At 72.2% G+C, this 54,940-nt stretch carries 61 protein-coding genes, 1 pseudogene and 1 riboswitch (1 of these 63 running past the window's edge); of the genes and pseudogenes, 35 read left to right on the top strand and 27 right to left on the bottom strand.

Annotation, left to right across the window (positions count from 1 at the left end; all coding sequences use genetic code 11):
• Positions 1–291: 291 nt before the first annotated feature.
• The 16 genes and pseudogenes from rpsP (at position 292) to ACGFS9_RS20620 (ending at position 12,753) form a co-directional block, all read left to right on the top strand.
• Positions 292–711, top strand: a complete 420-nt coding sequence (gene rpsP, locus ACGFS9_RS20545; RefSeq protein ID WP_393255001.1) for a 30S ribosomal protein S16 — start codon at positions 292–294, stop codon at positions 709–711.
• A gap of 2 nt (positions 712–713) precedes the next feature.
• Complete coding sequence (locus tag ACGFS9_RS20550; protein ID WP_003973401.1) at positions 714–953, top strand: RNA-binding protein; 240 nt, start codon at positions 714–716, stop codon at positions 951–953.
• Positions 954–1,108: 155 nt separating this feature from the next.
• Positions 1,109–1,693, top strand: coding sequence for a ribosome maturation factor RimM (gene rimM / locus ACGFS9_RS20555; RefSeq protein ID WP_393255002.1), 585 nt, complete (start codon positions 1,109–1,111; stop codon positions 1,691–1,693).
• Complete coding sequence (gene trmD, locus ACGFS9_RS20560; protein WP_393255004.1) at positions 1,693–2,514, top strand: tRNA (guanosine(37)-N1)-methyltransferase TrmD; 822 nt, start codon at positions 1,693–1,695, stop codon at positions 2,512–2,514. Before rimM ends, trmD begins: the two co-directional genes overlap by 1 nt.
• Before the next feature lie 131 nt (positions 2,515–2,645).
• Positions 2,646–2,996 carry a 50S ribosomal protein L19 gene (rplS, locus tag ACGFS9_RS20565; protein ID WP_007384968.1) on the top strand — a complete coding sequence of 117 codons (351 nt, stop codon included), beginning with the start codon at positions 2,646–2,648 and terminating at the stop codon, positions 2,994–2,996.
• 81 nt (positions 2,997–3,077) lie between these two features.
• Positions 3,078–3,794: a signal peptidase I gene (gene lepB / locus ACGFS9_RS20570; protein WP_393255006.1), complete on the top strand. Its 717-nt coding sequence runs from the start codon at positions 3,078–3,080 to the stop codon at positions 3,792–3,794.
• A 184-nt stretch (positions 3,795–3,978) separates the two neighbouring features.
• Positions 3,979–4,485, top strand: a pseudogene (gene lepB / locus ACGFS9_RS20575) (signal peptidase I); the annotation flags it as partial.
• A 277-nt stretch (positions 4,486–4,762) separates the two neighbouring features.
• Positions 4,763–5,704: a signal peptidase I gene (lepB, locus tag ACGFS9_RS20580; RefSeq protein ID WP_393255008.1), complete on the top strand. Its 942-nt coding sequence runs from the start codon at positions 4,763–4,765 to the stop codon at positions 5,702–5,704.
• A 228-nt stretch (positions 5,705–5,932) separates the two neighbouring features.
• The gene (gene lepB, locus ACGFS9_RS20585) at positions 5,933–6,706 is read left to right on the top strand and encodes a signal peptidase I (protein WP_393255010.1); all 774 of its coding nucleotides are present in this window, start codon (positions 5,933–5,935) and stop codon (positions 6,704–6,706) included.
• Entirely contained in the window at positions 6,696–7,220 is a 525-nt protein-coding gene (locus ACGFS9_RS20590) for an NUDIX hydrolase (protein ID WP_393255011.1), read from the top strand. Before lepB (ACGFS9_RS20585) ends, ACGFS9_RS20590 begins: the two co-directional genes overlap by 11 nt.
• A 55-nt stretch (positions 7,221–7,275) precedes the next feature.
• Positions 7,276–7,584, top strand: a complete 309-nt coding sequence (locus ACGFS9_RS20595) for a DUF2469 domain-containing protein (protein ID WP_003965949.1) — start codon at positions 7,276–7,278, stop codon at positions 7,582–7,584.
• Positions 7,585–7,800: 216 nt separating this feature from the next.
• Positions 7,801–8,172: a YraN family protein gene (locus ACGFS9_RS20600; RefSeq protein ID WP_393255012.1), complete on the top strand. Its 372-nt coding sequence runs from the start codon at positions 7,801–7,803 to the stop codon at positions 8,170–8,172.
• Between the two features lies 1 nt (position 8,173).
• Positions 8,174–9,799, top strand: a complete 1,626-nt coding sequence (locus ACGFS9_RS20605) for a YifB family Mg chelatase-like AAA ATPase (RefSeq protein WP_393255014.1) — start codon at positions 8,174–8,176, stop codon at positions 9,797–9,799.
• Positions 9,796–10,941 carry a DNA-processing protein DprA gene (gene dprA, locus ACGFS9_RS20610; RefSeq protein ID WP_393255015.1) on the top strand — a complete coding sequence of 382 codons (1,146 nt, stop codon included), beginning with the start codon at positions 9,796–9,798 and terminating at the stop codon, positions 10,939–10,941. Before ACGFS9_RS20605 ends, dprA begins: the two co-directional genes overlap by 4 nt.
• Before the next feature lie 270 nt (positions 10,942–11,211).
• Positions 11,212–12,054 carry an RNA polymerase sigma factor WhiG gene (whiG, locus tag ACGFS9_RS20615; RefSeq protein WP_393255017.1) on the top strand — a complete coding sequence of 281 codons (843 nt, stop codon included), beginning with the start codon at positions 11,212–11,214 and terminating at the stop codon, positions 12,052–12,054.
• A 141-nt stretch (positions 12,055–12,195) separates the two neighbouring features.
• Complete coding sequence (locus tag ACGFS9_RS20620; RefSeq protein WP_393255140.1) at positions 12,196–12,753, top strand: TetR/AcrR family transcriptional regulator; 558 nt, start codon at positions 12,196–12,198, stop codon at positions 12,751–12,753.
• 571 nt (positions 12,754–13,324) lie between these two features.
• Here the strand turns inward: ACGFS9_RS20620 and ACGFS9_RS20625 are convergent.
• Positions 13,325–13,879, bottom strand: coding sequence for a peptidoglycan DD-metalloendopeptidase family protein (locus ACGFS9_RS20625; protein WP_393255018.1), 555 nt, complete (start codon positions 13,877–13,879; stop codon positions 13,325–13,327).
• 653 nt (positions 13,880–14,532) lie between these two features.
• On the opposite strand from ACGFS9_RS20625, the gene rpsB reads away from it, so the two are divergent.
• The 5 genes from rpsB (at position 14,533) to ACGFS9_RS20650 (ending at position 19,192) form a co-directional block, all read left to right on the top strand.
• A complete protein-coding gene (gene rpsB / locus ACGFS9_RS20630) occupies positions 14,533–15,450 on the top strand; it encodes a 30S ribosomal protein S2 (protein WP_393255019.1) in 918 nt (305 codons plus the stop codon).
• Between the two features lie 95 nt (positions 15,451–15,545).
• Positions 15,546–16,382 carry a translation elongation factor Ts gene (tsf, locus tag ACGFS9_RS20635; RefSeq protein ID WP_393255021.1) on the top strand — a complete coding sequence of 279 codons (837 nt, stop codon included), beginning with the start codon at positions 15,546–15,548 and terminating at the stop codon, positions 16,380–16,382.
• 182 nt (positions 16,383–16,564) lie between these two features.
• Complete coding sequence (gene pyrH, locus ACGFS9_RS20640) at positions 16,565–17,335, top strand: UMP kinase (protein ID WP_393255022.1); 771 nt, start codon at positions 16,565–16,567, stop codon at positions 17,333–17,335.
• A gap of 169 nt (positions 17,336–17,504) precedes the next feature.
• Positions 17,505–18,062: a ribosome recycling factor gene (frr, locus tag ACGFS9_RS20645; RefSeq protein ID WP_393255023.1), complete on the top strand. Its 558-nt coding sequence runs from the start codon at positions 17,505–17,507 to the stop codon at positions 18,060–18,062.
• On the top strand, positions 18,062–19,192 hold the full coding sequence (locus ACGFS9_RS20650; protein WP_393255025.1) for a phosphatidate cytidylyltransferase: 1,131 nt from the start codon (positions 18,062–18,064) through the stop codon (positions 19,190–19,192). Before frr ends, ACGFS9_RS20650 begins: the two co-directional genes overlap by 1 nt.
• 134 nt (positions 19,193–19,326) lie before the next feature.
• Here ACGFS9_RS20650 and ACGFS9_RS20655 read toward each other — a convergent pair whose 3' ends face one another.
• The 15 genes from ACGFS9_RS20655 to ACGFS9_RS20725 form a co-directional block, all read right to left on the bottom strand.
• Positions 19,327–19,587 carry a hypothetical protein gene (locus ACGFS9_RS20655; protein WP_393255027.1) on the bottom strand — a complete coding sequence of 87 codons (261 nt, stop codon included), beginning with the start codon at positions 19,585–19,587 and terminating at the stop codon, positions 19,327–19,329.
• A gap of 327 nt (positions 19,588–19,914) precedes the next feature.
• Positions 19,915–21,153 (bottom strand): site-specific integrase, encoded by a 1,239-nt coding sequence (locus tag ACGFS9_RS20660; RefSeq protein ID WP_358748888.1) that lies wholly within the window; start codon positions 21,151–21,153, stop codon positions 19,915–19,917.
• The gene (locus tag ACGFS9_RS20665) at positions 21,153–21,350 is read right to left on the bottom strand and encodes a helix-turn-helix domain-containing protein (RefSeq protein WP_358748886.1); all 198 of its coding nucleotides are present in this window, start codon (positions 21,348–21,350) and stop codon (positions 21,153–21,155) included. Before ACGFS9_RS20665 ends, ACGFS9_RS20660 begins: the two co-directional genes overlap by 1 nt.
• A 1-nt stretch (position 21,351) precedes the next feature.
• Positions 21,352–22,731, bottom strand: a complete 1,380-nt coding sequence (repSA, locus tag ACGFS9_RS20670; protein ID WP_393255028.1) for a replication initiator protein RepSA — start codon at positions 22,729–22,731, stop codon at positions 21,352–21,354.
• The gene (locus ACGFS9_RS20675; protein ID WP_393255029.1) at positions 22,728–22,931 is read right to left on the bottom strand and encodes a hypothetical protein; all 204 of its coding nucleotides are present in this window, start codon (positions 22,929–22,931) and stop codon (positions 22,728–22,730) included. Before ACGFS9_RS20675 ends, repSA begins: the two co-directional genes overlap by 4 nt.
• A complete protein-coding gene (locus ACGFS9_RS20680) occupies positions 22,931–23,116 on the bottom strand; it encodes a hypothetical protein (protein WP_393255030.1) in 186 nt (61 codons plus the stop codon). The genes ACGFS9_RS20675 and ACGFS9_RS20680 overlap by 1 nt, the downstream gene beginning before the upstream one ends.
• Positions 23,117–23,206: 90 nt before the next feature.
• On the bottom strand, positions 23,207–23,764 hold the full coding sequence (locus ACGFS9_RS20685) for a GGDEF domain-containing protein (RefSeq protein WP_393255031.1): 558 nt from the start codon (positions 23,762–23,764) through the stop codon (positions 23,207–23,209).
• A gap of 89 nt (positions 23,765–23,853) precedes the next feature.
• Positions 23,854–24,162 carry a SpdD-like protein gene (locus tag ACGFS9_RS20690; RefSeq protein ID WP_393255032.1) on the bottom strand — a complete coding sequence of 103 codons (309 nt, stop codon included), beginning with the start codon at positions 24,160–24,162 and terminating at the stop codon, positions 23,854–23,856.
• A gap of 23 nt (positions 24,163–24,185) precedes the next feature.
• On the bottom strand, positions 24,186–24,341 hold the full coding sequence (locus ACGFS9_RS20695; RefSeq protein ID WP_190034180.1) for a hypothetical protein: 156 nt from the start codon (positions 24,339–24,341) through the stop codon (positions 24,186–24,188).
• Positions 24,342–24,351: 10 nt separating this feature from the next.
• Positions 24,352–24,543: a mobile element transfer protein gene (locus ACGFS9_RS20700; protein WP_190034181.1), complete on the bottom strand. Its 192-nt coding sequence runs from the start codon at positions 24,541–24,543 to the stop codon at positions 24,352–24,354.
• Positions 24,544–24,561: 18 nt separating this feature from the next.
• A complete protein-coding gene (locus tag ACGFS9_RS20705; protein WP_393255141.1) occupies positions 24,562–25,236 on the bottom strand; it encodes a DUF2637 domain-containing protein in 675 nt (224 codons plus the stop codon).
• On the bottom strand, positions 25,236–25,439 hold the full coding sequence (locus ACGFS9_RS20710; RefSeq protein WP_393255033.1) for a hypothetical protein: 204 nt from the start codon (positions 25,437–25,439) through the stop codon (positions 25,236–25,238). Before ACGFS9_RS20710 ends, ACGFS9_RS20705 begins: the two co-directional genes overlap by 1 nt.
• Positions 25,440–25,522: 83 nt before the next feature.
• Positions 25,523–26,878, bottom strand: coding sequence for an FtsK/SpoIIIE domain-containing protein (locus ACGFS9_RS20715; RefSeq protein ID WP_393255034.1), 1,356 nt, complete (start codon positions 26,876–26,878; stop codon positions 25,523–25,525).
• A gap of 2 nt (positions 26,879–26,880) precedes the next feature.
• The gene (locus ACGFS9_RS20720) at positions 26,881–27,234 is read right to left on the bottom strand and encodes a hypothetical protein (protein WP_356469403.1); all 354 of its coding nucleotides are present in this window, start codon (positions 27,232–27,234) and stop codon (positions 26,881–26,883) included.
• A 139-nt stretch (positions 27,235–27,373) separates the two neighbouring features.
• The gene (locus ACGFS9_RS20725) at positions 27,374–28,153 is read right to left on the bottom strand and encodes a GntR family transcriptional regulator (protein ID WP_393255035.1); all 780 of its coding nucleotides are present in this window, start codon (positions 28,151–28,153) and stop codon (positions 27,374–27,376) included.
• An 18-nt stretch (positions 28,154–28,171) separates the two neighbouring features.
• Between ACGFS9_RS20725 and ACGFS9_RS20730 the strand changes: the two genes are divergently transcribed.
• Positions 28,172–28,639 (top strand): NUDIX hydrolase, encoded by a 468-nt coding sequence (locus ACGFS9_RS20730; RefSeq protein WP_393255037.1) that lies wholly within the window; start codon positions 28,172–28,174, stop codon positions 28,637–28,639.
• A 1,174-nt stretch (positions 28,640–29,813) separates the two neighbouring features.
• Here ACGFS9_RS20730 and ACGFS9_RS20735 read toward each other — a convergent pair.
• Positions 29,814–30,326 (bottom strand): hypothetical protein, encoded by a 513-nt coding sequence (locus tag ACGFS9_RS20735; RefSeq protein WP_393255039.1) that lies wholly within the window; start codon positions 30,324–30,326, stop codon positions 29,814–29,816.
• A 436-nt stretch (positions 30,327–30,762) separates the two neighbouring features.
• Here ACGFS9_RS20735 and rlmN point away from each other — a divergent pair, with 436 nt between their 5' ends.
• From rlmN to ACGFS9_RS20755, 4 genes are all read left to right on the top strand, one after another.
• Positions 30,763–31,869: a 23S rRNA (adenine(2503)-C(2))-methyltransferase RlmN gene (rlmN, locus tag ACGFS9_RS20740; RefSeq protein ID WP_393255041.1), complete on the top strand. Its 1,107-nt coding sequence runs from the start codon at positions 30,763–30,765 to the stop codon at positions 31,867–31,869.
• 39 nt (positions 31,870–31,908) lie between these two features.
• A riboswitch (TPP riboswitch) is annotated at positions 31,909–32,014 on the top strand.
• A gap of 76 nt (positions 32,015–32,090) precedes the next feature.
• Positions 32,091–33,191 (top strand): thiamine ABC transporter substrate binding subunit, encoded by a 1,101-nt coding sequence (locus tag ACGFS9_RS20745; RefSeq protein WP_393255043.1) that lies wholly within the window; start codon positions 32,091–32,093, stop codon positions 33,189–33,191.
• Positions 33,167–34,843, top strand: a complete 1,677-nt coding sequence (locus ACGFS9_RS20750) for an ABC transporter permease (protein ID WP_393255045.1) — start codon at positions 33,167–33,169, stop codon at positions 34,841–34,843. The genes ACGFS9_RS20745 and ACGFS9_RS20750 overlap by 25 nt, the downstream gene beginning before the upstream one ends.
• A complete protein-coding gene (locus ACGFS9_RS20755) occupies positions 34,844–35,863 on the top strand; it encodes an ABC transporter ATP-binding protein (RefSeq protein WP_393255046.1) in 1,020 nt (339 codons plus the stop codon).
• Positions 35,864–35,938: 75 nt separating this feature from the next.
• Here the strand turns inward: ACGFS9_RS20755 and ACGFS9_RS20760 are convergent, their stop codons facing one another.
• The 7 genes from ACGFS9_RS20760 to ACGFS9_RS20790 form a co-directional block, all read right to left on the bottom strand.
• Complete coding sequence (locus ACGFS9_RS20760) at positions 35,939–36,622, bottom strand: LAETG motif-containing sortase-dependent surface protein (protein ID WP_393255047.1); 684 nt, start codon at positions 36,620–36,622, stop codon at positions 35,939–35,941.
• 158 nt (positions 36,623–36,780) lie between these two features.
• Positions 36,781–37,896 (bottom strand): LOG family protein, encoded by a 1,116-nt coding sequence (locus tag ACGFS9_RS20765; RefSeq protein WP_393255048.1) that lies wholly within the window; start codon positions 37,894–37,896, stop codon positions 36,781–36,783.
• A gap of 133 nt (positions 37,897–38,029) precedes the next feature.
• The gene (locus ACGFS9_RS20770) at positions 38,030–38,437 is read right to left on the bottom strand and encodes a VOC family protein (protein ID WP_393255050.1); all 408 of its coding nucleotides are present in this window, start codon (positions 38,435–38,437) and stop codon (positions 38,030–38,032) included.
• A 133-nt stretch (positions 38,438–38,570) separates the two neighbouring features.
• Positions 38,571–40,031, bottom strand: coding sequence for a hypothetical protein (locus tag ACGFS9_RS20775; protein WP_393255052.1), 1,461 nt, complete (start codon positions 40,029–40,031; stop codon positions 38,571–38,573).
• A complete protein-coding gene (locus ACGFS9_RS20780; RefSeq protein ID WP_393255054.1) occupies positions 40,013–40,750 on the bottom strand; it encodes an ABC transporter ATP-binding protein in 738 nt (245 codons plus the stop codon). The genes ACGFS9_RS20775 and ACGFS9_RS20780 overlap by 19 nt, the downstream gene beginning before the upstream one ends.
• Positions 40,751–40,990: 240 nt before the next feature.
• Positions 40,991–42,373 carry an aspartate aminotransferase family protein gene (locus tag ACGFS9_RS20785; protein WP_393255055.1) on the bottom strand — a complete coding sequence of 461 codons (1,383 nt, stop codon included), beginning with the start codon at positions 42,371–42,373 and terminating at the stop codon, positions 40,991–40,993.
• Positions 42,358–42,858, bottom strand: a complete 501-nt coding sequence (locus ACGFS9_RS20790; protein ID WP_393255056.1) for an Lrp/AsnC family transcriptional regulator — start codon at positions 42,856–42,858, stop codon at positions 42,358–42,360. The genes ACGFS9_RS20785 and ACGFS9_RS20790 overlap by 16 nt, the downstream gene beginning before the upstream one ends.
• A gap of 202 nt (positions 42,859–43,060) precedes the next feature.
• On the opposite strand from ACGFS9_RS20790, the gene ACGFS9_RS20795 reads away from it, so the two are divergent.
• The 8 genes from ACGFS9_RS20795 to ACGFS9_RS20830 all read left to right on the top strand — a co-directional run bounded on the left by ACGFS9_RS20795 (position 43,061) and on the right by ACGFS9_RS20830 (position 51,284).
• Complete coding sequence (locus tag ACGFS9_RS20795; RefSeq protein ID WP_393255057.1) at positions 43,061–44,500, top strand: gamma-aminobutyraldehyde dehydrogenase; 1,440 nt, start codon at positions 43,061–43,063, stop codon at positions 44,498–44,500.
• 274 nt (positions 44,501–44,774) lie between these two features.
• The gene (locus tag ACGFS9_RS20800; protein WP_393255059.1) at positions 44,775–45,965 is read left to right on the top strand and encodes a spermidine/putrescine ABC transporter substrate-binding protein; all 1,191 of its coding nucleotides are present in this window, start codon (positions 44,775–44,777) and stop codon (positions 45,963–45,965) included.
• Between the two features lie 320 nt (positions 45,966–46,285).
• Complete coding sequence (locus tag ACGFS9_RS20805) at positions 46,286–46,957, top strand: hypothetical protein (protein ID WP_393255061.1); 672 nt, start codon at positions 46,286–46,288, stop codon at positions 46,955–46,957.
• Positions 46,958–47,512: 555 nt separating this feature from the next.
• Positions 47,513–47,875 carry a sortase-dependent protein gene (locus ACGFS9_RS20810; RefSeq protein ID WP_393255062.1) on the top strand — a complete coding sequence of 121 codons (363 nt, stop codon included), beginning with the start codon at positions 47,513–47,515 and terminating at the stop codon, positions 47,873–47,875.
• Positions 47,872–48,510 carry a class F sortase gene (locus ACGFS9_RS20815; RefSeq protein WP_393255063.1) on the top strand — a complete coding sequence of 213 codons (639 nt, stop codon included), beginning with the start codon at positions 47,872–47,874 and terminating at the stop codon, positions 48,508–48,510. The genes ACGFS9_RS20810 and ACGFS9_RS20815 overlap by 4 nt, the downstream gene beginning before the upstream one ends.
• A gap of 119 nt (positions 48,511–48,629) precedes the next feature.
• Positions 48,630–49,121 (top strand): RNA polymerase sigma factor, encoded by a 492-nt coding sequence (locus tag ACGFS9_RS20820; protein ID WP_393255065.1) that lies wholly within the window; start codon positions 48,630–48,632, stop codon positions 49,119–49,121.
• Positions 49,105–49,629: a hypothetical protein gene (locus ACGFS9_RS20825; protein ID WP_393255066.1), complete on the top strand. Its 525-nt coding sequence runs from the start codon at positions 49,105–49,107 to the stop codon at positions 49,627–49,629. The genes ACGFS9_RS20820 and ACGFS9_RS20825 overlap by 17 nt, the downstream gene beginning before the upstream one ends.
• Before the next feature lie 290 nt (positions 49,630–49,919).
• Positions 49,920–51,284 carry an FAD-dependent oxidoreductase gene (locus tag ACGFS9_RS20830; RefSeq protein ID WP_393255067.1) on the top strand — a complete coding sequence of 455 codons (1,365 nt, stop codon included), beginning with the start codon at positions 49,920–49,922 and terminating at the stop codon, positions 51,282–51,284.
• A gap of 273 nt (positions 51,285–51,557) precedes the next feature.
• On the opposite strand, the gene ACGFS9_RS20835 is transcribed toward ACGFS9_RS20830, so the two are convergent.
• Together ACGFS9_RS20835 and ACGFS9_RS20840 are read right to left on the bottom strand one after the other, a co-directional pair.
• Positions 51,558–52,241, bottom strand: coding sequence for a glycerophosphodiester phosphodiesterase (locus ACGFS9_RS20835; RefSeq protein WP_393255068.1), 684 nt, complete (start codon positions 52,239–52,241; stop codon positions 51,558–51,560).
• A gap of 17 nt (positions 52,242–52,258) precedes the next feature.
• The gene (locus ACGFS9_RS20840) at positions 52,259–53,374 is read right to left on the bottom strand and encodes an adenosine deaminase (RefSeq protein ID WP_393255142.1); all 1,116 of its coding nucleotides are present in this window, start codon (positions 53,372–53,374) and stop codon (positions 52,259–52,261) included.
• A 235-nt stretch (positions 53,375–53,609) separates the two neighbouring features.
• On the opposite strand from ACGFS9_RS20840, the gene ACGFS9_RS20845 reads away from it, so the two are divergent.
• Positions 53,610–54,695, top strand: coding sequence for a DUF4190 domain-containing protein (locus ACGFS9_RS20845; RefSeq protein WP_393255070.1), 1,086 nt, complete (start codon positions 53,610–53,612; stop codon positions 54,693–54,695).
• A gap of 13 nt (positions 54,696–54,708) precedes the next feature.
• Here the strand turns inward: ACGFS9_RS20845 and ACGFS9_RS20850 are convergent, their stop codons facing one another.
• Positions 54,709–54,940, bottom strand: partial view of an MFS transporter gene (locus ACGFS9_RS20850; RefSeq protein WP_393255144.1) — the end only. The gene runs 1,340 nt beyond the window's last position; only the last 232 of its 1,572 coding nucleotides appear in the window; its start codon lies off the right edge, out of view; its stop codon occupies positions 54,709–54,711.

Consider the following 54,940-nt stretch of genomic DNA (forward strand, 5'->3'; position numbering starts at 1 on the left):
CGGGGGGGGGGGGGGGGGGGGGGGGGGGGGGCGGGGGGGGGGGGCGGGGGGGGGGCCCCCCCCCCCCCCAACCCCCCCCGCGGCGACCGGGTGCAGGTGTCCCTGGGCGGCGCCGGCTCACCCCCGGTCGGGGGCGTCCGCGGGATGTGGCAGAATGGCCAGCTGTACTCGACAGCCGCACAGGACCCCTCTCTCCTCCGGCTGACGCGTCCATCGGACACTCGGGTACCGCAACCCCACGCGGCCATCTCGTCGTGTCCAACCCCGTCAAGACCAGGAGACACCACTTCCGTGGCAGTCAAGATCAAGCTGAAGCGTCTGGGCAAGATCCGTTCGCCTCACTACCGCATCGTCGTCGCCGACTCCCGTACCCGCCGTGACGGCCGGGCCATCGAGGAGATCGGTCTGTACCACCCGGTCCAGAACCCCTCGCGCATCGAGGTCGACTCGGACCGCGCGCAGTACTGGCTGGGTGTCGGCGCGCAGCCGACCGAGCCCGTGCTCGCCATCCTGAAGCTCACCGGCGACTGGCAGAAGTTCAAGGGCCTGCCGGCCCCTGCTCCGCTGCTCGTCGCCGAGCCGAAGGCCACGCGCCCGTCCTTCGACGCCCTCGGCGGCGAGGACACGGGCAAGGGTGAGGCCATCACCCAGAAGAAGAAGGCTGAGAAGAAGGACGAGGCTCCGGCCGAGTCCGGGTCGACCGAGGCCTGAGCATGCTCGAGGAGGCTCTCGAGCACCTCGTGAAGGGCATCGTCGACAACCCCGACGACGTGCAGGTCGCCTCGCGCAACCTGCGCCGCGGGCGCGTTCTCGAGGTACGGGTGCACCCCGACGACCTCGGCAAGGTGATCGGCCGCAACGGCCGCACAGCACGCGCCCTGCGCACCGTCGTGGGCGCCATCGGCGGCCGCGGTGTCCGCGTCGACCTCGTCGACGTGGACCACGTCCGCTGACGTAGCACGCAGCACCGGCTCGGGCCGGGGAGGGCTTACGAGCCGTCCCCGGCCCGCAGTCGTCTGCACGCCCCGCGCCGGACGACGCCCACCGCCCACCGCCCCCGAACCGTCCGAAGCAGTTGCCGTCGGACCACGACAGGAGATCAAGCACAGTGCAGCTGGTAGTCGCTCGCGTCGGCCGCGCCCACGGCATCAAGGGCGAGGTCACCGTGGAGGTCCGCACCGACGAGCCCGAACTGCGGCTCGGACCCGGTGCCGTCCTGCTCACCGATCCGGCCTCCGCCGGCCCGCTGACCATCGAGACCGGCCGCGTCCACAGCGGACGCCTCCTGCTGCGCTTCGCCGGTGTGCGCGACCGCAACGGCGCCGAGGCGCTGCGCAACACCCTGCTGATCGCCGAGGTGGACCCGCAGGAGACGCCGGAGGACCCGGACGAGTACTACGACCACCAGCTGATGGACCTCGACGTCGTCACCGCGGACGGCACCGCGGTCGGCCGGATCACCGAGATCTCGCACCTGCCCTCGCAGGACCTCTTCGTGGTGGAGCGCGAGGACGGCACCGAGGTGCTGGTCCCGTTCGTCGAGGAGATCGTCGTCGAGATCGACCTGGAGGAGCAGCGCGCCGTCATCGACCCGCCGCCGGGCCTGATCGACGACCGGGCGGAGATCGCGTCCTCGCGCGACGGCGACGACGGCGAGGGCACCGCGTCCGGCGCCGCGGGAGCGGACGCCTGATGCGCCTCGACGTCGTCACCATCTTCCCCGAGTACCTGGACCCCCTGAACGTCTCCCTGGTCGGCAAGGCGCGTGCACGCGGCCGGCTCGACGTCCACGTGCACGACCTGCGGGAGTGGACCCACGACCGGCACAACACGGTCGACGACACCCCCTACGGCGGCGGTCCCGGCATGGTCATGAAGACCGAGCCCTGGGGCGAGGCCCTCGACTCCGCCCTCGCCGACGGCTACGAGAGCGGCTCCCACGGGCCCGTCCTCGTCGTCCCCACCCCCAGCGGGCGCCCGTTCACCCAGGAACTCGCCGTCGAACTCTCCGAGCGGCCCTGGCTGGTCTTCACGCCCGCGCGCTACGAGGGCATCGACCGCCGCGTCATCGACGAGTACGCGACCCGGATGCCCGTCCACGAGGTGTCCATCGGCGACTACGTGCTCGCGGGCGGCGAGGCCGCCGTACTCGTCGTCACCGAGGCCGTGGCCCGGCTGCTGCCGGGCGTGCTCGGCAACGCCGAGTCCCACCGGGACGACTCCTTCGCCCCCGGGGCCATGGCCAACCTCCTGGAGGGCCCGGTGTACACCAAGCCCCCCGAGTGGCGCGGCCGCGAGATCCCGGACGTCCTGGTCAGCGGCCACCACGGGAAGATCGCGCGCTGGCGGCGCGACGAGGCCCTGCGCCGCACGACGGCGAACCGGCCCGACCTCATCGAGCGCAGCGACCCCGCCGCCTTCGACAAGAAGGACCGCGAGATGCTCTCGATCCTGGGCTGGCGGCCGGGCCCCGACGGCCGATTTGGGCGCAACCCGCAGGCCGTGGAACAATAGGCCGCTGCTCTTTGTCGTCCGGCGTGCGCCCCTGCCACAGGGGGACACGACGCCCGTCCCGACGAGGCAGCATCCTTCACGAATCACTCTCCCGTCGATGACCTGTGGCATCGGCGAAGAAAGCAGACACCATGTCTCACCTGCTCGACACCGTCGACAGCGCCTCGCTGCGCACCGACATCCCGGCCTTCCGCCCGGGCGACACCGTCAACGTCCACGTCCGCGTCATCGAGGGCAACCGCTCCCGTGTGCAGCAGTTCAAGGGCGTTGTCATCCGTCGCCAGGGCGCCGGCGTCCGCGAGACCTTCACGGTCCGCAAGGTCTCGTTCTCCGTCGGCGTGGAGCGCACCTTCCCGGTGCACACCCCGATCGTCGAGAAGATCGAGCTCGTGACCCGCGGTGACGTTCGTCGCGCGAAGCTGTACTACCTCCGTGAGCTGCGCGGCAAGGCCGCGAAGATCAAGGAGAAGCGCGACAACTGATCTCGCGCGGCCACGGTTCCGCCGTGGCCGGCCGAGCCGGCACGACGGTGTCTCAGGGAAGCCGGATAGCATCTGGCCCCGATGGACACCGACGCACAGCACGTGGAGCGCGACCGCTCCTCCCGCCCTTCCGCTTCCGAGGAGACCTCGGACACGGAGCGGCCGGAGGGCCGGTCGCGCTTCGCGTTGGCCGGCCGCGCGGCCGACTGGCTGCCGGGCGGCCGGATCACCCTGAGCGTGCTGGTCCTCCTGGTCTTCCTGCTCCTGGTCAGCCGCTTCGTCATGCAGCCCTTCCAGATTCCGAGCGGTTCGATGGAGCCCGGATTGAGGATCGGGGACCGCGTTCTCGTAAACAAGTTGGCGTACCGTTTCGGTTCCGGACCGCGGCGGGGCGACGTCGTCGTCTTCGACGGCGCCGGATTCTTCGGGAGCGCCGACTACGTCAAGCGCGTCGTCGGGGTAGGGGGAGACCACGTGGTCTGCTGTGACAGGGAGGGGAGACTCGAGGTGAACGACCGGCCGGTCGACGAGTCCGCGTTCCTCCACCGAGGCGACAGGCCATCGGACGCGCCCTTCGACGTCGTGGTGCCCGACGGCTCCCTCTTCGTCCTCGGCGACCACCGCAGCCGCTCCAGCGACTCCCGCGACCGGCTCGGTTCGCCCGGCGGCGGCATGGTCCCCGTCGAGAACGTCATCGGCCGGGCCGACTGGATCGCCTGGCCCGCCGGCCACTGGACCCGGCTGACCCGTCCCGGCGCCTACGCGCGGGTGCCCGCGCCCGGTGGTGCCCGTGGGTAGCCGCGGAAGGCCGCGCGGAGTGCCCGCCGGTGCCGCCGAGAACCTGCTGCCCACCGGCTCCCGCCGTGCCTCGGGGGGAGCGGCGCGGCCCAGTCGGGTGGAGCGGCGCAAGCTCGCGCGCAAGATCAAGCGGCGCAGGCGGCGTTCCGCGGTCAAGGAGATCCCGCTCCTGGTCGGCGTCGCCGTGCTGATCGCCCTGGTCCTGAAGACCTTCCTCGTCCAGGCCTTCGTGATCCCGTCGGGGTCCATGGAGAACACGATCCAGATCGGGGACCGCGTCCTCGTCGACAAGTTCACTCCGTGGTTCGGCTCCGAGCCGGCGCGCGGAGACGTCGTCGTCTTCCGGGACCCCGGCGGCTGGCTCACCGCCGAGGAGACCAGGAAGGGCGACGACCCGGTGGTCGTCAAGCAGTTCAAGCAGGGGCTCACCTTCATCGGCCTGCTGCCGTCCGACAACGAGAAGGACCTCATCAAACGGGTCGTCGGCGTCGGCGGTGACACGGTCAAGTGCTGCGACGCCCAGGGCAGGGTGACCGTGAACGGCACCCCGCTGACCGAGCCGTACATCTTCGCGGGCGACAAACCGTCCGACTTCGCCTTCGAGGTGAAGGTGCCGCAGGGGCGCCTGTTCGTCCTCGGCGACCACCGGGGCAACTCCGCGGACTCCCGCTACCACCGGACCGACAAGTTCAGCGGCACCGTCTCCGAGAAGTCGATCGTCGGCCGCGCCATGGTCATCGGATGGCCCATCGGCCACTGGACGCGGCTGCGGGAACCGAGCACGTTTTCGACCGTGGCCGACGCGCCTGGAGCGTCGGCCGTCGCTTCGGTGCCGTCGCATAGGGTGGCTCCTGCGGATCCAGACGGATTGACCCCGCTCCCGACCCCTGCGGAACTCCCGCTCGTTATGGGAGTGGTGGGCCTGCGCCGAATACGGCGCGGGCGGCGGCACGGAGTGAGGAGTGGATGTGGGGGATGTGGCGGTCGGCGCACGGTCCGGACACGATGGTCCCGAAGGGCAGCCGGAGCGGCCCGACGATGCGGCTGCCCCCGGCGTAGCGGACGGGCCGGGTTCCGGCGGTGGCTCCGAGAACGACGACGCCTCGACGGGGCGTGCCGAGCAGCCCCCCAACGGGAGCAAGCAGCGCTCCTTCTGGAAGGAGCTGCCGATCCTGATCGGCATCGCCCTGGTGCTCGCACTGCTCATCAAGACGTTCCTGGTGCAGGCGTTCTCGATCCCGTCGGACTCGATGCAGAACACCCTCCAGGTCGGTGACCGGGTCCTGGTCGACAAGCTGACACCGTGGTTCGGGTCCGAGCCGGAGCGCGGCGAGGTCGTCGTCTTCCACGACCCGGACAACTGGCTGGCCGGTGAGCCCACGGCCAACCCGAACGCCTTGCAGACCGTCCTCAGCTGGATCGGCCTGATGCCGTCCGCGGAGGAGAAGGACCTGATCAAGCGGGTCATCGGCGTCGGCGGCGACACGATCGAGTGCAAGAACACCGGCCCGCTGACGGTCAACGGCAAGGCGCTGAACGAGTCGTCGTACGTCTACGCCGGGAACACCCCGTGCAGCCAGGACGAGGAAGGCGGCCAGTTCAAGGTCAAGGTCCCCCAGGGCATGATCTGGGTGATGGGCGACCACCGTCAGAACTCGCGCGACTCCCGCTACAACCAGACCGACAAGCACCACGGCATGGTCCCCGTCGACGACGTCGTCGGCCGCGCCATCGTCAGGGCCTGGCCGGTCAACCGCTGGGGCACCCTCCCGGTTCCGGACACCTTCGGCCAGACCGGCCTGGGCGCCCGCGCCGCCGCCCCGGTCACGGCCCCCGGCGCCGTCGCGCTCGTCGGCGCGGTGCCGCTCGTGCTGGTGCGCCGTCGGCGCAAGGCGGCCCGGGGCCGCTGAGGTCCCCGGCACGCAACGGCCCGCGGGGCCGGCCGCTCCGGACGTCTCCGGAGCGGCCGGCCCCCGTCCGTTTGCTGCTCCCGCCCGTCCCGGAGACCGGAGCCGTCCGGGGGAACGCCGCGCGCACCGGAGGTCCGCACACCTCCTCCACATCCGGGCTCGCACGCGTGATCGTTGTCCGAACCATGGGCTGACCGCGGGCCGTACCCCCGGGTAGGGTGCGGACCCATGGGTGGCGAGAGCGCAATACGTACGGCCCCGCGCGGCGGCGGCGCGACCGGGGAGCAGGCGGGCGGCAAGGTCGGACAGCGGTTGTCCGGGCTGGCCGTGGCGCTCGGCCTCGTGCTGTTCCTCGGCGGGTTCGCCTGGGGAGCGGTGCTCTATCTGCCGTACACCGTCCCCACCAGTTCCATGGCGCCGACGATCAAGGTGGGCGACCGGGTCCTCGCCCAGCGCGTCGACGGTGACGAGATCCGCCGCGGTGACGTCGTCGTCTTCAAGGACAAGGCGTGGGTGACCAACGCGTCCGTCGTCAAGCGCGTGGTCGCCGTCGGCGGCGACACCGTCTCCTGCTGCACCAAGGGCAAGCTGACCGTCAACGGCAAGCAGATCGACGAGCCGTACCTGCCCGAGGGCACCCTCGCGGAGATCACGAACTTCCCCACCGTGAAGGTCCCCCAGGGGCGGCTCTTCCTCCTCGGCGACGAGCGGCAGGGCTCCCTCGACTCCACCGCCCACCTCTCGGACGCCGCCGGCGGCACCGTCGCCCGCAGCGCCGTCTCCGCCCGGGTGGACGCCGTCGCCTGGCCCATGGACGGCATGCTCGCGCGCCCCACCGGTTTCGAGGCCCTCGGCCCGCTGTCCCGGCCGGGCCCGCTGCGCACCATCGTCGCCGTGATCGTCGCGGGTGCCGCACTCGTCATGGGCGGCGCGGCCTACGGGCCCCTGGCCAAGCGGGCGGGGCGCCGCCGCACCGGGACGGAGCCCGGCCGTGCCCGCTGAGTCCGACGGCGGCGCGGACGCGCGGCCGGGCGAGGGGCCGCGCAAGGTCGCCCGGGTGGTCCTGCTCGATCCCCGGGACCGGATCCTGCTGCTGCACGGGCACGAGCCGGACGACCCCGCCGACGACTGGTGGTTCACGCCGGGCGGGGGCCTGGAGGGCGACGAGACGCGGGAGCAGGCCGCGCTGCGGGAACTGCGGGAGGAGACCGGGATCACGGAGGTCGACCTGGGCCCGGTGCTGTGGCGGCGGGTCTGCTCCTTCCCCTTCGCGGGACGGCGCTGGCACCAGGACGAGTGGTACTTCCTGGCCCGCACGACCCAGACCGCCACGGTCGCCGCGGGCCTCACCGACCTGGAACGGCGCAGCGTCGCCGGAGCACGTTGGTGGACGTGCCGGGAACTGGCCGAAGCGCATGAGACGGTGTATCCGACCAAGCTCGCCGGGCTGCTCCGCAGGGTGCTCGACGAGGGTCCCCCGGCCACACCCGAGATCCTCGACACGGAAATCGTCTAGGGGCTCCGGGGGCTGGCGCACAATAGGGGGACGCACGGCTGAAGGGGAACATGCCATGAGCGCCGAGGACCTCGAGAAGTACGAGACCGAGATGGAGCTGAAGCTCTATCGCGAGTATCGCGACGTCGTCGGTCTGTTCAAATATGTGATCGAGACCGAACGGCGCTTCTACCTCACCAACGACTACGAGATGCAGGTGCACTCGGTCCAGGGCGAGGTGTTTTTCGAGGTGTCCATGGCGGATGCCTGGGTGTGGGACATGTACCGCCCCGCTCGCTTCGTGAAGCAGGTGCGCGTTCTGACGTTCAAGGACGTGAACATCGAGGAGTTGAACAAGAGCGATCTGGAGCTGCCGGGAGGCTGAGCCCGAAAGAGCGGGACGGCCGGCGCGCCGTCCGGAGTGCGGCACACAGGGCCGGGAACCCACGGGTTCCCGGCCCTGTGCGGTGCCCGCACACTCGGGCGCAACGCGACGATGACCCGTGAGGGTGACGGACTTTTCCCCATCGGCCCCTCCGTCCACCAAGATCCAAAAATCTCGCGGCGCGGCCTCACTGTGGGGGCCGGAGGTGGTGCCGACATGACGACGACCGAGGCACGCGGCGCACTGGGCAGGTACGGAGAGGAACTGGCCGCACGACGGCTGACCGAGACCGGCATGACGGTCCTGGCCCGCAACTGGCGGTGCGGCAGGACGGGCGAGATCGACATCGTGGCCCGGGACGGCGACGCGGTCGTCCTCTGCGAGGTCAAGACCCGCAGGGAGGGCGACTTCCAGCACCCGATGGCGGCCGTGACACCGGCCAAGGCCCGCCGGCTGCGCCGCCTCGCCGAACGCTGGCTCCAGGAACACGGCGGCGCACCGCCCGGCGGGGTGCGCATCGACCTGATCGGCGTCGTCCTGCCCGGCCGGGGCGCACCCGTCGTCGAGCACGCCCGAGGGGTGGTCTGAGATGGGCTTCGCGCGAACGTGTGCGGTGGCGCTGGTGGGAGTCGAGGGCGTCGTCGTCGAGGTCCAGGCCGATCTGGAACCGGGCGTCGCCGCGTTCACGCTGGTGGGGCTCCCCGACAAGAGCCTGAGCGAGAGCCGGGACCGGGTCCGCGCCGCGGTGGTGAACGCCGGGGCGGCGTGGCCGCAGAAGAAGCTCACGGTCGGACTCAGCCCCGCCTCGGTGCCGAAAGGAGGCTCCGGGTTCGACCTCGCCGTCGCGTGCGCCGTGCTCGGCGCCGCCGAGCGGATCGACCCCCGCGTTCTCGCCGACATCGTGATGATCGGGGAACTCGGACTCGACGGACGGGTGCGCCCGGTGCGGGGCATCCTCCCCGCGGTGCTCGCGGCGGCGGACGCCGGATACGAACAGGTGGTCGTCCCCGAGTGCGCCGCCGCCGAGGCGTCGCTCGTGCCGGGGGTCTCGGTCCTGGGTGTGCGCAGCCTGCGCCAGCTCATCGCGGTGCTCGCGGACGAGCCGGTGCCCGAGGAGGACCCCGACGACCGGGGCCGCCCCGACCCGCTGCTCGCCGGCCTGCGCGTGCCGGGGGCCGGGGAGGCCACCGGCCTGTGCGGCGTCGCCGTCCCCGAACACGAGCGGGGGCGGGACCTGGCCGACGTCGTCGGCCAGACGTCGGCCCGCACCGCCATGGAGGTCGCGGCGGCCGGCGGCCACCACGTGTTCCTGCAGGGCCCGCCCGGCGCCGGCAAGACGATGCTCGCCGAGCGGATGCCCGCCCTCCTGCCGCACCTGTCGCGGCAGGAGTCCCTGGAGGTCACGGCGATCCACTCGGTCGCCGGCCTGCTCCCGGCCGGCCAGCCCATGGTCGGCGTCGCTCCGTACTGCGCTCCGCACCACTCCGCGACGATGCAGTCCCTGGTCGGCGGGGGCCGGGGCCTCGCCCGGCCGGGCGCCGTGTCCCTGGCGCACCGGGGGGTGCTCTTCCTCGACGAGGCACCGGAGTTCAGCGGCGTCGTCCTCGACGCCCTGCGGCAGCCGCTGGAGGCGGGACACGTGGTGATCGCCCGCAGCGCGGGGGTCGTGCGGTTCCCCGCGAAGTTCCTGCTGGTGCTGGCCGCCAACCCCTGTCCCTGCGGACGCTTCAGCCTCGTCGGCGACGCCTGCGAGTGCCCGACCTCCGCGATCCGCCGCTATCAGGCACGGCTCTCCGGACCCCTCCTCGACCGGGTCGACCTGAGGGTCGAGGTGGAGCCCGTCAGCCGCTCCGAACTGACCGCCGCCGGTGCCCGGGGCGAGTCCACGAAGACGGTGGCCGAGCGGGTCCTGACCGCGCGCGAGCGGTCCGCCGCCCGCCTCGCGGGGACGCCCTGGCGCAGCAACGGCGAGATCCCGGGCCATGTGCTGCGCAGCCGCTGGCAGGCGGCGCCGGGCGCGATGGACGACGCCGAGCGCGGTCTGGAGCGCGGGCTGCTCACGGCCCGCGGCCTGGACCGGGTGCTGCGCGTCGCGTGGACCGTCGCGGACCTGGCGGGCCACGATCGCCCGGACGCCCGGGACGTGGCCCTGGCCTACCAACTGCGCACCGGCGTCGCGCGCGGCGTGCCGATGACGATCGGGGCGCCCGTATGACGCGCGACGAGCGCGGAGCCCGCGTCATGCTCTCGCGGGTCGTCGAGCCGGGGGACGAGGTCTGCGGACGCTGGATCCGGGAGGTCGGGCCCGTGGAGGCGGTCCGGTGGCTGACCGGCGGCGGGGGACAGCCGCGCGGCATGACGGACGCACGGTGGGCGGGACTGCGCGCCCGCGCCGAGCGCGCCGATCCGGACCGCGACCTCGACCGGGCGCGGGCGGCGGGGGTGCGGTACGTCTGCCCCGGCGAGGCGGAATGGCCCGCACAGCTGGACGACCTGGGCGACGGGCGTCCCGTCGGACTGTGGGTGCGCGGCCCCTCCAGCCTGCGGATGTGGGCCCTGCGGTCCGTCGCGGTCGTCGGCGCCAGGGCCTGCACGGAGTACGGCGCGCACATGGCGGCCGACCTCGGCGCGGGTCTCGCGGAGCGCGGCTGGGTGGTGGTGTCGGGCGGTGCGTACGGCGTCGACGGGGCCGCGCACCGGGGCGCGCTCGCGGCGGGCGGCGCGACCGTCGCCGTACTCGCCTGCGGCGTGGACCGGCCCTACCCGAGCGGGCACGCCCGGCTCATCACGCGGATCGCCGAACAGGGACTCGTGGTGGGGGAGTTGCCGCCCGGCGCGCATCCGACGCCCAGCCGGTTCGTCCTGCGCAACCGTGTCATCGCGGCGCTCACCCGGGGCACCGTGGTCGTCGAGGCGGCATACCGCAGCGGCGCGCTCGTCACCGCGCGTGCGGCACGGCGCCTCGGCCGGTTCACCATGGGGGTGCCGGGGCCGGCCACCAGCTCGCTCTCCGCCGGGGTGCACGAACTGCTCCGTCAGGAGGCGGTCCTGGTGAGCGACGCCGCGGAGGTCGTCGAACTGGTCGGAGAGATCGGCGAACTCGCTCCCGAGCGCCGCGGCCCCGTCCTGCCGCGCGACCTCCTCGCACCGGGCGCCCGATGCGTCCTGGACGCCCTGCCGGCGCGGCGCGTCGCCCCCGTCGACGCGATCGCCCGCGCCGCCGCCACCAGCACCGACGAGGCGATCGCGAGACTGTACGAACTCCGAGCACTTGGATTCGTCGAACGACATGGCGACGGCTGGAAGTTGACACGCCAGGCGACCGCCCCGGTGCGCGATCACCGGGAGGTCCGCTGACCGAGCGTGTTCGGCCGTCCGGGGGAACGCCGACACCCCTGGGGATTACCGCAGTTGGCGTACCCCGGCCGTCACGCACGGCGACCGGGTGAACCTCGGGAGCACTCGCCGGGAGCCGCTTCGCGTGCGGGTGACAGCGACCCCTTCGCACACTGCGACAGGTCAGTCACGCTACGCTCACGAGGATGCGACGCAGGCACACAATCTCGGCATGAGGCCGACAGGCACCCAGGCACCCCCAGTTCACGGCAGAACGGCACAAGGCGACGAATGCCCCAGCACACCTCCGGGTCCGACCGGACGGCGATCCCGCCAGCCGCCCGCGACGGCGGCAGCGTGCGCCCGCCCGCTCCCTCGACACTCGACGAGCTGTGGCGGTCGTACAAGTCGACCGGAGACGAGCGGCTCCGCGAACAGCTGATCCTGCACTACTCGCCGCTGGTGAAGTACGTCGCGGGCCGGGTGAGCGTGGGCCTGCCCGCCAACGTCGAACAGGCGGACTTCGTCTCGTCCGGCGTGTTCGGGCTGATCGACGCCATCGAGAAGTTCGACATCGAGCGCGAGATCAAGTTCGAGACGTACGCCATCACCCGCATCCGCGGCGCGATGATCGACGAACTGCGGGCGCTCGACTGGATTCCCCGCTCCGTCCGGCAGAAGGCACGCAACGTCGAGCGGGCCTACGCGACGCTGGAGGCCCGGCTGCGCCGCACCCCCTCGGAGACGGAGGTCGCCGCCGAACTGGGCATCGCGGTGGACGACCTGCACGCGGTGTTCAGCCAGCTCTCGCTGGCCAACGTGGTCGCCCTGGAGGAACTGCTGCACGTCGGGGGAGAGGGCGGCGACCGTCTCAGCCTGATGGACACGCTGGAGGACACCGCCGCCGACAACCCGGTCGAGGTCGCCGAGGACCGCGAGCTGCGCAGACTCCTGGCGCGGGCGATCAACACCCTCCCCGACCGGGAGAAGACCGTGGTCACGCTGTACTACTACGAGGGCCTGACCCTCGCGGAGATCGGCAACGTCCTCGGCGTGACGGAGAGCCGGGTCAGCCAGATCCACACCAAGTCCGTCCTCCAGCTGCGCGCCAAACTGGCCGGCTTCGGGCGCTGACCTGCACGGTCCCCGTCGGCCTTGTCGGCGGCGGCCGGCCGGAGCGGCACGACCGTCACCCGGCCGGGTGGGCGGAGAGTCTCCCGTATGCCGTGCGCCGTCCGTACAGTGGTCGACGTGCCAAGGATTCGAGCGGCCTCCGTGGCCGAGCACCGGTCGATGCAGCGAGCCGCCCTGCTGGACGCGGCGCGTTCCCTGCTGTCCGAGGGCGGCACGGAGGCGCTGACCTTCCCGGCGCTCGCCGAGCGCACGGGGCTCGCGCGCTCCTCCGTGTACGAGTACTTCCGTTCCCGGGCCGCCGTCGTCGAGGAGCTGTGCGAGGTCGACTTCCCCGTCTGGGCCGCCGAGGTCTCCTCCGCGATGGCCGCGGCCGAGGGGCCCGAGGGCAAGGTCGAGGCGTACGTGCGCCGGCAGCTCGCGCTCGTCGGGGACCGCCGGCACCGGGCCGTGGTCGCCATCTCCGCCGGCGAACTCGACGCGGGCGCCCGCGAGAAGATCCGCGCCGCGCACGGCGGCCTGGTCACGATGATCGGCGAAGCGCTGGCCGCCTTGGGTCACACCGAGCCGCGGCTCGCCGCGATGCTCTTGCAGGGCGTGGTCGACGCCGCCGTCCGCCGCATCGAGCTGGGGGCGGCCGAGGACCCCGCGGCGATCACCGAGGCGGCCGTGGCGATGGCGCTCCGCGGAGTCCGCGGCTGATCCTGGCTGTGGCTGTGGCTGTGGCTGTGGCTGTGGCTGTGGCTGTGGCGACGGCTACGGCCAGCACCCTGGCTATAGGCTGCCGGCTTCCAGCTGCTGCCTGTCGCCGCTTTTCGCCGGATTCCGGCCGCCTCCCGTCGCCAGTCGGCTTCGGCTGCGGGCTGCCACCGGTCCGCTTACCGTCCTCCGCCGCTTCCTGTCTCCCGCCCGCTGCCGGCCGCGTCACGGGACGCCTGGGCGACGTCGTTCGGGCCGAGGCGCTCGGCGACCGGGGCCGGGCGGCAGGCCCCGCGGACCGGCAGGCCCTCCTCCCGTCGGCTCCCGGTCCGCATGCCCGGTGCCGGCCGCGCTCCGCGCCGATCACGTATCACCAGCAACCAGCAACCAGCAACCAGCAACCAGCCACCAGCCACCAGCCACAGGTCACCAGCCACAGGTCACCGGTCACGGGCCACCGGTCAAGGGCCACCGCTCACCGGTCGTCGGGTCCCGCCGACCGGATGCGTCGGCGGGCTCGTTCCGGGACGCCCCGTCCTCACCGGCACCGGCACCGGCACCGGCGCCGGGGCGGTCAGGCGAGCGGCAGCAGGCGGGACGGGCCGAGGCGCAGCAGCCAGGGCGGGAGGAGAGACAGCGGGTTCAGGTACGTCGTGCCTCTGAGCAGGCCCCAGTGCAGGCAGGACACCGGCCCGCAGTGCCCGTCGCGCGGCTCCTCCACGGTGCCGAGCACCGCGCCCGCGAGCACCTCGTCCCCCTGACGCGCCGACGCCAGCACCGGACCGTACGTCGTCCGCAGGGGAGGGGTCCCGGTGCCCGCCAGTTCCACCGACACGATCCCCCGCCCCGCCACCCGCCCGGCGAAGGAAACCCGGCCCGGGGCGACCGCGCGCACCTCCGTACCCGGGGGCGCCTCCAGATCGACGCCCCGGTGGCCGCGGGAGTAGGGCGTCGCCGGGGGCTCCCAGCCCCGCACGACCGGCGGCCGGCGTCCCACCGGCCAGGTCCGGCCGAGCGCCGGGACCGCGGGGTCGCCCGCGGGAGGCGCGGGCGCCGGCACGGGTGCCGTCCCGCCGGGGCGTGCTTCCGCCGGGGAAGCGGAGCCGGCCCCGCCCGGCTCGTCGTCCACCCGTGGTCCGCGCTCCGGGACACCACCGGTGCCGGCCGGCGGCGCTTCCACGTCGGCCCCGGGTGGTCCCGTGCCGGCCCCTGGCGGTCCTGTCGCACCGCCCGTCCCGGCCGCGTGCGGGGCCGCCGGGCCGAGGGCCGGCGACGAGGTGGTCGCCGGGGCGCCGGGCGCCCGGAGACGGGCGGGGGCCGATGGTGCGGCGGGACCGCCCGAGGCCGGCATCGCGGCGATCAAGGCCGGGGACAGCGGCCCGGACGGCCGGTGCGCGACCGGGGGACGGGCCGGGGCGGGAGCGGCCAGGACGGCCGAGACGGCGAGGGCCAGGGGCAGGGCCAGGCCGAGCGGTGGCCCCGACCGGGTACGCGGAGATCGGTTCGGTCGCATGCGGGAACCGTCCCGCATCGGGCGGATCGCGGTCGGGATCTGTGGAGTACCGGCCGGTTGTGGACAGCGGCGTCACCCGGCCCCTCTCGGGTCCCGTACACTTCTGATGGCGATCCGGGTCACCGGGTCGACTTCGCACGCCCCGACATCTGGTCCTCCGTACCGGTGTCAGCGCCTCTCGGTCCTCTGTGGCACGGCGCATCGCGGGCGTCAGGCGCGTGAGCCGTCCGGCACACGCGGCACAACCGAGAAAACCGAGGAGAACGGCCATGGCCGTCGTCACGATGCGGGAGCTGCTGGAAAGCGGCGTCCACTTCGGTCACCAGACCCGTCGTTGGAACCCGAAGATGAAGCGCTTCATCTTCACGGAGCGCAACGGCATCTACATCATCGACCTGCTCCAGTCGCTGTCGTACATCGACCGCGCCTACGAGTTCGTCAAGGAGACCGTCGCCCACGGCGGCACGGTCATGTTCGTCGGCACGAAGAAGCAGGCGCAGGAGGCCATCGCCGAGCAGGCCACCCGCGTCGGCATGCCCTACGTCAACCAGCGCTGGCTGGGCGGCATGCTCACCAACTTCTCGACCGTCTACAAGCGTCTGCAGCGCCTCAAGGAGCTCGAGCAGATCGACTTCGAGGACGTCGCGGCCTCGGGTCTCACCAAGAAGGAGCTTCTCGTGCTCTCGCGCGAGAAGGCCAAGCTGGAGAAGACCCTCGGCGGTATCCGCGAGATGCAGAAGGTGCCCAGCGCCGTCTGGATCGTGGACACCAAGAAGGAGCACATCGCGGTCGGCGAGGCCCGGAAGCTCAACATCCCGGTCGTCGCCATCCTCGACACCAACTGCGACCCCGACGAGGTCGACTACAAGATTCCGGGCAACGACGACGCGATCCGCTCCGTCACCCTGCTCACCCGCGTGATCGCCGACGCCGTCGCCGAGGGCCTCATCGCCCGCTCCGGCGCCGGCAAGGCCAGCGAGGGTGACAAGGCCGCCGGCGAGCCGCTGGCCGCGTGGGAGCGCGACCTGCTCGAGGGTGAGAAGAAGGCCGACGAGGCCGAGGTCCAGACCTCCGCCGAGACGGAGAAGGTCGCCGACGCCGAGCAGGCCGACGCGCCCGCCGCCGCCGCCGAGGCGGAGGCCGCCGAGGCCCCGGCCGCCGAGGCTCCGGCCGCCGAGCAGGCCTGACCCTCACCCCTTCGGGTTGACGAACGGCGGGGGCCCACGAAGCCCCCGCCGTTCGTCCCGTAGATCTTCAGACTTCGAGAGAGATTCCAGGAATCATGGCGAACTACACCGCCGCCGACGTCAAGAAGCTCCGTGAGCTCACCGGCGCCGGCATGATGGACTGCAAGAAGGCGCTGGACGAGGCCGACGGCAGCGTCGACAAGGCCGTCGAGGCCCTGCGCATCAAGGGCCAGAAGGGCGTCGCCAAGCGCGAGGGCCGCTCCGCCGAGAACGGCGCCGTGGTCTCCATCATCGCTGACGACAACTCCTCCGGCGTCCTGGTCGAGCTGAAGTGCGAGACGGACTTCGTCGCCAAGGGTGACAAGTTCCAGGCCGTCGCCCACCAGATCGCCCAGCACGTCACCGCCACCTCCCCGGCGGACCTCGACGCGCTCCTCGGCTCCGAGATCGAGCCGGGCAAGACGGTCCAGGCGTTCGTCGACGAGGCCAACGCCAACCTGGGCGAGAAGATCGTCCTGGACCGCTTCGCCCAGTTCTCCGGCACGTACGTGACCGCGTACATGCACCGCACCATGCCCGACCTGCCCCCGCAGATCGGTGTTCTGGTCGAGCTGGACAAGGCCGACGCCGACCTCGCCAAGGGGATCGCCCAGCACATCGCCGCCTTCGCGCCGAAGTACCTCTCCCGTGAGGACGTCCCGGCCGAGGTCGTCGAGACCGAGCGTCGCGTCGCCGAGGAGACCACCCGCGCCGAGGGCAAGCCCGAGGCCGCCCTCCCCAAGATCGTCGAGGGTCGCGTCAACGGCTTCTTCAAGGAGGCCACGCTCCTCGGCCAGCCGTACGCGCTCGACAACAAGAAGTCCGTCCAGAAGGTTCTGGACGAGGCCGGTGTCACCCTGAAGCGCTTCACGCGCATCAAGGTCGGCATCTGAGTCCGTACCGCGATCGACGCGCGACCCCTATAGGGTCGACAGCAGTCGTCCGCGGACGCCGGCACCCACGCGCGCGCGGCGGACGACAGCAGATCTGACGAGGAGGCCATTGCCGAGCACGGGATGCGAACACACCCCACCGGCAATGGCCTTCTTCGTATGTGCACCACGAGGAGACCTCCATGACCACCACCCCGGCCGACAAGGGCGACAAGAGCGACGACGGCAAAGGCGCGGGACGCTTTCTGCTGAAGCTTTCCGGTGAGGCGTTCGCCGGTGGCGGCGGACTGGGCGTCGACCCCGACGTGGTGCACAAGATCGCCCGCGAGATCGCGGCCGTCGTGCGCGGCGGAGCCCAGATCGCCGTCGTGATCGGCGGCGGCAACTTCTTCCGCGGCGCCGAGCTCCAGCAGCGCGGCATGGACCGGGCCCGCTCCGACTACATGGGCATGCTCGGCACCGTGATGAACTGCCTCGCCCTCCAGGACTTCCTGGAGAAGGAGGGCATCGACAGCCGCGTCCAGACCGCCATCACGATGGGGCAGGTCGCGGAGCCGTACATCCCGCTGCGGGGCGTGCGGCACCTGGAGAAGGGGCGCGTGGTCATCTTCGGCGCCGGCATGGGCATGCCGTACTTCTCCACCGACACCACGGCGGCCCAGCGCGCCCTGGAGATCGACGCCGAGGCGCTGCTCATGGGCAAGAACGGCGTGGACGGCGTGTACGACTCCGACCCGAAGACCAACCCCGGGGCGGTCAAGTTCGACTCCCTCAGCTACGGCGAGGTCATCACCCGGGACCTCAAGGTCGCCGACATGACGGCCATCACGCTGTGCCGGGACAACAAGCTGCCGATCCTGGTCTTCGAGCTCCTGGCGGAGGGCAATATCGCGCGGGCCGTCAAGGGTGAGAAGATCGGCACACTCGTCGGCGACCAGACCGGCCAGGCCTGACGGGGACCCTCCCGGCCGGGTACGAGCCCCGGACGGGACGGACCCCGACCGGGGGATGGACAATGTCCCGCCGGTCCGGAACCGTGCAGGAACAAGACGCGACGCAGCCGGCCGCCGACCCCGACGAGGAACAGCTGCCGGGCCTACTCAAGACACGCAGGAGCAAGTGGTGATCGAAGAGACCCTCCTCGAGGCCGAGGAGAAGATGGAGAAGGCCGTCGTGGTCGCCAAGGAGGACTTCGCCGCGATCCGCACCGGCCGTGCGCACCCGGCGATGTTCAACAAGATCGTGGCCGACTACTACGGCGCGCTGACGCCGATCAACCAGCTGGCCTCGTTCTCCGTGCCGGAGCCGCGCATGGCCGTGGTGACCCCGTTCGACAAGAGCGCGATGCGCAACATCGAGCAGGCGATCCGCGACTCCGACCTGGGCGTCAACCCCAGCAACGACGGCAACATCATCCGGGTGACGTTCCCCGAGCTGACGGAGGAGCGCCGCAAGGAGTACATCAAGGTCGCGCGGGCCAAGGGCGAGGACGCCAAGGTCTCGATCCGTTCCGTGCGCCGCAAGGCCAAGGACGCCCTCGACAAGCTCGTCAAGGACAAGGAGTCCGGCGAGGACGAGGTCCGCCGTGCGGAGAAGGAACTCGACGACACCACGGCGAAGTACGTCGCCCAGGTGGACGAGCTCCTGAAGCACAAGGAAGCGGAGCTGCTCGAGGTCTGATGAACGACTCTTCCTGGGGGGCGCCGCCACAAGCCGGGTACTGGGGGCCGTCCGAGCAGGGGCCTGTCCAGGGGGCGGCCCCGGCGGGTCCCACGTACGATGCGCAGGACGCGCAGCACACTCGGCCCATGCCCAACGTGCCCGCACACGGCGGAGACCAGGATGACGACCCGGGGGCCGCTCGGACGGGCGGTCCCCTGTTCCACGACGACGCACCGTCGACGGCGCCCTACGGGGAGCCGTCGCACAACCCGCAGAGCCCGCAGGAGCCCATGCCCAGCGCCGCCCCCCAGCCCGCCCCCGCACCTCAGAAGAAGAGTGCGGGACGCGACCTGGGCGCGGCCATAGGAGTGGGCGTCGGGCTCGGCGCGGTGATCGTCGCCTCGTTGTTCGTCGTCAAGGCCGTCTTCGTCGGAGTGATAGCGGTGGCCGTGGTGGTGGGGCTCTGGGAGCTCACCTCGCGGCTGGAGGAGCGCAAGGGCATCAAGGCGCCCCTGGTGCCGCTCGCGGTCGGTGGCGCGGCCATGGTCGTCGCCGGGTACGTGCGCGGTGCCGAGGGTGCATGGGTCGCCATGGCCCTGACGGCGCTCGCCGTCCTGGTCTGGCGCATGACCGAACCGCCGGAGGGCTATCTCAAGGACGTCACGGCGGGGGTCTTCGCCGCCTTCTACGTGCCGTTCCTCGCGACCTTCGTGGCCATGATGCTGACGGCCGACGACGGCCCGCGCCGTGTCCTGACCTTCCTGCTCCTGACGGTGGTCAGCGACACCGGTGCGTACGCCGTCGGCTGGCGCTTCGGCAAGAACAAGCTGGCGCCGCGCATCAGCCCCGGCAAGACCCGCGAGGGGCTCTTCGGGGCGATCGCCTTCGCGATGGCCGCGGGTGCGCTGTGCATGCAGTTCCTCATCGACGACGGCACCTGGCGGCAGGGCCTGGTCATCGGCCTGGCCGTCGCGGCCAGTGCCACGCTCGGCGACCTGGGCGAGTCGATGATCAAGCGGGACCTGGGCATCAAGGACATGGGCACGCTGCTGCCGGGCCACGGCGGGATCATGGACCGGCTGGACTCGCTGCTGCCCACGGCGCCGGTGGTCTGGCTGCTGCTGGTCCTCTTCGTCGGTTCCGGCTGACGGCCGGCGCGTCCCGCGGACGCTTTCCCGCACGCCCGCGTGCGACGACACCGCCCCTCGCGGTCGGATGAACACCCCAGGGTGATCGGACGGCCGGGAGGGGCGGTGTCGTCGTTCCGGCGGACCCGGCGCGGTCAGCCGGGGCGGTAGGTGTGGGGTGGTCCTTCCTGCCAGTGCACCCACGCCGGGTCGTCGAGGAGGTCCTCCGCGTCCGGGAGCCCCGCCCGGCGCAGGAACTCGACGAGGTCGGCGTCGCTGTGGGCGAGGCCGGCGTCCCGGGTGCGGATGGTGACGCGACGGCCACCGGTGCGGGCGGGCCGGCCCACGACGATCGGGGTGGCGGGGGTGTCCGAGGCGTCGGGGTCGGCGGGTTGGCGTGACACGTTGTCGTACACGAGTTCGATTCTAGGGGGGAGGGCGCCGCGGGGGACCGCGCGGGGCCGAGGGGGCGCGTGGTCCCCCTCGGGCGGGCGCCGCCGACGCCGCCGCCGGCCCGCGCCGCGTCACCCAGCGGACCGGCCTCCGCCCGTGATCCCGCCCGCCGGCGGAGGTGATCGCACCCACCCACCGGCGGGCCGGGCCGGTGGTGTCGATCTGCGACACTGGAGGGGTTATGCCGAAGCCCGGAGAACTGATCTCCCATGGGCGTGAAGAAGCCCCCTACCAGCGGTTTTGTCGCCAGTAGGGGGCCGTCTTGTGCCCGGTGGGCCGTCTCTGGGCCGTCAGGGCTCCTGGGCCGTGCCGAAGACGTCGTCCAGAGCCCGGCGAGCTCGCTCACGGCTGCTGGGCATCAGGTGGGCGTACACCCGCAGCGTCATCGCCGGATCGGCATGGCCGAGGTACTCGCTCACGGCCTTGATGCTCTCGCCCGCGTCCAGGAGGACCGAGGCGTAGAAGTGACGAAGGGCGTGCATCCCGTGCTGCCGGGCGGAGGCGTATGGCTTCCCGGGGTCCGGCGTCGGGATGAGGCCGGCCGCAGCGAGGGCGCGCTTCCACTCGTGGAAGTTGAAGTTGCTGCGCCAGACGATGCCGCCGACCGTGTTCGTGAAGATCAGACGCCGCTCGGTGAGCGGGCCGTCCGGCCTGCCCCACGGAAGCTTGATGCCCACGGGCGGGTGATTCTTCATGTGCTGCCGTAGGGCAGAGGCCACCAGGGTCGGCAGCGGTACGTCCCGTTCCTTGTTGCCCTTGGGCGGAGCGAAGACCGCGACGCCTCGGATCAGCTTGACCTGAGTGGTGACCCGCAGCGTGTCGCCGTCGAGCTGTACGGCGTCCTCCGACAGACCGATGATCTCGCCCTGACGCAGACCGCAGCCACTGCCGACGGAGACCATGGCCTGGTACCGCTCGGGCAGAGCGTCGCGGACCGCAGTCACTTGGGAAGGGATCCACGGCACGACCCGGGCAGTCGAGACGGCCGGCGGGCGGACGGATGCGGCCGAGCACGGATTCCGGGCGAGGTGGCCGTCATCCACGGCGGCCGACAGGACCGCGCGGACGTTGGCGTAGATGTTGCGGGCGTAGCTGCCGCCTATCGTCGAGTCGACCTCCAGGTCGCGCACGAACTCGCGGATGTGGACCGGCCGGAAGGACCCGAGCGGACGCGCCCCCATGCGAGGGAAGGCGTGCAGCCGAAGCCGGGTTTCCACTCCGATGCGCGTGTTCAGGTCGGTCGTCTGGCCCGTGATCCAGCGCTCCGCGTACTGCTGGAAGGTCATGCGGGCGGCCTTGGGGTCGACGTACTGACCACGAGACATGTCGGCCGCCGTCTCGGCCAGCCACTCTTCAGCCTTGCGCTTCTGGCGGTCGGGGAAGGACCGGCTTTTCTCGGTGCCGTCGGGACCGACGTATCGGGCCCGGTAGCGAAGGCCGCCGCCGTAGCGGTCGGTCTTGACCTTTACAGGCTTGCCGTCCGGACCCGATTCGGTCTTGTACCAGCGGTCCTGGATGTGCCCGGCCATCAGGCAGCCTCCTCAATCTGGGAGTCCACCCAGGCCCGTACGTCGTTCGGGTCGAAGCGCAGGTGCCGGCCGACACGGAAGCCGCGGGGGCCGGTGTGCTTGCGGCGCCACTGGTAGACCGTCTCGACGCTGGGCAACTCGAACATGTTCACCAGGTCGTCAGGGGTGAGGAAGCGGCGCGGCAACTCAGAAGCCATGTCACCAGCCCCTTTCATCGGCGGACTGGTCGCGTAGGGCTTCGCGGGCGGTGTCGCGGTTGTGTTGGAGGTCGCGGGCGATGGTGGCTGCGAGGGCGGATTCGCCGGGGGTGTGGCCGTGGCCGGCGTACTGCCAGTCGGCCAGGACAAGGACGGTGTCCGGCTCTCGGTCGTCCAGGCCGAGGGCTTCACGTTCCTGTGCGGCGCGGAAGTCGGCGCGGGCCTGGCGGAGTTCGCCGAGGGTGGTGGAGTAGCGGCGGGACTTGGAGGAGAAGTGGCCGCGGAAGCCGAGCATGTGAGCCCATGCCCAGAGCCGTCGTTCGGGGTAGAGCGTGTCGAGGTGTTTGCACGCTTCGATGAGGCGGCGGGTGTGGTCGGGTATCTGGTGGCGGTCGAGTTCGGAGAGTTCGCCGATGCGTCGGTCGAGGCTGCCGGTGTTCTCGGCGGCTTTGGTGGCGTACTTGGCGACGTAGGAGGCAACCGCCTGCTCGGTGATGTCGGAGCCGTCTCCGAACGCCTTCACGGGGCGCACGTCGAGCTGCGTTCCCCACCGGAAGGTGCGGGCGGGCTCGTCCTGGACGGCCGGGACGGAGACCGAGGTGTAGGAGTGCGCCGCGGCGGCGTGGATCGCGTCGCTGAGAAGGCCGGCACTAGCCCAGGACGGCGGCGGGGTGTCGGGTCCGTCCGGTCCGTCGAGGCGGATGACGGCGTGGAAATGGAGGGCGCCGCGCTTTTGGAACTCGGCGACCTTGCCGTACGAGAGCCGGGCCGACTCCTTCAACTCCCGCTGTGGCAGGCCCGCGCGGGCGGCGATCTCGCGGCGCAGTCGAGTGGTGAAGCGCTGCCAGAGGTCGCCCGCATGGTTGTTGAAGAGGACCGCTCCCGAGTAGTCGTAGGTGGCTGGGTCGAGTGCCGTTCCGAGGGTGGGGTCGTCGGCGCGGTGGCGGGTGCCGCAGCGGCAGATGCCTCGGTCGGGGCGGTTGTGGACGGGACCGAAGGACGGGGCGGTGAGCGTGGCGAACACCCTGGGGTGATCGCGGACGGTGGAGGGGATGTCGCGGCGGTCGTCGCCCGCCAGGCCCGCGCGGATCAGGTGGTAGGTGTCGCCCGCGTAAGTCCAGGCGCAGGAGGGGCAGCGGGAAGCCCGCCGGTTGCCGCACGCGACCCGGAGGCGCCCGCCCGGCTCGGATTCGGTGGAGTAGTGGTGGAGGGTCTCGCCGGTGGTCTTGTCCTTGCTGAGGGTCCAGCCGGTGAGGTGGATGGGGTCGGCGCAGCCGCCGGTGCGGCGGATCTGTTCGTGCCAGCGGTCGAAGTCGTCGGCCGAAGCCACCCTCAGCAGATCGCCGAGGGTGGTCGGGTCGAGCTGGGTTGCGAGGTTCACCGGCGCCATCCCCGCTTTTGAGGGGTGCTGGCGTTGCTGCTGGAGGTCTCGTTGGAGGAGCGGCCGGCGCGGGTGGCCTTGGCGGCGCGGTCCTTGTCGTGCAGGTGGTGCGCCTTGGCGATCTTCTTCAGGCGGTCGTAGTCGCCGTCGATCGGGTCCGGCGGAATGCGGTCGACTCCTCGGCTCCAGTTGCGGGGCATCAGACGCTCACCGCCTGGCGCACGGCGGGGCGGGTGATGGTGCCGGTGCCGTGGCAGGCGGGGCAGTGGGCGGTGATGGTCCGCAGGTGCCCACGGCGGTCGCGGCCGCCGAGGGTGACGGCGGCAGAGGCGAAGCCGTCGCAGTTGGGGCAGATCCGGGACCGGGCTCGGGTGCGGTGCGTCATGCTGGGAGTTCCTTTCGATTGCGGTTGGAAGGGGCCGGACCGTCCGGGCGGCGGCGATGCTTGGCGGCTTGTGCGTCGCCCGGAGGCCGGTCAGATGGAGGCGGGGCGTTGCCCGCGGCGGGTTGCGCGTCCCTTGGCCGCGTACATGGCGGCGTCGGCGGCGGCCAGGGCGTCGGGGAGCGTTCGGGTGGGCAGGTCGGCAAGGCGGCACGAGCCCAACGAGGCGGCCAGCGGCAGCATCTGCCCGGCGTGGAGGAAGGGCCGGTGCAGATCGCGGCTCAAGTCCCCCAGCTGGGCCCCGGCGAGGGGATCGACGACGGCCACGAATTCGTCGCCTCCGAGCCGTCCAGCGATGCCGTGCCGCCCGCACCAGTTGGTGAGGCGGGCGCCAGTCGCGGCGAGGGCGGAGTCCCCGGCGGCGTGGCCGTAGGAGTCATTGAGGGTCTTGAAGCCGTCCAGGTCGACCAGGACGACGATCGCGTCCGAGTGCCGGCGGATGAAGCGGATGGTGCGGGCGGTCCATCCGGCTCGGGTGTGCAGGCCGGTGAGCGGGTCGCGGCGGGCGGCGGCGAGGCGGTGGGCGAGGAGCCCGGAGTGGGTGGCCCAGCCGACTAATGGCAGGACGGCGGCGAGCGCTTGGGTGTCCACGGTTCTCCTTCTGCGGCGGTTGGAAGGGGTGCGTGAGCCGTCCGGACGGCGGCGATGCTTGGCGGCTTGTGGCGCCGTCCGGGGGCCTGTCAGCGGCGCTTGTTCTCGGAGGTGATCAGCGAGCGGATGACCAGGGCGCAGATGGCGACGGACGCACCCGTGATGGCGATGGCGAGGAGCATGGAGACCAGGACGGTGCCGACGACCAGGACCACGGCCGTCCCTCCGCCGACGAGGGCGATCACGGCGCCGGGGGTGAGCTGGACAGTCGGCCGTGCCGATGTCGGCGTCGGCGTGGAGGCGGGGGCGGCCTGGATGATGGTGGTCGGCTCGACGGCGGCGGGCGGGGCGAGCTGGCCGATGGGCTGGGGCATGGTCGGGACCTTGGGGCGGAGCATGGTGGATCTCCCTTCGAGGGCGGTTACTTGACGGCGGTGTCGATGACGGGGGCGAGCAGGCTGTCGGCGAGGAGGTAGCCGCCGAGGAGGAGGACGGCGACGAGCCACCAGGGCGGGCGGATGAGCTTGACGCCGAGCGAGCCGACGACGATCAGGGCGAGCCAGAGCGGAACCTGCACGGGTGTCTCCTCAGCGGGCGGGGCAGCGGTGGGTGCGGGCGGCGAGCTGGGCGGCGGTCTGGCTGGAGTAGTCGGCGGACCAGCCGCAGTGGTCGTTGGTGCACACGGCGGCGTGCTTGGTGTGGCCGTGGCGGTCGCGGTGGGTGCCGATCTGCACGGGGCCGATCCGCATCAGGGAGTGGAAGTTGTCGCGGGCAGGCATGGCGGTTCTCCCTTCGTGTCAGGCGAGTTGGGCGGCGATGGCGTCGGCGAGCTGGGGCGGTACGCCGAGGCGTGCGCGCAGGGTGTCGGTGTCGATCGGGGATCCGGTACGGGTGTGGTGGTCGGCGGCGAGCTTGCGGGCGTGGTCGACCAGCGCGGCCGGGACCGGCGGAGGCGGTGAAGCCGGGGCGGCGGGGGCGAGCGCCAGGGTGTTCTCGACCGCGGGGAGCGGAGCCGGTTCGGGCTCCGGGTCGGGGGCGGATTCCTGCTCCACCTCTGGCGCCGGAACCGGTGCTGCGGGTGCCGGCCGAAGGGGCTCGGGTTCCTCGGACGGGTGGGAGTGGGCGAGGAGTGTGCCGCCGAGGAAGGCGAGTGCGGGCCATCCCGCGATGCCGAAGCGCAGCCAGGCCGGGGGGTGGGCGAGGTCGAGGAAGCCGGCGGTGGCGACGTTCGCGCCGAGCGAGGCCACCAGGGCGATGAGGAACCAGCACCAGGCCAGCCGCGACGGGCCGTCCGAGCGGAGCCGACGCCAGGCGGCGACGAGGAGCAGGTCGACGCTGATCGGGTAGGCCCAGGCTTTCCAGCCGTCCTGCCCGGCGGCGTCGGCCAGGTCGTGGAGATGGGCGAAGGACAGGGCACCGGCGATGACGGCCTGGACGAGGACGGCGTCGATGCGGAACGCGGGGCGAGCCATCACGTCCTACCGGGGTAGTCGGGGCCGCCAGCGGGGTCGTAGCCGGGCGGGAACATTCCGGGCGGCGGCTCGGGCAGCGATGCGGCCAGGCACGGGCCGATGGTGTCGATGAACGCGTCGTCGGCACCGGGCATGTCCGCGTACAGGGCCAGTGCTCCGAGCATCAGCACGGTGCGGTGGAAGTCCTCGATGTGCTCGCACATGGGGGTCGGTCTCCCTTCTTTCAGGCATGGAGGGGGTAGGGACCTGGCGCGAGACGGTCACGCCGGCCGAGGAGCGGGAGGTATCAGGCGGTCGCGGGAGCGGTCTTGGCGAGCGGCTCGGAGGCCGGGGCTAGGGACCCGACGACGGGCCTGAAGGGCGCGAGCGCGGGGACGTCCGGGGTGCGGTCGGCGTACCGGTTGCAGATGTTCACGGCCTGGCGCAGTGAGGTGTGCGGGGCGCGGATGCGGGCCCAGCCGCCGGAGGAGTCGCCGGTGACGGCGATGCCGGGGGTCTCGGTGGGGATCTGGATGGCGGCGAGGACGGCGTCGGGGGCGATGTCGCCGAAGGCCATGTTGGCGGAGGATTCGTCGTTGACGCGGTGGGCGGTGCGGCCGGTGAGCTGGGCCCGCAGCATCGTGATGCCCTTGCCGAGTTCGGAGCCGAAGCGCTGCCCGCAGATCTCCAGATAGATGCCGGCGGCCCGGCCGAGCTGGGCGAGCCGGACCAAGGCGGTGATGATCCGGTCCCGCCGCTTCTCCTCGTCCTTGGAGGCGAACAGGGCCAGTTCGGCGACCTCGTCCACCAAGACCACGATCGGTACCGGGCGCAGGTGGTTGGGGAGGTCCCAGATGTCGGAGGCGATCTCCGCGTCCGGGACGTTCACCGTGATCCGCTGCTCAGCCCGGATCAGTTGGTAGACGTCTCCCATGTGAGTGACGAGGGCTTCGAGCAGGTCGAGGGCAGCGTCCGGGTTGTCAGCGAGCGCGGAGAACCGGCGGGCCAGCGGGAAGAGTTCGACTCCCTGCTTGCAGTCGATGCCGACCAGCGCGACGTCCAGCGGTGCGAGTCCGACGACCAGGTTGCGCTGGAAGACGGATTTCCCGGACTCCGTCGCCCCGAGGATCAGACCGTGCGGGACGGCCCGGTAGTCCCGGTAGTGCACCGCCCCGTCTTCGCGCAGTGCGACCGGGACGCGCATCGGAGCGGGGTCGGTCTTGGCGGGCATGTGGACCCGTTTGAGGACGTCGTAGCCCGTCATCCGCACCTCGACCACACCCGAGCGCAGCTCACGTGAGGTCACGCCGTACATGGCGAAGGAGTGGCGTAACCGGTCTGTGGCGGCTGAGACGTCGAAGGCGTCCTGTCCGGGACGGAGTTTGAGGCGGAGGACCAGTCCGGTCCGGGTGGGGCGCAGGCGCAGGATGCGCGGGGCGCGGGACTCCGGAACGGGTCGGTTGGCGATGCGGGCGAGGGCCAGGCGCCAGCGCGAGGGCGGGACGGTCAGCCTGCACGCGTCCATCACCGAGGTGTAGTTGACCAGCACCCGCCCGATGGCGAAGGCGGCACCGAAGGCCAGCCAGTACCAGGCGGGGCGCCGCCACCGCAGGATCACTGCGGCAGCGACGACGAGCACCAGCGCGACGGCTAAGACCTTCATGATCAGGCCGCCTTGGACGCCGAGCCAGCGGCGGCGAGCGAGGTGACGGCGACCGCACGGAAGGCGATCCCGTGCCGCTTCTGGCCGTTGAACTCGTTCTCCCACGCCGAGGCGACCAGGCCCGTGAGCGCGACGGGAGTGCCCATGGCCAGGTCCTCGGAGACGCCCGGCGCCGGAACGGTGAGCTTGAGGATCTCCACCTCGTCCGGCGTGGAGAACATGACCTCCACCGTCATCAGGGTGACGCCGTCCTTGTCGAGGGCGATCTCACCGGTTCGGCGGTCCTTGACCTTCGGCTGCGGAGCCTTGGCGACCATCACGGTCGCGTTCGTGGTGTCGACGGGAATCTGACGCACAGCAATTCACTCCTCTATAGAGGCTGGACTCTGTCACTCATGTATAGGAGTGACATGAAGAAGAGTGCATGACTCCTGTATATGAGTCAACCCGCCGCGAAGAAGAACTCGCGACGGGCTGCGGGGAGTTGAGGACGCGTCAGTCGACGGCCGGAATCCGATACTCGAAAACGAACTGGTCAGCGGCCATGAGCGTGTCGCAGACCTCGACCACGCGGCCCTCGGTCGTACGGGCCTCACGGATCAGGTGGATGACCGGGGCGCCGGGGCTGAGGGCCAGCTCCGAGGACTCCGCCTTGGAGGCCGGCCGGCCTTGCAGGGTCTCGACGAACTCCTCGAACTCGTGCCCGTGGTCTTCGAGTCGGGCGTAGATGCCGCCACCGCCGGGGTTCTCGGCGAACAGCTCGGGGATGTCCTTCACGACGTCCCACGGCAGGTACGACGTCGCCGTTTCGACGGGCGTGCCGTTGCGGAAGTAGAGCCGTCGCCGGGCGAGCACCTGAGTGCCGGCGGGGACGCCCAGTCGCTCCGCGGCATCCTCCGGGGCCTCCATCGGCCCGATGTAGAGGACGCTCACCTTGGCCGTGGCGCCGGACTGCGCGGACTCGGCGAGATAGGCAGCCTTGCCACCCTGCCGAAGGGAGCGCCGGAAGCGGTCAGAGGACCGATGGCGCACGGGCGGCCGATCCTTCACGATCGATCCCTTGCCGTGCCGTGTTTCGACGAGCCCGCTCGCACGCACCTCGACCATGGCCTTGCGGATCGTGCCGCCTGAAACGCCGTAGCGGTCGATCAGCTCGGACTCACTGGGCACCATGTCGCCAGGCTCGATGACACCGGCCCGGATCTGCTGCACGATTTCGTCGGCGATCTGTACGTAGCGAGGTACGGACCGCTCACCTCCTACTGCTGTTCCCATAGTCCTTCTCTTCCTCCTATGCTCCTGCACATGAGTAACAGTGCCCAGGAAGGCGAGTCAACGCCGCTCCACTCCGTGTCCGTAGCCGGAGTGGTCATCGGCGAAGACGGCCGACTCCTGGCGATCCGCCGTGCGGACAACGGCACTTGGGAACTTCCCGGCGGCGTACTCGAACTCGACGAGACCCCCGAGGCCGGCGTCGCCCGAGAGGTATTCGAGGAGACGGGCATCCACGTCGAGGTGGACCAGCTCACCGGGGTCTACAAGAACACCACCAGGGGCATCGTCGCCCTGGTCTTCCGCTGCAAGCCCTCCGGCGGCACGGAACGCACGTCCAGCGAATCAACCGCGGTCGACTGGCTCACACCCGAAGAGGTCAGCGAACGCATGGCCGAGGTCTTCGCGATCCGGCTCCTGGACGCCTTGGACGGCAACGGGCCTCACGTGCGGAGCCATGACGGCAAGAGCCTGATCGCAGTGCGGTAGAACTTTCCCTACTTCATCAAGCCGGCTGCGCTCCGCTCCGCCGGGCGCGCTCCCGGCTCCGCGCCGGGCGCCGCTCCTGCCTTCGGCCCGCTCCGCCCGCGCTGCGCCGACGCGCGCCCACGGGGCTGGGCGGGGTATCAGCGTGGAGAAGTGGCAACGGTCAGAACAGCCTCCGGCGGGGGCGCTCAGGCTCCGAGATGGCGGGGGCGCCGTTCGCGAGTGCCGGCGGACGGTGGCGTGCGCGGGGGTGCTCCCATCCCGTCTGCCGTCGACCCAGGCAGAGCCGAGCAGACGCGGCCCAGGGCGTCCAGGTCGTTCGTACAGTGGCGCGCTCCACCTGGACGCCCTGAACCACGCCCGCTCCACGGTGTGTGGGCCGACGGCAGACGGGATGGGAGCTGGGGGGATTGAGGTGTGTGGGCTTCTGTACCGGCCGTCACTGAGTCGGGTGACAAGGAATGCTCTTCGCCTGTGAAGAAAGGAGGGCCGAGTCGCAATCGCCTGAGGTCACGTCGTACGCTGACCGTGTGTCTACCGCTATTCGTTCGGATGAGGCGGGGCTGGCCCTCTGGACAGAGGCGCCGTGATCGGTTCCAATAGCACTTCCTCCGGACGGCTTAGTGCACGGCCGTAAGAGCAAAGGGAGAGGGGTGCAAGGCCAGTGGCCCTACACCCCTCAAGGGAAAAACTGACGCTAGATGGCGGCAACCATCAAGCGTCTCGGCTAGGCAGTACGCGCTTGGCTGAGCGTCCGGTAGGCGCACTCGCCCTTACGGCCGATGCACGGCGGAAACGTGGCCCCCGCGTCGTGCGTCGTGGTCACTCCGTACTGGTCCGTGTAGTCACCGTTCGCCGGGACTCGCTGACCGGTCTTCCACTCTCCGTTCGGGCCGATCGGCCCGTGCCTTCGCGTCATGCGAAGGTCTCCTCTCTGTGAGTTGACTTATGAGCGTCGTTGACCTGAGTGCACGGAGGGCCGCGTCCCAACCCGACAACGGCTCCGCTACCTGTTCGTGCGGCAGTGGCTGGTTCGAATTGCGAGTGCCGAACAGCTCGCAGCAGGGAGCCGTGTGCCTTCGCCAGGACGGCACCATTTCCGGGTACGCCGGCCAACCTCACTGCATGGAGTGCGGAGCGGTGTGGGTGCCCCGGTAGCAGTACCGGACGGAGCCACTTAATGGTCCTCGCCCCCTTGGAAAAGCGGGGCCTGACCGTCGGTGGGGCCGTCAGCCTGTGTCACGTCCGTTCGTAGGACCCACGAGCGGTCGGGCATACGGCCCACAAGCCCTACCTTCAGGGCGCGCTGGAAGATCATGTTGATAGCCGATTTCGGCGCCTTCCAGTCCGGGTTGACCCATCCCCGGTTCTGCCACTCTTCGGTGATCTCGGACATCCGCATCGGACGGCCGGCTTCTGTCAGGAGTTGTACGGCCCGTCGCACCGAGGCGGTTACCGCCCCCTCCGCTCCGTGGCCCCGCCTGCGCTTGGCGCGAGGCTCGCTTGAGTCGGCGCCGACGGAGTCGGTCACACGTCCCGCATCCCCCGGCTCAAAGATCTGCTTGAGTCCGTACACGACGGACCGCAGGTTGCGCACGCGCTCCTGTACTTCACGGAGTTCAGTCTCCGCCTCCAGGAGTTGCCGCTGCGCCACCCCCAATGCGTCCCGAAGTGCTTGGTCCTCTGCCATGATCCCGAAGGTTAGCACATCTGAACGCGACGAACGCGTGGCAACTTCTGAACGCTCAACGTGGGAGTCAGCCGAGGATTACCTAACTCAGAGACCTCTTGACCTTGGAATGTAGCAAGCAAAAGTGTCATACAGGAGAAAACAGGCAAATTAATCGAACCGCACGCATCGAACAAACACTCTATGAATCAACGTGGAACTTGGAGTTCGTTGAACGCTGTGGCTAAGTGTTCGAACTGCTGTTGATCATTGGTGCACGTCGGTTGATTGGTCTGACGTCGTACCGTGCGAGCCACAGAAGAAGGACGGACGACCGCCTGGGCCGTCTGTGGGCCGTGCGAGGCGGATCGGCAACGACAGATGGCGACCGCCAGCGACAGGCCCCCAGACCTTGAGCCGCAGGTCACCCGATTGGATCTGCGACACTGGTGGGGTTATGCCGAAGCCCGGAGAACTCACCTTTGTCGCGCCGCGCGGAGCCAAGAAGCCGCCGCGGCACCTCGCCGATCTCACGCCCGCCGAGCGCAAGGAGGCGGTTGCCGCGATCGGTGAGAAGCCGTTTCGCGCCAAGCAGCTCTCACAGCACTACTTCGCCCGGTACGCCCACGACCCCGAGCAGTGGACGGACATCCCGGCCGCCTCGCGCGGAAGGCTCCAGGAGGCGCTGCTTCCGGAGCTGATGACGGTCGTCCGGCACCTGTCCACCGACCAGGACACCACCCGCAAGACGCTGTGGCGGCTCTTCGACGGCACGCTCGTCGAGTCCGTCCTGATGCGCTACCCGGACCGGGTGACCATGTGCATCAGCTCGCAGGCGGGCTGCGGGATGAACTGCCCCTTCTGCGCCACGGGACAGGCCGGGCTCGACCGGAACCTGTCGACCGGCGAGATCGTGCACCAGATCGTCGACGGGATGCGGGCGCTGCGCGACGGCGAGATCCCCGGCGGCCCGGCCCGGCTCAGCAACATCGTCTTCATGGGCATGGGCGAGCCGCTGGCCAACTACAAGCGGGTGGTCGGCGCGATCCGCGCCCTGACCGACCCGGAGCCGGACGGCCTCGGCCTCTCGCAGCGCGGCATCACCGTCTCGACCGTGGGTCTGGTGCCGGCCATCAACCGCTTCGCCGACGAGGGCCTCAAGTGCCGGCTGGCGATCTCCCTGCACGCCCCGGACGACGAGCTGCGCGACACCCTCGTCCCCGTGAACACCCGGTGGAAGGTTCGCGAGGTGCTCGACGCCGGATGGGAGTACGCCGCGAAGTCCGGGCGGCGCCTGTCCATCGAGTACGCCCTGATCCGCGACATCAACGACCAGGCGTGGCGCGGCGACCGGCTCGGCCGGATGCTCAAGGGCAAGCCGGTCCACGTCAACCTCATCCCGCTGAACCCGACCCCGGGGTCGAAGTGGACGGCCTCGCGGCCCGAGGACGAGAAGGCGTTCGTCGCGGCCATCGCGGCCCACGGCGTGCCGGTCACCGTCCGGGACACCCGCGGTCAGGAGATCGACGGGGCGTGCGGTCAGCTCGCCGCGACCGAGCGGTAGTCTGATAACCGTCACGGCCAACCGGCATCAGTCAACTTCATATTCCGACAGGGGAGCGCCACAGCGCTGAGAGTGCGGGACAGACCGCAGACCCTCTGAACCTTGCCCAGGTCATTCTGGGTAGGAAGTTCGGTCATCACTCAAGCTGTTGCGCCCTGCCCGGGAACCGTCAGAGGTCCCGGGCAGGGCCGCGTCTTCTCCTGGTCACCCAGGAGGAATCAGTGAGCACCATCACCAGCAGCAGGCGGCTCGCGGCCACGGCCGTCGGGCTGAGCCTCGTCACCCTGCCCGTGCTGTCGGCGTGCGGCTCGTCCGACGCCGACGCCGGCGCCTCGGGCGGGAAGAAGACCGTCACGCTCGTCACCCACGACTCGTGGGCCGTCTCCAAGAACGTGCTCGCCGACTTCGAGAAGCGGTCCGGGTACACGGTCCGCGTCCTGAAGGACGGCGACGCCGGGCAGGCGGTCAACAAGGCCATCCTGACCAAGGACAACCCGCAGGGCGACGTCTTCTTCGGCGTGGACAACACCCTGCTGAGCCGGGCCCTCGACAACGGGCTGTTCCAGTCCTACGAGGCGAAGGGCTCCGCCGGGATCGCCGACCGGTACCGCGTGGACGGGGACAAGCACCGCGTCACGCCGGTCGACTCGGGCGACATCTGCGTCAACTACGACAAGGCGTACTTCGCGAAGCACCACCTCGCGCCGCCGCGGTCCTTCGACGACCTGGTCAAGCCCGCCTACAAGGACCTCCTCGTCACCGAGAACGCCTCGACCTCCTCGCCCGGCCTCGGCTTCCTGCTCGGCACCGCGGCGCAGTACGGCGACGACGGGTGGCAGGGCTACTGGAAGAAGCTCAAGGCCAACGGCGTGAAGGTCGTGGACGGCTGGGAGCAGGCCTACAACGACGAGTTCTCCGGGTCCGCGGGCGGCCGGAAGGCCAAGGGGGACCGTCCCCTCGTCGTCTCCTACGCCTCGTCGCCGCCCGCCGAGGTCGTCTACGCCGACCCCAGGCCCGACACTGCTCCCACCGGCGTCGTGGACGGCACCTGCTTCCGCCAGGTCGAGTACGCCGGCCTGCTGAGCAACGCCGGGAACAGCGAGGGCGGCAAGGCGCTCCTGGACTTCCTGCTCACCAAGGAGTTCCAGGAGGACATGCCGCTCAACATGTTCGTGTACCCGGTCACCGGCACCGCGCGGGTGCCCGAGGAGTTCACGGAGTTCGGACCGCAGGCCAAGGACCCCCACACGCTGGCTCCCGCGAAGATCGCCGCCGACCGCGACCAGTGGGTCACGTCGTGGACCTCGCTCGTCCTCAAGTAGCCGAGGGCGCCCCGCGCGCGGCCCGCCGGCGGAACGCGGCGCGGCTCGGCCTGATGGCCCTGCCCGTCGCGTTCTTCGCGGTGTTCTTCGCCTATCCCGTGAGCGCGATCGTCGCGCGCGGGCTCCACGGCGACGGTGGCTGGCGGTTCGGCCGCATCGTGGACGTGGCGGCCCGGCCCGACATCCGGCACGTGCTGTGGTTCACCACCTGGCAGGCGCTGGCCTCCACGGCGCTCACCCTGCTGGTCGCGCTGCCCGGCGCCTACGTCCTGGCGCGCCTGGACTTCCCCGGAAAGCAGGTCCTGCGGGCCGTGGTGACCGTGCCCTTCGTCCTGCCGACCGTCGTCGTGGGCACGGCGTTCCTCGCGCTCGTCGGCCGGGGCGGACTCCTCGACGAGCTGTGGGGCGTCCGCCTGGACACCACGGTGTGGGCGATCCTGCTCGCGCACGTCTTCTTCAACTACGCGGTCGTGGTGCGGACCGTGGGCGGCCTCTGGTCGCAGCTCGACCCGCGCCAGGAGGAGGCCGCCCGGATGCTGGGCGCCTCCCGCCTCGCCGCCTGGCGCAGGGTGACGCTCCCGGCCCTCGCCCCGGCCGTGGCCGCCGCCGCCCTCATGGTCTTCCTCTTCACCTTCACCTCGTTCGGCGTGGTGCAGATCCTCGGCGGCCCCGCCTTCTCGACCCTGGAGGTCGAGATCTACCGGCAGACCTCCGAGATCTTCGACCTCGGGACGGCGGCGGTGCTCACCCTCGTGCAGTTCGCGGCGGTCGGGGCGATCCTCGCGGTGCACGCCGCGACCGTCCGCCGCCGCGAGAGCGCGCTGCGGCTGGTGTCCGCGCGGACGACGGCGCGCAGGCCGCGCGGCGCGGGGCAGTGGGCGATGCTCACCGGGGTGCTGGCGAGCATCGCCGTCCTCCTCGTGCTGCCCCTCGCCGTCCTCGTCCAGCGCTCACTGGACGCCCCGGACCTCGGCTACTACCGTGCGCTGGCCCACGACGACGGGGGCACCTTCCTCGTCGCCCCGATCACCGCCGTCGGCAACTCGCTGGAGTACGCCCTCGCCGCCACCGCGATCGCGGTGCTGATCGGCGCCCTGGCCGCGGCGGCGCTGACCCGCCGCGCCGGACGGCTGGTCCGGGGCCTCGACGCGCTGCTGATGCTGCCGCTCGGCGTCTCCGCGGTGACGGTGGGGTTCGGCTTCCTGATCGCCCTGGACGAGCCACCGCTGGACCTGCGGAGCAGCTGGATCCTGGTGCCGCTGGCGCAGGCGCTCGTCGGAGTCCCCTTCGTCGTCCGCACGATGCTGCCCGTGCTGCGGGCGGTCGACGGGCGGCTGCGCGAGGCCGCGGCCGTGCTCGGGGCGTCCCCGTGGCGGGTCTGGCGCGAGGTCGACCTGCCGATGGTGCGCCGCGCCCTGCTGATCGCCGCCGGGTTCGCGTTCGCCGTCTCGCTCGGCGAGTTCGGGGCGACGGTCTTCATCGCGCGGCCCGACAACCCGACGCTGCCGGTCGCGGTGGCCCGGCTGCTGGGGCGCGCCGGCGATCTCAACTACGGCCAGGCGATGGCCCTCTCGACCATCCTGATGGTGGTGTGCGCGGTCGCGCTGCTGCTGCTGGAACGGGTACGCACCGACCGGACCGGGGAGTTCTAGATGCTGCTGAGCCTCAGGGGCGCGACCGTACGACTCGGCGGGCGGGCCGTGCTCGACGCGGTCGACCTCGACGTCGCCGAGCACGAGACCGTGTGCGTCCTCGGGCCGAGCGGCAGCGGCAAGTCCACGCTGCTGCGGGCCGTCGCCGGCCTTCAGCCGCTGGACTCGGGCGGCGTGACGCTGGACGGCCGCGACCAGGCGGGGGTGCCCGCGCACCGGCGGGGCGTCGGCCTGATGTTCCAGGACCACCAGCTGTTCCCGCAGCGGGACGTGGGCGGCAACGTCGCCTTCGGGCTGCGCATGCACGGCACGCCGAAGCGTGAACAGGCGTCCCGGGTGGCGGAGTTGCTCGACCTCGTCGGACTGCCCGGCGCCCGCGACCGGGCCGTCGCCTCGCTCTCCGGGGGCGAGCAGCAGCGCGTCGCGCTGGCCCGCGCGCTCGCTCCGCGGCCCCGCCTGCTGATGCTCGACGAGCCCCTCGGCCAGCTCGACCGCTCGCTCCGCGAGCGGCTCGTCGTCGAACTCCGCGGCCTTTTCGAGGCGTTGGGGACCACCGTGCTCGCCGTCACGCACGACCAGGGGGAGGCGTTCGCGCTCGCGGACCGTGTGGTGGTGATGCGGGACGGACGGATCGCGCAGTCGGGTACGCCGCTGGAGGTCTGGCAGCGGCCCGCGGACGCCTTCGTGGCCCGCTTCCTCGGCTTCGACAACGTGGTGCCGGCGGCGGTCGGCGCCGAGGCCGCCGACACCCCCTGGGGGAAGGTCCCGGTGCCCGAGGGCAGCGCCCAGGGCCCCGGGTCGCTGCTCGTACGGCCCGCCGGGGTACGGCTCGTGGCCCCGGAGTACGGGCTGCGCTGCACCGTCACGGCGCGGACCTTCCGCGGCACGCACGTCGCCGTACGGCTCCGGCCGCGGGACGCGCCGGAGCTGGAGGCGGCCTGCGCGCTGCGGGAGGCCCCGGAGCCGGGCGACGTGGTCGGGGTGGAGTTCGACCCCGCCGAGGTCGTGCTGCTCGGCTGAGAGCCCGGGCCGGGCCGGAAGGCCGTGTGGCCCGCCTCCGGGCGGGAGGCGGGCCACACGGCTCTGCGGGGTGGGTCAGTCGGTCTTCGAGGCGCCGCGGCGGCGCATGCCGAAGAACACCGCTCCGCCACCGACGACGACGAGCGCGCCGGCGATCCCGGCGATCATCGGGGTGCTGGAGTTCGCGCCGGTCTCGGCGAGGTTGGACTCACCGGCCGCCGCCGACGGGGCGTTGTCGCCCGGCGCCGCGGGAGCGGTGCTGCTGCTCTCCTCGGACGACGGGGGCGCCGATTCCGAGGGGGTCTCGCTCGGCTGCGGCGTCGTCGACGGCTCCGGGGTCCCGGACGGCGACGGGGACGGCGAGGCGCAGCCCTCGGCGGAGGTGGTGAGCGTCGGGGAGACGTCGGCGTTGACGAGGCCCGGGACGTCGACGTGGATGCGGTACTGCGCCTCGGGGGCCCAGTCCTCCGAGAACGTGACGGTGGCGCCCTTGCGGGTGCCCTTGACCGTCTGGCTGCCGACCTTCTTCTCGTCGGCGCCGTTGGACTCCAGGTAGACCGTGACGGTCGCCTCCTTGCCGGAGGCGTCGATGTCGGTCACGGTGATGCTGCCCTTCCCGTTGTCGCAGGTGGCGACGGCCGAGAAGTCACGGATGTTGCAGGCGAGTGCGTTGCCGGCCACGCCGAGCGCGAGCGCGGCGGAGGCGGAGGCAACGCCGAGGATGCGCACGGTACGTGCGGTGCGTCGAGATATGGACACGATTGCCCTTCACAGGTTGCGCAACTGCGGGGGGTGTCGGGGGATTTGCTGCGCTTCGTTCGGTGGCAACAGCACCCCCACGAGTTTCACAGGTTTATAAGCGTCGCCTGAGGCTGTCAATGCGTAGAGGGGACACGGCCGTTGGCTTTACCGAGACATTAACCGGCCAGGTGTTTGAGCGCCTGCGGAGCGTCATCGATCCGGTCCACCAGAGCGATCCGGGACTCCATCGACCGCCCCCGCGCCAGGGATCGGAGCAGGGGCCAGGCGGGGAACCGCTCGGTCCAGTGGACCCGGTCCACGAGGACCATCGGCGTGGGCTCGCCCCGCGACTCGTAGTAGTTCGGCGTCGCGTTGTCGAAGATCTCCTGAACGGTCCCCGCGGCACCCGGCAGGAACACCACGCCGGCGTTCGAGCGGGCCAACAGGCCCTCCTCCCGCGTGGCGTTGGCGAAGTACTTGGCTATGTGCGCGGCGAAGGCGTTCGGCGGTTCGTGGCCGTAGAACCAGGTGGGGATGCCCACCGAGTCCCCTCCGCCGGGCCACCGCTCGCGCACCGCGAAGGCCGCGCGCGCCCAGCCGCCGACGGACCGGGTGAAGGAGGGCGCCCCGGCGAGAATGCCGAGGGCCTCGTCGAGCATGCCGTCGTCGAACGGGGCCGCGTACGCGCCGAGGTTGGCCGCCTCCATGGCGCCCGGCCCTCCGCCGGTGGCCACCACGAGCCCGGAGCGGGCCAGTTCCCGCCCGAGCCGTGCCGCCCCCGCGTACTCCTCGGTGCCGCGGGCCATCGCGTGCCCGCCCATCACGCCCACCACCCGCGCGCCGGCGAGGAGTTCGTCGAGCGCGTCGGAGACGGAGTCGTCGTGGATGGCGCGGACCGTGGAGGCGAGGATGTCGCCGTCGTCCCTGGTCTTCCGGAACCAGGCGTAGGCGAGAGCGTCCGGCGTCGACTCGTAGCCGTCGTCGAGTGAGTCGAAGAGTTCCGCGGGCGAGTACAGGCGGCCCCGGTAGGGGTCGAGGGGAAGCCCGGGAACGGGCGGGAAGACCAGGGCGCCCGAGGCGCGGACCTTCGCCGCCGCGGCCGGGCTCATCGAGCAGCCCAGGAAGACGGCGTCCGAGGTGTCCGCCCCCAGCAGGGCCTGCGTACGGTCCGTCAGATCGAGCGCCTGGAGGCGGAATCCGGCGAGTCCGCCGTCCGAGGAGACGGCCGCGTCGAACTCGGCGAGGGTCTCGATCTCGCGGTCGGGGGATGCGTGAGGAGGAGTCGGCTGCACGCGGCCATGCTAGGGCGTGCCGTCCGGCCTCCGAGGGGGCCCCGGACGAGGCCCGGGAACGGCGGCGGGGCCGGTGCGCGGACCCCTGTACCGCGCTCCGGCCCCGGGACCCGCACCGGGTGGGAGAGGGCCGTCAGCCCTGCACCGCCGCCGGGTCCATCCACATGACCTCCCAGGTGTGGCCGTCCGGGTCGTCGAACGCCCGGCCGTACATGAATCCCTGGTCCTGGGTCTGCCCGGTCGCCGAACCACCCGCGGCGATCGCGCGGTCGACCAGTTCGTCGACCTTCTCCCGGCTCTCCGCGCTCAGGCAGAGCAGGACCTCGCTGGTCGTGGTCGCGTCCGCGATCCGCTTCGTCGTGAAGTCCGCGTAGCGCTCCTTGCCGAGCATCATCGCGACGATGGTGTCGCTGATGACGACGCAGGCGCAGTCGTCGGTGGAGAACTGCGGGTTGATCGTGTAGCCGAGCTCCGTGAAGAACTTCTTCGAGGTGTCCACGTCGGACACGGGCAGGTTCACGAAGATCATCTGCTGGTACATGCGGGGTCTCCCGTTCGCGGTGGGCCGGTGGCGTCGTGCCGTTCGAGGGGTTGACCGGAGGTCCGCGCGGAACTCATCGCACCGCGCGGAACATTCTTCGGGCCTCCGTGGCGGTCCGCGGCCGGCCCGCCGGTCAGTCGATCAGCGGCAGCGCGGCCAGCTCGGCGACCGCCCAGGTCAGTGGAGCGAACGCGGCGAACAGTGCGGCGACCCGCAGCGCCGCCGCCCCGCGCAGTGTGGCGGCGGGCGCGCCCAGCCGCAGCAGGGCGGCCGTGGTGTCCGCGCGGTCCTGCTTCGCCTCCACGGCGGCCGTGACGAGCGTGAGCAGCGTGCACCCGGCGACGAGCAGGGCCCCCAGCGTGGTGAGCGGACCGAACGCGGGCCGGGAACCGGTGTACAGCGCCGTCATGGCGAACGCGCCCGACGCCACCGCGCACACCACGCCCAGCGGCTGTCCGACGCGCCGCGCCTCCGCCTGGAGCACCCGGCCGGCCAGCAGCCGCACGGCGCCCGGCCGCACCGCCTGGAGCAGCCGTCCGCACAGAGAGGTGATGGCGGGTCCCGCGAGGGCGAGCCCGACCGCCGTCAGCACCCAGCCCGCCAGCACCCCGGCCGGGCCGCCGGCGAAGCCGCCGGGCATCGCCAGGGCCGGCGCCGGTCCCGAACGGCTCGCGTACGTCTCGACGGCGAGCCCGGCGGCGACCGCTGCCGCGCCCCAGGGCAGACCGTTCGGCACGGTGCCGGCGGGCAGTGTGCGGGCGCCGGGGACCGGGCCGGGGACCGCCTCTGTGCCCGAGGGCGCGGCGGCCGTTCCGCCGCCGTACCGGTCGGCCGAGCCCGACCGGTCCTGCGCGCCGACTCGCGCCGCCGCGGGTGCGGCGGCCGGGCGGTGGGCGTCGGCGCCGCCGTCCGCGGGCGACGGCCAGGACGGTGCGGCGGCGTCCGTAGGAGCGGTGCCGAGTAGGACGGGACCTTCCGCGTCCGTGCCGGGCGCCGCGGGGCGCGGGCGGGCTCCGGCGACCGCGCCCTGTCGCGCCGACAGCCAGGTCAGCCCGTAGGCCCGTGCGGCCTGCCGCCCGCGGCCGTCCCGCGGGCGCAGGGCCAGCGCGGCGGCCGCGGAGGCGGCCAGCGGCACCAGGGCGAGCAGGGTCAGCGCGGCCGGCAGCGGCAGTTCCTGGTCCACCGCGAGGAACTCGGCCGCCGTGCCGGCGGACGGGACGCCCGTCAGGTCGCCGCGCAGCTGGAGGAAGAGCAGCAGGGCGAGGGCCGAGCCGAGCAGGGTCGACAGGGCGGTGGTGAGGGCGGAGACCGCCATCAGCCGGCCCGGGCCCAGGCCGACCGCGGACAGTCCGGGCCGGGGTCTGGTGCCGGGGTCGGTGCGGGCGACCGCGAGGGCGAAGTAGACGGTGGCGGCGAGGGGGACGACGCACCAGGCCAGGCGCAGCGCGCCGGCGGCCGAGGCGTCCGGGTGGCTCATCGCGTACCCCAGGGTGCACAGCAGCAGGAACCCGGTGCCCGCGGAGGCGGCGGCGACCAGGAGCCGGCGGAGCTGGACGAGGGGGCTGCCCGCGCGGGCTAGGCGGAGAGCGAGCACGCGGCCCGGCCTTCCGTCTCGGTGACCGGCGGGAGGTGGACGGTGTTCACGCGCCGTCCGTCGAGCAGGGACACCGTCCGGTCGGCGAGGGCGGCGGTGTCGGCGTCGTGGGTGGCGAGGACGACGGTGATGCCGTGCGAGCGGGCCGCCGTGGTCAGCGTGCGCAGCACGTGGGCGCGGTCGGCGCGGTGCAGGGGCGCGGTCGGCTCGTCGGCGAACAGGACCGTGGGGGAGGGGGCGAGGGCGCGGGCGATGGCGACGCGCTGGCGCTCCGCCTGGAGCAGGGCGTGGGGGCGCTTGCGGGCGCAGCCGCCGATGTCGAGGCGCTCCAGCCACTCCAGGGCGGCGGTCTTGGCGGCGCGGCGGGCGCAGCCGCGCAGCATGAGCGGGAGGGCGGTGTTCTCCCAGGCGTTCAGCTCGGGGACCAGGACCGGTGCCGGGTCGATCCAGCCGAACCGGTCGCGGCGCAGCCGTTCCCGCGCGACCGGCCCGAGGGTGTGGACGGGCGAGCTGTTGAACCAGACCTCGCCGCCCTGGGGCAGCAGCTGGCCGGACAGACACTGCAGGAGGGTCGTCTTGCCGCTGCCGCGAGGGCCGCCGACGGCGAGGATCTCGCCCTCCCGGACGCCGAGCGAGACACCGCTCAGCGCGGGCGATCCGTTGTGCTTGACGTGCAGGGCGCGTGCCCAGAGCACGTCGTTGTCAGGCGGGGCCACCATCGCGTACACCTCGTTCGGATCTGATGTGCCGTGCCCGGCGGCCTCGTCGAGGCCGCCCGGTCCCCCGGACGGGGGAACGAAGGCAGGGCCGATCGGTCACTGCGCACGCTAGGGAGTCGCACTCGGGAGGCCGGACAGCACGCGGCCCCGGGCCGCCCATTCTCACTCGAACGGGTGGCGCCGGGGCCGGTGTTGATCAGCCGTACGGAAGCGCCCGGGTGGGGCGCTGCGGCGGCCGGATCAGAGCTTCGTCCACGCCTCCGTCAGCACCTGACGGATGATCCCCTCGATCTCGTCGAAGGTCGACTGGTCGGAGATCAGCGGCGGCGACAGCTGGATGACCGGGTCACCGCGGTCGTCGGCGCGGCAGTACAGGCCGTACTCGAACAGCTTCTTGGACACGAAGCCGTAGAGCACGCGCTCCGACTCCTCGTCGGTGAACGTCTCCTTGGTGGCCTTGTCCTTCACCAGCTCGATGCCGTAGAAGAAGCCGTTGCCGCGGACGTCGCCGACGATCGGCAGGTCGTGCAGCTTCTGCAGGGTCTTCAGGAAGTTCGCCTCGTTGTCCAGCACGTGCTGGTTGAGGCCCTCGCGCTCGAAGAGGTCGAGGTTGGCGAGGCCGACGGCCGCGGAGACCGGGTGGCCGCCGAAGGTGTAGCCGTGCAGGAAGGTGTTGTCGCCCCGGTAGAACGGCTCGGCGATGCGGTCCGAGACGATCGCGGCGCCGATCGGGGAGTAGCCGGAGGTCATGCCCTTGGCGCAGGTGATGATGTCCGGCACGTAGCCGAACTTGTCGCACGCGAAGTAGGTGCCCAGGCGGCCGAAGGCGCAGATGACCTCGTCGGAGACGAGCAGGACGTCGTAGCGGTCGCAGATCTCGCGCACCCGCTGGAAGTACCCGGGCGGCGGCGGGAAGCAGCCGCCCGCGTTCTGCACCGGCTCCAGGAAGACCGCGGCGACGGTCTCGGGGCCCTCGAAGAGGATCTCCTGCTCGATCTGGTCGGCGGCCCAGCGGCCGAACGCCTCGGGGTCGTCGCCGTGGATCGGGGCGCGGTAGATGTTGGTGTTCGGCACCTTGTGCGCGCCCGGGACGAGCGGCTCGAAGGGGGCCTTCAGCGCGGGCAGACCGGTGATGGACAGGGCGCCCTGCGGGGTGCCGTGGTAGGCGACCGCGCGCGAGATGACCTTGTACTTCGTGTGGTTGCCGGTGAGCTTGTGGTACTGCTTCGCCAGCTTCCACGCGGTCTCGACGGCCTCGCCGCCGCCGGTGGTGAAGAAGACCTTGTTCAGGTCGCCCGGCGCGTGGTGGGCGAGGCGCTCGGCCAGCTCCACGGCCGCGGGGTGGGCGTAGGACCAGATGGGGAAGAAGGCCAGGTCGGCGGCCTGCTTTGCGGCCACCTCGGCGAGTTCCCGGCGGCCGTGGCCGGCCTGGACGACGAACAGGCCCGCGAGACCGTCGAGGTACTTCTTGCCCTTGTCGTCGTAGATGTAGGTGCCCTCACCCTTGACGATGGTGGGAACGGGCGCGTTCTCGTACGAGGACATGCGGGTGAAGTGCATCCACAGGTGGTCGTACGCGGTCTTGCTGAGGTCCTTGGTGCTCACGGCTATCGGGTTCCCCACATGTAGGTCTGCTTCTTGAGCTTCAGATAGACGAAGCTCTCGGTGGAGCGCACGCCGGGCAGGGCCCGGATGCGTTTGTTGATGACGTCCAGCAGGTGGTCGTCGTCCTCGCATACGATCTCGGCGAGGATGTCGAACGAGCCCGCGGTCATCACCACGTACTCGACTTCCGACATGGCAGTCAGTGCCTCCGCCACCGGATCGAGGTCGCCCTCCACGGTGACGCCCACCATCGCCTGCCGGCGGAAGCCCACGGTGAGCGGGTCCGTGACGGCGACGATCTGCATCACGCCCTGGTCGAGCAGCTTCTGGACGCGCTGGCGCACGGCGGCCTCGGACAGGCCCACGGCCTTGCCGATCGCGGCGTAGGGGCGCCGCCCGTCCTGCTGCAACTGCTCGATGATGGCGAGGGAGACGGCATCCAGCTGAGGGCTGCCGTTCCTGGACTCGCGGGAGTCCCTGGGTTCCGCACTTCGACTGACCACGGGGTCACTCTGCACGACGTCTCGACAGTTGCGCAAGGCTCGGGCGATGAAATTCGTTGTTTACGGCGACGTGTCGTGCGGATTTCGCAGTTCTGGGGCGAGCGGGGGTGTTGAAAACGTCGAGCCACGGATTAGGGTGGAGCCCAGGCATCTCAGGTACTGGACACCTGGGTCGTTGGACATCCGACAGGAGGGCCGGGCAGTGAGCACCGAGCTGCGTCGTCTGCGCAATTACATCGACGGAGAATTCCGCGATGCCGCCGATGGAGGGACCACGGAGGTGGTCAACCCCGCGACCGGCGAGGCGTACGCGACCGCGCCGCTCTCCCGTGAGGCGGACGTCGACGCCGCGATGGCCGCCGCCGCCGCGGCCTTCCCCGCCTGGCGCGACCAGACCCCCGGCGAGCGCCAGAAGGCGCTGCTGAAGATCGCGGACGCGTTCGAGGAGCGGGCCGAGGAGCTCATCGCCGCCGAGGTGGAGAACACCGGCAAGCCCATCGGACTCACCCGGTCCGAGGAGATCCCGCCGATGGTGGACCAGATCCGCTTCTTCGCCGGCGCCGCCCGCATGCTGGAGGGCCGCTCGGCCGGCGAGTACATGGAGGGCCTCACCTCGATCGTCCGCCGTGAGCCGATCGGCGTCTGCGCCCAGGTCGCTCCGTGGAACTACCCGATGATGATGGCCGTGTGGAAGTTCGCCCCGGCCCTCGCCGCGGGCAACACCGTGGTCCTCAAGCCCTCGGACACCACCCCCGCCTCGACCGTGCTGATCGCCGACATCATCGGCGGCATCCTGCCCAAGGGCGTCTTCAACGTGGTCTGCGGCGACCGGGACACCGGCCGCGCGATGGTCGAGCACCCCACTCCGGCGATGGCGTCCATCACCGGTTCCGTCCGCGCGGGCATGTCGGTCGCCGAGTCGGCCTCCAGGGACCTCAAGCGCGTCCACCTGGAGCTGGGCGGCAAGGCCCCGGTCGTCGTCTTCGAGGACACCGACATCGCCAAGGCCGTCGAGGACATCTCCGTGGCCGGCTTCTTCAACGCCGGACAGGACTGCACGGCCGCCACCCGCGTCCTGGTCCAGGAGTCCATCCACGACGAGTTCGTCACCGCCCTCGCCAAGGCCGCGGCCGAGACGAAGACGGGGCAGCCGGACGACGAGGACGTGCTCTACGGCCCGCTGAACAACCCCAACCAGCTCCAGCAGGTCTCCGGCTTCATCGAGCGCCTGCCCGCGCACGCCAAGGTCGAGGCGGGCGGCAAGCAGGTCGGCGACAAGGGCTACTTCTACGCCCCGACCGTCGTCTCCGGCCTCAAGCAGGACGACGAGATCATCCAGAACGAGGTCTTCGGCCCGGTCATCACCGTCCAGTCCTTCACCGACGAGGCCCAGGCCGTCGAGTGGGCCAACGGCGTCGAGTACGCGCTCGCCTCCTCGGTGTGGACCAAGGACCACGGCCGTGCGATGCGCCTGTCCAAGGCGCTCGACTTCGGCTGCGTGTGGATCAACACGCACATCCCGCTGGTCGCCGAGATGCCGCACGGCGGCTTCAAGAAGTCCGGCTACGGCAAGGACCTCTCCGGCTACGGCTTCGAGGACTACACCCGGATCAAGCACGTCATGACGTCGCTCGACGCCTGACGCCTGACGCCGGCTCACGTCCGGCACGGCGCTCCACCAAGGCCCGCGGCCCCGGTTGGGATCACTCCCGCCGGGGCCGCGGGCCTTGGTGGAGCCGCGCAGCCGCCGCCCCGCCGCACGGGCCGGCGCCGGGCCGCGACCGCGGGGGAACGGGGGCGGCGGCCGAGGCCGCCGGTGCGGGCGGCGCGCGTGATCGACAGGGTGTCGGTTCGTGGGACCACCGCTCGACGCAGCGTCCATTGTCCGGGCGGTGGGCGGGCGGCATGCTGCGGGCGTGCCAGAGATTCGGAACACCTCGCCCCTGTCCCGCCGGTCCCTGCTGCGCGCCCTGGGTGGAGGCGCCGCGCTCGGCGCTCTGGCCGGCTGCGGGGTGCCCGCCGCGTACGTGAGCCCCGGGGACCGCGCCGGAACCGACGCCTCCGCCACCGACAAGCGGTTGACCTGGGCGAACTGGCCGCTGTACATCGACACCGACGACGACCACCCGTCGCGGCGGCCCACGCTGGAGGCGTTCGAGAAGCGCACCGGCATCGCCGTCGAGTACATCGAGGAGATCAACGACAACGACGAGTTCTTCGGCAAGATCAGCCCGTCGCTGATGAACCACCAGCGGACGGGGCGCGACCTCATCGTCATCAGCGACTGGATGTGCGGGCGCTTCGTCCGGCTCGGCTGGGTCCAGGAGATGGACCGGGCCAACCAGCCCAACGTCGCCAGGTACCTGGACCCGCTGCTGCGTTCACCCGCCTTCGACCCCGGCCGCCGGTCGACCGTGCCGTGGCAGTCGGGCATCACCGGCATCGCCTACAACCGCCGCCGGGTCGGGCGGGAGATCCGGCACGTCTCGGACCTGTGGGCGCCCGACCTGAAGGGCCGGGTCACCCTGCTGTCCGGGCTGGACGAGGCGTTCGCGCTGCTCATGCAGGGCAACGGCGTCGACATCACGCGGTGGACGGCGGACGACTTCCACCGGATCTGCGACCAGGTCGAGCGGCGCGTGCACGGCGGCCAGATCCGCCGCTTCACCGGCAACGACTACATCAAGGACCTCTCCAGCGGTGACGTCCTGGCCTGTCAGGCGTACTCCGGTGACGTGATCCAGCTCCAGGCCGACGATCCCGACATCCGCTTCGTCGTGCCCGAGGAGGGTGCCGAGCTGTGGGCGGAGTCGCTGATGATCCCCAACCTGGCCCGCCACAAGGCCAACGCCGAGAAGCTCGTCGACTTCTACTACCAGCCGGAGGTGGCCGCCGAGCTGGCCGCCTGGGTGAACTACGTCTGCCCGGTCCCGGCCGCCCAGGACGTCCTCGCCTCCTCCAAGGACAAGGACACCGCCGCGCTCGCCGAGGACCCGCTGATCTTCCCGGACGCGTCCATGCGCAAGCGCCTCGCCATCGCCCGGGACATCACCTCCACGGAACGCACGGAGTTCGCCAAGCGCTGGAACGCGATCGCCGGGCTGTGAGGCGCGGGGCGACCGGGCGTCGGCTCCCGCTCCGGACTCCGGACCCCGGGGGCGCCGCGGCCCCGGCGCCCCTTCCGCGTGCCCGCCCGTCCGCGGCGACGGCCGGACGGGCGGAGCGTTCACCGGCGTGCCGTCGCACCGCGCCAGAGGGGCACGTGTTGCGTTATCCGCGCTTCATTGCAATGACTTGGCCGCCTCTGGCTGCAATAACCTTGCTCACGAGCGACTTTCACCTTGCCCGGCAAGGAAAGGCAACGTAGCGTTTCTCCTGTCGGAAAGCGCAGGCCGTCGGGGTGCGCGACGCGCAGAAGGAGAGCACGATGCAGAAGTTCGCCACGTCCGCCCCCGTCTCGGCCGTCGTCGGCATCCCGGCGGGGCGCCTCCAGTTCATCGCCGCGGACCGCGCGGACGTCACCGTGGAGGTCCTGCCCGCGAACGCCGCCAAGAGCCGTGACGTGAAGGCCGCGGAGCAGGTCACCGTCGCGTTCGGCGACGGCGTGCTGCGCATCGAAGCGGCTCCGGCCGGGAACCGCCTCCTGGGCGGCGGGCCCGGCGCCGTCGAGATCACCGTCCAGCTCCCCGTCGGCTCCCGCGTCGAGGCGAGGGCCGCCGCCGCGGAGTTCCGAGGGGTCGGCCGCCTCGGCGACGTCGCCTGCGAGGGCGGTCATCGCCTGATCAAGATCGACGAGGCCGCCGGCGCCCGGCTGTCCGGCCACGACGCGGACATCACCGTCGGGCGGCTCAACGGCCCAGCGGAGATCAGCACCCAGCGGGGCCACGTCACCGTCACCGAGGCGGTCCGCGGCGCGCTCACCCTGAGCACGCTCCAGGGGGACATCACGGTCGGCGCCGCCCGCGGGACCTCCGCCTCCCTGGACGCCGCCACCGGCCACGGCCGGATCGCCAACGCGCTCAGGAACACGGACGGCACCCCCGGTCTGACCATTCGCGCGACGACCGCCCAGGGCGACATCACCGCCCGCAGCAACTGACCCGGCGACAGCACCGTCGAAGGAGCACGCCCCCCACCGGCCCGGCCGTCGCGGCGCGCGAGATGCGCACGTCCCGCGGTGGCGAGACCGTGCGCGACGGGATCGACCCGACGGTCCGGAAGCGGGCCGTCTCCTCTCTGCCGGACCGGCGCTCGTCCCGGGCCCGGTGCGACGCCGGCCCCGAGGAGGCCGTACGGCACGCCGATCGGGCCGCTCCTCCGCACGCGGGACCTCGCCGGGCACCGTCCGGGGCGTCCCGCGCGCGGGGGAGCGGCCCCGCTGCTCCGGCCGGGGAACCCGGGCGGAAGGTCCCCGGCGCGCCGATCCGGTGACCCCGCGCGCCGCCCCGTCCCGCGCACCAGGCGCGCAGTCAACGCTCGGCGGCCGTCCCGACGGCGGCCCACCCCGCCGGACGTGCGGGCCGGGTTCGGGCCGCCGTTCGTCGACTTTGCCCGCTCTTTACAACCCGCTCGCGTTCCGCCTCGTCTCTCCGCTCGATCCGCACCACAGTCCGCCCGTCCGCACGGACGGCGGACCGACGAAGGAGAGCGACTCATGCGAACCGTCATCAGTGCCACGGCAGTTGCCCTGACCGCCGTGGTGGCGAGCGCGGTGCCCGCGTTCGCCGACGGGCCGTCCCCGGTCCCCTCGACCCGGCCCACCGTCACCGCCACACCGGCACCGGCCGAGTCCTCGCCGGGCCGGACCGCCTCCGCCGTGCCGAGCGCCGAGCCCACCCGGGCGCCGGCCGCACGCCAGGTGCCCGTCCGGCCGAGCGGGGCGCCCGACACCGGAGTGGCGGAGCCCGCCGCGTCGACCGGCCGGGGCGGACTGATCGGGGGAGGCGCCGCCGCTGCGTTCGCCCTCGGGGGCGCGACGGTCCTCGTCGTGCGCCGGCGCCGGTCCGCCGGAGCATGACGGCCCTCTCCCGGCGCGCCTTCGCCGCCGCCGCGCTGGCCGGGCTCCTCGCGGGCTGCGACGGCGCCGCGGACCACCGGGCGCCGGCCGCCCATGCCACCGCCGGCGGCGCGGTCGACCTGCCGGGCGGCGCGACGCCGTCCGGCCCGCACGCCGCCGAGTCGCCCCGCGCGCTGGGCCGTTCGGTCCCCGTCGGCCTGCGCATCCCCGCCATCGGTGTCGACACGGCCGTCCTCGCACTGGGGCTGGCGCCCGACGGCGGGGTGCAGGTGCCGCCGGTCGTCGCCCACGACAAGGCGGGCTGGTACCGGCATTCGCCGACGCCGGGTCAGACCGGGCCGTCGGTGATCCTCGGCCATGTCACGGTCGGCGCCCACGGGGACGGAGTCTTCCGGCACCTCGCCCGGCTGCGCCGGGGGGACCGCGTCGACGTGCGCCTGGAGAACGGCCGCGCGCCGGTGTTCACGGTCGGCTCCGTACGGACCGTCGCCAAGACGGCGTTCCCCTCGGACGCGGTGTACGGGGACGTGGACCGGCCGGAGCTGCGGCTCATCACCTGCGGCGGCGCCCGGACCGGGGACGGCTACGCGGACAACGTGATCGTGTTCGCGACGCTCGGCTCCGGCGCCCCCTGACGCGGCCGCCGCGGAACGGCCGGGTCCCGCCGGGGCCCGGCCGGGACACCGGGCCGATGGACCGTGCGTCCACGGCCCGGTGTCCCGCCCCTCGTATTCCGTCACGACCATGGAGCGTGGTGAAAGGGTCCCGAGAGAAGGCGGCGTCGGAGCTGTTCGACGCCCTCTACCCGCGCCTGGCCGGCTGGTGCCGCCGTCTCGTCGACGACGACGGGACGGCCCACGAGATCGCCTCCGAGGCGTTCACCCGGCTCTGGGCGCGCTGGACGAGCGTGGCCGAACCCCGCGGCTTCCTCTACGTCACCGCGGCCAACCTCGTCCGGGACCACTGGCGCAAGCTGGAGCGCGAGCGGCGCGCCGTGCGCCGCGCGACCGCGGAGGCGGTCGTCGGCCCGCCCAACGAACAGGCCGACCCCTCGGTGCGGCTGCTCGTGCAGTCCCTGCCCGAACGGCTGCGCGTCCCGATCCTGCTCCACTACTACGCTGACATGCCGATCCGGGAGGTGTCCGTGCTGACCGGGCGCAAGGAAGGGACCGTCAAGGCCGATCTCCACGCGGCCCGCGAACTGCTCCGCGCGCACCTGAGGAGGAGCCTTGATCACACCGGCTGACGAAGGTCCCGACGTCGAGCCCGACGACCCGCTCGCCCTCGTCCTGCGGCCCCCCTCGGAGTTGCTCGGGCCGCCGGCCGGCCGCTACCGGGCCGTCCGCAGGGGCGCGGCCCGCCGCCGCCTGCTCCGGGCGGCGGGCGGGGTCGGGCTGGTGTGCGCCGTCGCCGCGCTCGTCGCGCTGCCGTTGCGGGCCGCGCAGCAGCACGACCCGGCCCCGCCGGCGGTCCCGCTGGCCCCGCCGCCCGCGAGCAGCCCGTCGACCGTGCCCGATCCGTCCGCCGGACAGCGCGGCGGCGCTCCGCGCCCCGGCGCGGGCGATCGCTCGGCGCGGCCCTCGGAGACCTCCGTCCCGAGCACCGCGCCCACCCGCGGCGGCACGGACCGCCCGTCCACCCGGGGCCGGACGCCGACCCCGACCCCGACCCCGACCCCGACGGCCGTCCGTGCCGAACCGTCGGCCGTTCGGACGGCCGGCGGCCCGACGCCCTCGGGCCCGGACCGGCGGTAGGCGTGCGCGCCCGGCGACGGCCGGGGAGTGGGCGCGAACGGGCGGGGTGGAAGGACGCCGGGGGCGGGGGAGGGAGGGCCGGGCGGGCCGTGGTGAGGCCGGGGCGCGCCCGGGACGCCGGCACGGGGGTGCGGGCGCACGGGTCCGTGACGGCCACCCATAAAGCGAGCCTTTGTATGCCCATAAGGCATGCTTATGAGGTCATAGCCCGGACCCGCCTACTGACTTAGGTTTGCCTTAGTTTAGGCTTCCCGTCGAGCCCCCTGCCTCTGCCCGAAGGGAACCTGATCATGCCTCGCCCTCTGCGGGTAGCCATTGTCGGAGCCGGCCCCGCCGGCATCTACGCCGCCGACGCGCTCCTGAAGTCCGCAGTGGCCGCCGAGCCCGGTGTGTCCATCGACCTGTTCGAGCGGATGCCGGCCCCGTTCGGCCTCATCCGCTACGGCGTCGCGCCGGACCACCCCCGGATCAAGGGCATCATCACGGCCCTGCACCAGGTGCTCGACAAGCCGCAGATCCGCCTCTTCGGCAACGTCGACTACCCGCGGGACGTCACCCTGGACGATCTGCGCGCCTTCTACGACGCGGTGATCTTCTCGACCGGCGCCACGGCCGACCGGTCCCTCGACATCCCCGGCGTCGACCTCGACGGCTCCTACGGCGCGGCCGACTTCGTCTCCTGGTACGACGGGCACCCGGACGTGCCGCGCACCTGGCCGCTCGACGCGGAGAAGGTCGCCGTCCTCGGCGTCGGCAACGTCGCGCTGGACGTGGCGCGCATCCTCGCCAAGACGGCCGAGGAACTGCTGCCCACCGAGATCCCGCCGAACGTGCACGAAGGGCTCGTGGCCAACAAGGCCCTGGAGGTCCACGTGTTCGGCCGGCGCGGCCCGGCCCAGGCGAAGTTCAGCCCGATGGAACTGCGCGAACTGGACCACTCGCCGAACATCGAGGTCGTCGTCGACCCCGAGGACATCGACTACGACGAGGGCTCGATCGCCACCCGGCGCGGCAACAAGCAGGCCGACATGGTCGCCAAGACCCTGGAGAACTGGGCGATCCGCGACACCGGCGACCGCCCGCACAAGCTGTTCCTGCACTTCTTCGAGTCGCCCTCCGAGATCCTCGGCGAGCGGGGCGAGGTCGTCGGCCTGCGCACCGAACGCACCGCGCTCGACGGCACCGGCAACGTCAAGGGCACCGGCGTCTTCAAGGACTGGGACGTCAGCGCGGTCTACCGCGCCGTCGGCTACCTGTCCGACAGCCTGCCCAAGCTGCCCTGGGACGTCGACTCCGGCACGGTCCCGGACGCGGCGGGCCGGGTGATCGAGGAGAACGGCGGCCACCTTCAGTCCACGTACGTCACGGGCTGGATCCGGCGCGGACCGATCGGCCTCATCGGCCACACCAAGGGCGACGCCAACGAGACGGTCGCGAGCCTCCTCGACGACCACGCCAACGGCCGCCTGCACGAACCGGCCTCGCCCGACCCGGCCGCCGTCGACGCCTTCCTCGGCGAGCGCGGGGTGCGCTTCACCACGTGGGACGGCTGGTACCGGCTGGACGCCGCGGAGAAGGCGCTCGGCGAGCCGCAGGGCCGCGAGCGCGTGAAGCTCGTCGAGCGCGAGGACATGCTCCGGGCCAGCGGCGCCTGAGGGCTCCCTCCCGGCACGGGGCGGCACCCGCGCGGCGGATCGCGGAAGCGGTTCCCGGGTACGGGTGCCGCGCCCGAGCGTCCCTGCGCGCGCGGTTCCCGGGTACGGGTGCCGCGCCCGAGCGTCCCTGCGCGCCCGCCCCGTTTCCGCCGGCCCCCGGGCGGCGCCCCGTTCCGAGAGGCCGGCGGTCCTCCGGGCGCCGGGCGCGCTCACCGGCCCGGGAGGCCGTCGAACGGCGGGGGGCGGCACGGGCGCCGCTCCCCGCCCTGCGGGTCAGCCGTCGCGCAGGGCGACGAGGGTGTCGACGCGGTTGGTCGTGACCGAGTCGACGCCCGCGGCGATCATCCGGCGCATGCTGCGACGGGTGTCCGGGGTCCACACCGACACCAGCAGGCCGTCCCGGTGGACGCGTGCCACCAGCTCGCGGTCCACCAGCCCGAAGCGGTAGTTGAGCCAGCGCGGGCGCACGGCTTCCAGCAGCGCCGCCCGCGGGGGCGCCAGCGTCGTGCGGGTCAGGGCGATCTCGGCGGCGGGATCGGCCGCCCGCACCGCGAGCATCGCGGCGGCGCCCGCGCAGTAGTACACCCGGTCCCGCGCCCCGCACGCGCCCACCACGTCCACCACCTCGCGGACGGTCCGCTCGTCCACCGGTCCCGGCAGATCGACCATCACCCGGCTGTCACCGGTCGCCCCGAGCGCCTCCGCCAGCGTCGGCACTCCGCCGCCGGTCAGCCCCTTCACCTCGTCGGAGGAGAGCGTCCGCAGCGGGCGGTCGTGCCCCCACAGCCGGGCGAGCGTGTCGTCGTGCAGCAGCACGGGCAGGCGGTCACGCGTCGGCCGGACGTCGATCTCCACGGCGTCCGCGCCCCGGTGGAGCGCGGAACGCAGCGAATCGATCGTGTTCTCACGGGCCCGGTAGGGGTCGCCGCGGTGGGCGACGGCGGTCAGGGTGCGCATGCGCCCATTGTGCTCGGTCAGAGAGCGAGCCAGGTCGAGGCGTACGTGTCGATCTCGGCCGCCAGCTTCGCCTTGGCCGGCTCGTCGAGGAACGACGCCTCCACCGCGTTGCGGGCGAGCGAGGCGACGCCCGTCTCGTCGAGGTCCAGCAGCCGGGCGGCGACCGCGTACTCGTTGTCGAGGTCGGTGCCGAACATCGGCGGGTCGTCGGAGTTGACGGTGACCTTCACTCCGGCGGCCACGAACTCCCTTATGGGGTGCTCGTCGAGGGTGCGGACCGCCCGGGTGGCGATGTTCGAGGTCGGGCAGACCTCCAGCGCGATCCCCCGCTCGGCCAGGTGGGCGAGCAGCTTCGGGTCCCGCGCGGAACTCGTGCCGTGGCCGATGCGCTCGGCGCCGAGGAAGGTCAGCGCGTCCCAGACCGTCTCCGGGCCCGTCGTCTCCCCGGCGTGCGGCACCGAGCGCAGGCCCGCCGCGATCGCGCGGTCGAAGTACGGCTTGAACTGCGGTCGCGGCACGCCGATCTCGGGACCGCCGAGCCCGAAGGACACCAGGCCCTCGGGCCGCAGCCGGTCGTCCGTCGCGAGCCGCACGGTCTCCTCGGCGGCCTCCAGACCGGCCTCGCCGGGAACGTCGAAGCACCAGCGCAGGACGACGCCCAGCTCCGCCTCGGCGGCCCGCCGCGCGTCCTCGATCGCCTCCATGAAGGCGCGTTCGTCGATCCCTCGCCGGGTGGAGGACCACGGGGTGATCGTCAGCTCGGCGTAGCGCACCTGCTGGCGGGCCATGTCGCGGGCGACCTCGTAGGTGAGCAGCCGAACGTCGTCCGGTGTGCGGATCAGGTCGACGACGGACAGGTACACCTGGATGAAGTGCGCGAAGTCCGTGAACGTGAAGTAGTCGGCCAGCGCCTCGGGGTCCGTCGGCACCATCGAGTCGGGGTGCCGGGCGGCGAGCGAGGAGACGATGCGCGGGGAGGCGGATCCGACGTGGTGGACGTGCAGTTCGGCCTTCGGCAGCCCGGCGATGAAGGCGTGCAGGTCGCGGGCGCCGCCGCCCGTGGTGATGTGCTCGGTCAAGGGGTTCCTCCCCGGAACGGCGTCCCCGGCGGTGCCGGAGGGGACGCGGGTGATCGGCTGATCGTCGACGCGAGGTCATCGTAGGCGGCGGCCCCGGGCGCCGGCGGCCCGGCCGGTACCGGACGGACGCTGCGCGCCGGCCGCGCCCGGGACCGGCCCGTCCGGTGCCGGGCGCTCCCGTACCGGTCGGCCTCGCGGCGGGCCGGCGCACGGCCGTCGTCCCGCGGAGATCCACCGGACACCCCCGGGCCGTAGCATGTCGGGACGCAGAAGAGAGGGGACTTCGCGCATGTCCGAGGACGCGAGGACGCCGGAGGCGTCGGGTACCGCCGCAGCGGGGGCACCGACGGACCGGGGGGACGGGTGGGCCGAGCCGGCCTCCCGCGAGCACGGCACACGGGCGGACGAGGCCGGGCGCTGGGTGGACGGGGCGACCGGAGAGGGACCGCAGTACGCGGCCGCCGGCGCGGACCGCGAGGCCGGTGAGCCGACCGGCCCGGTGGAGCGGACGCGTATCGACGCACCCCCGGCGGCCGGGACCCCGGCGGAGGGAGCCGGACCCGGCGGGCACGGCCCGCGTCCCGCCGGGGAAGCCGGACCCTTCGCCGCTCCGGTTCCGGGCGCCGGCGCGGGCCCCTTCGCCGCTCCCGTTCCGGGCGCGACCCGGGACGGTGCGGACTCCGCCCCGCGGGTCTCCCTCGGCAAGCCCGGCACCGACCGGCAGCCGGAGCCCAACCCCTGGGCGCCGCCCCAGGAGAACGGGGCGCCCGCCGACGCGCGCCGCGGCGGCGCCGCGCAGCCCCCCGCCCCCGGCATGCCGTACCCCGGCCCGGCCGGCCCGCCCGGCTCCGGCGGTCCTTCCTGGGACAACCCGTTCGCGGCTCCTGCGGCCCCCACGCCGTACCCGCAGCCGGGACCGGGCGAGTTCGTGCCGCCGCCCCCGATATCCCCCGACGGACCGGGACATCCGCCGTACGCCTACGGCTACCCGCAGTACCCCGGTCCCGGCCCGTCCGGTCACGGAGGCGTTCCGGGGTACGGATGGCCGATGGCGCCGCCCTCGCCGAGCAACGGCATGGGCACATCCGCCCTCGTCCTCGGCATCATCGCCTCGGTGCTGTTCTGCGCCTGGCCGCTGGCGATCGTGCTCGGCATCCTGGCGGTGGTCTTCGGAGTGATCGGCCGGCGGAAGGCGCGGCGGGGCGAGGCCACCAACCCGGGCCAGGCCCTCGCCGGGATCATCTGCGGTTCGGTCGGCATCGTGCTCGGCGCGGCGCTGATGGTCGTCATCATCCTCGTCCCCGACGACTTCGGCGACGAGGACTCCGACACCTACGACGGGTTCTCCACGTCGCTGGTGACGCAGCAGCGCTGAACCCGGCGCCGGGTCAGGCGCTCGTCCGGTGCCCTCCCCCGGCGGGCGGCGCCGCGGCGGGCGCCTCGCCCGCCGCGTCGTGGCCGGCCGGGGCCACGCCGCCCTTGCCTCCGGGGTGGCGCAGGGCGACGAAGTAGCCGATGCCGAGCGCGATGGCCATGCCGTAGAAGACCCACTGGTTGGCCTCGGCGAAGTCCATCCGCACACTCGACATCGCGTCGCGCGCGGCGGTGGCGGCGGTTCCG

The sequence above is a fragment of the Streptomyces sp. NPDC048566 genome (assembly GCF_043199735.1).
Lineage (GTDB): Bacteria > Actinomycetota > Actinomycetes > Streptomycetales > Streptomycetaceae > Streptomyces.

Coding starts and splice junctions, on each gene's coding strand:
- ACGFS9_RS20605 (WP_393255014.1), top strand. CDS start 8,174: ATGGGCTTCGCGCGAACGTGTGCGGTGGCGCTGGTGGGAGTCGAGGGC.
- ACGFS9_RS20550 (WP_003973401.1), top strand. CDS start 714: ATGCTCGAGGAGGCTCTCGAGCACCTCGTGAAGGGCATCGTCGACAAC.
- rpsB (WP_393255019.1), top strand. CDS start 14,533: ATGGCCGTCGTCACGATGCGGGAGCTGCTGGAAAGCGGCGTCCACTTC.
- pyrH (WP_393255022.1), top strand. CDS start 16,565: ATGACCACCACCCCGGCCGACAAGGGCGACAAGAGCGACGACGGCAAA.
- ACGFS9_RS20770 (WP_393255050.1), bottom strand. CDS start 38,437: ATGTACCAGCAGATGATCTTCGTGAACCTGCCCGTGTCCGACGTGGAC.
- ACGFS9_RS20735 (WP_393255039.1), bottom strand. CDS start 30,326: ATGGCAGAGGACCAAGCACTTCGGGACGCATTGGGGGTGGCGCAGCGG.
- ACGFS9_RS20715 (WP_393255034.1), bottom strand. CDS start 26,878: ATGAAGGTCTTAGCCGTCGCGCTGGTGCTCGTCGTCGCTGCCGCAGTG.
- trmD (WP_393255004.1), top strand. CDS start 1,693: ATGCGCCTCGACGTCGTCACCATCTTCCCCGAGTACCTGGACCCCCTG.
- ACGFS9_RS20600 (WP_393255012.1), top strand. CDS start 7,801: ATGACGACGACCGAGGCACGCGGCGCACTGGGCAGGTACGGAGAGGAA.
- ACGFS9_RS20705 (WP_393255141.1), bottom strand. CDS start 25,236: ATGGCTCGCCCCGCGTTCCGCATCGACGCCGTCCTCGTCCAGGCCGTC.
- rplS (WP_007384968.1), top strand. CDS start 2,646: ATGTCTCACCTGCTCGACACCGTCGACAGCGCCTCGCTGCGCACCGAC.
- ACGFS9_RS20665 (WP_358748886.1), bottom strand. CDS start 21,350: ATGGCTTCTGAGTTGCCGCGCCGCTTCCTCACCCCTGACGACCTGGTG.
- ACGFS9_RS20725 (WP_393255035.1), bottom strand. CDS start 28,153: ATGGGAACAGCAGTAGGAGGTGAGCGGTCCGTACCTCGCTACGTACAG.
- ACGFS9_RS20835 (WP_393255068.1), bottom strand. CDS start 52,241: ATGCGCACCCTGACCGCCGTCGCCCACCGCGGCGACCCCTACCGGGCC.
- lepB (WP_393255006.1), top strand. CDS start 3,078: ATGGACACCGACGCACAGCACGTGGAGCGCGACCGCTCCTCCCGCCCT.
- ACGFS9_RS20680 (WP_393255030.1), bottom strand. CDS start 23,116: ATGACGCACCGCACCCGAGCCCGGTCCCGGATCTGCCCCAACTGCGAC.
- tsf (WP_393255021.1), top strand. CDS start 15,546: ATGGCGAACTACACCGCCGCCGACGTCAAGAAGCTCCGTGAGCTCACC.
- ACGFS9_RS20690 (WP_393255032.1), bottom strand. CDS start 24,162: ATGCTCCGCCCCAAGGTCCCGACCATGCCCCAGCCCATCGGCCAGCTC.
- ACGFS9_RS20710 (WP_393255033.1), bottom strand. CDS start 25,439: ATGTGCGAGCACATCGAGGACTTCCACCGCACCGTGCTGATGCTCGGA.
- ACGFS9_RS20730 (WP_393255037.1), top strand. CDS start 28,172: ATGCTCCTGCACATGAGTAACAGTGCCCAGGAAGGCGAGTCAACGCCG.
- ACGFS9_RS20810 (WP_393255062.1), top strand. CDS start 47,513: ATGCGAACCGTCATCAGTGCCACGGCAGTTGCCCTGACCGCCGTGGTG.
- ACGFS9_RS20595 (WP_003965949.1), top strand. CDS start 7,276: ATGAGCGCCGAGGACCTCGAGAAGTACGAGACCGAGATGGAGCTGAAG.
- lepB (WP_393255010.1), top strand. CDS start 5,933: ATGGGTGGCGAGAGCGCAATACGTACGGCCCCGCGCGGCGGCGGCGCG.
- ACGFS9_RS20780 (WP_393255054.1), bottom strand. CDS start 40,750: ATGGTGGCCCCGCCTGACAACGACGTGCTCTGGGCACGCGCCCTGCAC.
- ACGFS9_RS20700 (WP_190034181.1), bottom strand. CDS start 24,543: ATGCCTGCCCGCGACAACTTCCACTCCCTGATGCGGATCGGCCCCGTG.
- ACGFS9_RS20815 (WP_393255063.1), top strand. CDS start 47,872: ATGACGGCCCTCTCCCGGCGCGCCTTCGCCGCCGCCGCGCTGGCCGGG.
- ACGFS9_RS20755 (WP_393255046.1), top strand. CDS start 34,844: ATGCTGCTGAGCCTCAGGGGCGCGACCGTACGACTCGGCGGGCGGGCC.
- rlmN (WP_393255041.1), top strand. CDS start 30,763: ATGCCGAAGCCCGGAGAACTCACCTTTGTCGCGCCGCGCGGAGCCAAG.
- ACGFS9_RS20830 (WP_393255067.1), top strand. CDS start 49,920: ATGCCTCGCCCTCTGCGGGTAGCCATTGTCGGAGCCGGCCCCGCCGGC.
- ACGFS9_RS20660 (WP_358748888.1), bottom strand. CDS start 21,153: ATGGCCGGGCACATCCAGGACCGCTGGTACAAGACCGAATCGGGTCCG.
- ACGFS9_RS20675 (WP_393255029.1), bottom strand. CDS start 22,931: ATGCCCCGCAACTGGAGCCGAGGAGTCGACCGCATTCCGCCGGACCCG.
- dprA (WP_393255015.1), top strand. CDS start 9,796: ATGACGCGCGACGAGCGCGGAGCCCGCGTCATGCTCTCGCGGGTCGTC.
- ACGFS9_RS20805 (WP_393255061.1), top strand. CDS start 46,286: ATGCAGAAGTTCGCCACGTCCGCCCCCGTCTCGGCCGTCGTCGGCATC.
- ACGFS9_RS20845 (WP_393255070.1), top strand. CDS start 53,610: ATGTCCGAGGACGCGAGGACGCCGGAGGCGTCGGGTACCGCCGCAGCG.
- whiG (WP_393255017.1), top strand. CDS start 11,212: ATGCCCCAGCACACCTCCGGGTCCGACCGGACGGCGATCCCGCCAGCC.
- ACGFS9_RS20650 (WP_393255025.1), top strand. CDS start 18,062: ATGAACGACTCTTCCTGGGGGGCGCCGCCACAAGCCGGGTACTGGGGG.